Below are 52,534 nucleotides of genomic sequence, written 5' to 3'. Positions count from 1 at the left end.
GCGTCACGACCAGAGGCACGAGCGGAAGCTTCGAGTACTTCTGATACTCGCCTTGGATATCCAGACTTCTTGGAATCCATTGGTGCGGAATTCCTTTGTACCGGAAGTACGAACGTACCTTTACAGAGTATGGTGAAAGCTCAATGCCGTGGATGTGGTATACTCAGCCATCGTAGTCCCTCTCAAACCGGAAACATCAAAACAATTTCGCGGGTTGCTCTTCGTTCATAATGGAGTGAGCTCGGAACAGTGGAGCGCGGAGGCCTTCACGAAGCTGATTGGCGCTCGCGGCTCACTTTCAAGCCATCTTCACATCCTACTCTTGCTGCTTCCGACTCGAGGCTCCTCCGCATGGTCGCCTGGTCTTTTGCCGGATCAGACTATTAGCAGCGACAGCAGACTGAAGTGGTAGCAGCACGTCAGCGGCGGCTCTGCGGAAGTCCTTCCGGGATAGTGGACTCAGGCGCGCGCGGCGAGCGTATCGCGCGAGCTTTGTTGCATGGGCTCAGATAAGAGCACATGGCTCTGCACGGTCAATTACGCACGCAAGCAGAGCAAAGGCGAGCAGCGCGATTTCACGATTCCTTGGGCAGCGGTGAGAAGTGCGCGCTTACGACTTTCCACTGTCCAGCTTCTTTGCCGAACACCAACGTCGTGCGGCCATGAACCGACATCGGCTTGCCGTCTTTCGTCATGCCAGTGAACGTATCGTACGCGTTCGCGACTGCGGCACCGTCGTTGATCATGCGGCATGACAGTTGCCGGAAGCCGAAGTTGGCGCTGGCGAGCGGGGCGAACGCAGGTGCTAGGAAGTCGGCGAACTGCTTCTTGTTGTCGAAGCGGTACGGTACGTGATCGAAAACCTCGAGGTTCTCTGAAAGGAGATTCACTACTGCCTTGATGTCCATTTTGTTGAACGCATTGGCGAGTTCCTGAACTGCGGATTCGATTTCTTTCACGCTCATCGGAATGGTCTCCTCTATTTGGATGCTTCAGAATTGATGTTGCGCGACAGCGTCGACGTTCGCCTGAAGCGAAACCGTGTGCAAGCTAGATACCCATCATTTCTACTACCAGATCGCCAATCGATGATTCCAGCCAGTTCCACTGGCGCGCGACGAATCCTCGTCGATGAGCGCCGCGCCGATATCCACTGTCCCATCGCCCGGCCGACCGAACCCGCCGAGACACGGTCCCGGCGAAGGATTCTTCATGCGCAACCTGCCAGGCATATCGCCGGCCAAAACCCCGTAAGGATCAGGGAGCGCTCTGCGTTTACCGGCGAGTGGTATTCATTCCGCTTTCATCGAGTCACCGTTTTTTGTGCGGCGATCGGCTGGGCTAGGCGTTCTAGGTATTCAGGGTTGCGGAAGGACACGACTCGCTGGCGGTGAGAATCGGAGGAATGAAGAGTAATTCAAGCACAGAACGGCGACGATGGAGACGAAGACCGATGGAACGAACGCGTCCATAGCGGACAGCAGCACAACAACAATCAGATAGACAAGGGCGGCTATAGCGGCTCTAACCTGAAGTCGAAAGCAAACGAAAGTCAGCAGGGCAATAGCAATGCGTCCAAGCAGGAATTGCGCAACCGAATGCCAAGATTCATAGGTCCGCTCCATGTTTCTTCCGACTTCAAAGTTAGGGTGCTCTAGACAAAAACGCCTCCCGCCGTCACCTATGGTCCAATACCACTACCACTGTTTTTGCGGAAGATTCTCTTGCGCAGAACGGGCGCTCTATTTGTCCCTACCTGCTGCACAAGATCACGCGGTCCGCGTGTCATGTGCCATGCGATGCTCCTGTACGAGCTCCGTCACCGGCGATTGATATCTACGTTCCGTAGACTTCCCAGTTCGCAGCTGGTTTTTCTCCGCTTAAAGGAAAGAACGAGGTTATCGACCAAATCCGCTATCGTTTCAGCATTTCAACGATCGGCTCACTCTCGGCGACTCGAGGCTTGCCGAACTCACCTCAAAGCAGAATTGACCGCTAACATTCGGAGGCGCTTGATGAAACGACCGCTCCCGCGCAAAAGCGTGGGCGCCGCGCGGTAATTCATTCAGAACAAGAGGTTCGGTTAAGGACGTAGTTAGCCGCTCTCTTTGCGCTTGTGCGGCGGCGTGAATCAAAAGCTTGCGATGATCGGAAACTTCTGATCCGCGCGGCGGCCTAGGCGCAGCACGCCGCTCATTATATCCTTCGCGTCCCGCACTCGGTCTGGAAATTAGTGGCACGGCAGCCCGGATCAGATCGTTTCGCTCTCGCGTACGACTCTCACGGGAGCTGGATGCACTCACACAATCACCAGAAATCTCTAGCTATTCGCTCAACCGATTGCTTGGCGGCTGCCACACTGGCTGCTGATTGTGCATCGTTCAGATTCCACGCGTTATCCACGATCACGCTGCGAACCTCATGCACTCCTATCATGCGAAGCCAGAAATCTATGTAAGGCGCCTGGTGATCGAAGCTTGATGGTATTGGAGTACCGTCGCGATATGTAGATCCGCGCGTATAGACGACCAGTGCCTTGGGGATATTGAGGAATGGCCCATATTCTTTGCCGTCATACGTGAACAGGTAATTGCGCTGAGCGGTCAGATCGATCAACTGCTTGAGCTTGTATGGGATGGAGAAGTTCCACATCGGCAGGCCCAGGACAATTCGGTTCGCTCGTTGGAAGCGACCGATCAATTCTTGAATCCGGTTCCATGCATGCGATTCTGCGTCTGTCATTGGCTCGTGCTTGATGGCCTTGTACTTCGCTCCGATGGATGCGGCATCAAACTCGGGGAGGTTTTCGTCCCAGATATTCAGGACGTCCTCATCAATCGTGGGGAGGATTTTCCTGGAAACCGAAAGAAAGGCCTTGGTCAGGGCGATAGAGTTTGATTTGTCACCTCGCGGCGATGACTGAATGTGTAGAACGTTCATGGCGATCTCCTAATTGAGGGACTTTTGCGCAGCCTTCTCGTGTAAGCTGCTGCGACGGGTGTTCATCGATCAGGCGAAGGCAACAGGGGGTGCGAACTGGCCGCCGCCGAATGATCCGCTCGCACGATCGGTCTCTAAAAAGAATACCATGATGTCATTGGGAGCGACGCCGGCTTCGCCAAAGTTTTTCGACTAGTGCGGTCACAAGACTTCTTTTCCTGCCGGTGTCCGTTCCTGAAGATACCAGCCCTTCAATCATCAACATCTGGTCCGAGCGGGCTTGGGCAGCGCAGGATAGTACGGGTCCACCCTGAGGTCGCTTGGGTCTAGCGAAAGGAAGCGCTGGAAAACATCATCTTCAGGATATCCAGCGACAACGCTTGCGGCGTGGATGGTCCTGGAAAGGCGATCTTTCGCTTTGGCAGACCGGTTCGCGTTCATCGTGACGGTAAACAAGGGCATAAAACCTCCTAATTACTGGGCAGTTTTATTTCAGAGGCCTCTCGGCACGATCGATTTTAGTCTTTGCGCTAACGCGGCGCTCACAACGCCGCTGAAAAGAGTCGCCGCCAATGGGGTTGGGTGTCGGGCTCGCCTTTACCCGATTGCTTGGGCGGATCAGTGCCCTTCGAAATTGTGCTGCTGGCGCGGATGAGCCTCGGTGAAAGCACTCAGGACGTCGAACGCTCACTCTTTCTTGTTGCGGTGATCGTACGAGATGGAGTGAGCGGCCGATCGCGCAGCAGAATCGGATCCGCGAGAGACAGATACCGTCCGATGCGCTGCTCGGGTCGAACACGAAACGGCGTTCATCGGCCGCGCTGGTCGGGGAAGTTCGGGTCACCTCCAGCTGTCCCAACTCGACTAGGGGCCGTTCCGCAGGCTACTGCCCACATGGTCTCCACGGGTTGAGCGACATCGGTTGCTGATGCGAGAGAACCTGACATGGTTGACGATGCCCAGCGGGTTCCCGGGCCGTGACCGTTCAAGCGAAAGCCGGCAATTGAGGCAAAACAACATCGAGATCGGGTTCAAGGATCTCGCCGAGTGGGGGCGCGCTCGAGTTACCAGCGGCTGCGAACCTCTCCACCCAGTTCAAGCAGATCCAGTTCCGCTTCCAGTTGCTGAAACGCCGATTCTCCGATCGCACCTGAAGCCCTCAGCGCGTTGAGCTTCTCGCGTGCGGCAGCTCTGGCGGCGGTGCGAAGCGCGACCTCGGCTTGATGCTCTCTCTCGGAGCGTCCGAGCGAGCCGTCGACTTTTCGCAGCACCTCCGTATATTCACGGCGAAGGGCGTCCGCAACGCCGTTGTCGTCCGGGACATTGCCACGGTTGTCCACCCATTCGAGCGCAGCCTTGAAGATTTCGACCCGGCCAGTGCGGATCTCGTTGCCGACGGGTGAGTCGTCCTCCAACCCCAACATCATCACGAGCACGCGGAGGGTGAGCCCCTGCACGACGAGGGTGCCCAGCACGACGGCGAAAGCGGTCAGCACGATCAGATCGCGATATGGGAAATTGTCGGGCAACGCGAGCGCGGCGGCCAAGGTCACAATACCGCGCATCCCACACCACGATACGAGCAAACTGTTCTTGAACCGGGGCGGCGGCGGGAGCGGACTGTGTGTTCCGAAGACGCGCTGTGCCAGTCGCGTCGAGAGGTTATAGGTGAAGATCCATCCGGTTCGTGCGAGGATGACCGTCACGAGGATTACGGTCGCGAAGACGACGTAATGAACGTGCGGCGTGCGGTCGAGCCGGTCCATGATCGGTCCGAGCTGCAGTCCTACCAGGATAAAGGCCAACGCATTGAGGACAAAGACCGCCAAATCCCACACGGCGTAGGAAGGAACGCGGACCGCGGCGGGCAGCCGAATCGCCGAACTACGCGACAATATTACGGCGAAGGTCACGAGCACGAGCACGCCCGACAGTTTCAGCCGATCCGCCAGGATCCATCCTCCGAACGCGCCGATGAATTGCATGACGATCGAGCTGGGCACATCGGAGAAACGATTCATGATGTTGCCGTACGCGAACGCAAACAACGCTCCAATCGCTACGCTACCGATCAGCACAAAAACCAAGGTTGAGGTCACCTCGATTGCGTTGTCGGTACGCGCTACCGCCGCTCCAATGGCTAATCGATAAATGAGCAATGCGCTGGCGTCGTTGAGAAGACTCTCATCTTCGAGGACCGTGACGAGGCGACGGGGGAGCCTTACTTCCTTCAGAACTGCGGTGGCGGCAGCGGCGTCCGGCGGCGCAATCGCAGCGCCCAAGGCAATCGCGACGGGCCAGGGCATATTGGGCACGAGCCAGCGCGCGACGAATGCGACGGCAGCAGTGGTGACAGCCACCGCCATGAAAACCAGGCTGAAAATGGGAATCCAGTTCTGGCGGAGATCGCGCAACGAGTTGTCAAACGCTGCGTCCACCAACACCGGCGCGACAAACAAGGCGAGCGCCAGATCCGGCTGCAGTGAGATTCGCGGGCCATGCGGCAGCACCGCGATGAGCACTCCGCCCAGCGCAAACAGCGATGGTGAGGGGACCTTGATCCGTCGCGCGAGCGCACCCAGCAATACCGCGCCCAGCAGCAGAGATAACGTCCACAGCAGAATGTTCATTTTACATCTCTCCCTACGCGCCCCACCAGGAGATAAACGCTTCCGCCCAACAACCGCTGCAATGCGTTGTCATACGCAGCGACCAGGAGGCAGTCGTTGTCAACCTGGACATCGAACCGGTGGAAAGACCTGAGTCGGTCGCATGGAGCGACCCAATCCACCGGCACAATTGAGTCCTCCGCAGAAGGAGGCGAGACGTTGGCTGGACGTGGGCACGAAATGAACCACTCCCAAGGCTTAGGCTTGATGCCGTTCCCTTAACTCAATCAGACATTGAAGAGGCGAGCATCGAAGGTGCCGTGCAGCGCCTCAGGCCGAAACTGATGACGGTCGCGGTAGTGATGCTGAGTCTGGCTCCCATTCTGTGGGAAAGGGGATCCGCGCGGGATGTGAAGAAGAAGCCGATCGCGGCGCCAATCGTCCTCGGAATGATCAGGTCGACATTCATGCGCTGATCCTGGTGCCGGTCTTCTTCGCGATGATCAAGCACCGCGCGCTCCGCCAAGGCTCACTTGGTCCCGAAACCTAGAAATTGGTGTTCGTCTTCGGCTGTGCCGAGACTCCTGTGGGTTAAGGCCACCGCTGGGTAAGGAGCGTGCGGGGCGCCGGAGTACTGCCCCCTTTTATGAATCCAGGAAGTTGCATCGAAAATTGAAGAATTTGTGCGGACTTAGCTGTTCGTAATCAGCAGGTCGTCGGTTCGAATCCGACGGGTGGCTCCAACGAAATCAAGTACTTTTTCGCCCTCATCATCTCCAACACGCTCGACTGTATCCAATTTTCTGCCCACCCGCTGGAATATCGACGGCACGATCCGTCATCTCACTCTCGAAGATCTTCCTTTGATGCCACGGCTAGGTGTGACGACCGAGCTACTCTCCGACCCGTGCTGCGGGCAGCATTGCCGTTGCGGAGTAGCTCATAGCCGTGCACTGCGGCCCGCAAGAACCGGATTCCAGAATCAACGTCCTCGCTCGAAAGTTCGGTCGCGGTCCGCTCCACGAGCTGTCGCAGAAATTCATGTCCGCGAGCAATCATTGTCGCAAGGAAGCGCTCGCCCTTTACCGTCAGGAACACCATCTTCTCGCGCCCGGATTCGGCATTTTCCACCAGGCGGACCAGCACCAGCGGAGTGCGCACCATGCCGCGCAACGCCTTTGTGACTGCTGGGCTGGTAATTTCGAATAGTTCCTGCAACTTGCGGAAGATGTCCTTGCGTCTCATACCTCCGGAGATTTCGGCTTCCGAACGAATCAGCCACAAAATTGCAGCCTGCTTGCGAGTAAGCTCGCCACGCATCGCATCCTCTACCGCCACGTTCCCTCGATAATGAAGTGGATACAGAAGTTCGAGCAACTCCGCGGCCTGCCGCGCCGCCGCGGCGCCCGTATGTCCGCTGCTCCTGGGCCTTATTGCCTTGGATATCTTGGATGTCACAATGCGCTCGCTGACCGTGATTTCTTGACAAGCGCTCCCTCCCGGCGCTAAACGACTTCAACAGAAACGCTTAACCAAGGCAACAATTCGCATAGGAAACCTATGCCCTGCGGCGTGCTCTTCGGAAGACGGGACGCCTCGTGCTCGCGTCGGGTCGATTAAGGGTCTTGGGGAAGTCAAGCTAAAAGCCCCACCAACCCATGTAAAAGCCGAGACGGAGCACTGCTCTGGAGGCAGCCATGGCCATTCCCATCGATAAGAAAGAGACCCTTGAGCGGATGCGGGCCCTGCCACAAGTCCGACGCTGGCGTGAGGGTAACTACGAACCCGGCGGGTGGTTTACCGCCAAGCCAACCGAGGAAGGCGGCATCTGGGGTTCATGGGGTCATCATTTTCAACCCAACCGCCGCCGCGGTGTGAGCATGGTCGAACTCAACCGTGCTGACCGACATCCGATTCCTGCCGAGGGCCTGGGATTGATATCGGACCGCGAAGCGGGAACCGAACCTGACACGCCGCGCTATGACTATCCGCTCAACCAGAAGTACCAGGTGTGGTCATACAACGTCGAAAGCCTGTACGAAGAGGCGGTGTGCGGCAATGGAGCGCCACGCGCGATATCCCCTGGGACAAATTAGAGCCTTTGTCCAATGACCAGGAACGTGCGCTGTGCCAATTTGTCGGGTTTTTGCATACGGTGGAATTCATTCCGGGAGACACTCTGCCTTTCTACATGGCGCGGGTGGATCCCTCTTTCGCAGAGGTGCGGTTGTTCATGTCCTCGCAGTGCGCCGATGAAGCGCGCCACATGGAGGTGTTCGGCAAGCGGATGTATGCAAACGGCGGCGGACCAGGCATGGAGCCGGGCGCCGAGGCGCTCTTCCAGTTCGATCCGCGCAAGTCGGTGCTACCTGAAGAAGCCGCCAGAGTGATTGCGAGCGTCAATCCGACCCTGGATTTCCTCGCCTATTCCTATTTCGTGCAGATGATAGGCGAAGGCGTAGTGCTGGACTTCTTCCGCTTCGGCGAATTCCTCGGACGTAATCCCTGCGACAAGGAGATGTTTCGGCGCATCATGCAGGATGAAGCGCGGCACGTTTCCTTCGGCACGATGCGTATTAAGTACTACCTGGAGAATGCACCGCGACAGGAACGCGAGGCGGCCTTAGAGATGCTGCACTATCTGGCCTCTGTTACCGAAACCAGCGGGGCCGGATTTGGCCTGCTGGTGCATCCCAGCGCAGTGGAGCCGTTCGCCCTGTTGGCCGCGGGCAGCACCGGGAACCTGGACAAGGGATGGGATGTCGTGCGCGAGTTCTGGGCCGCTGTGGTCGAAGAATACCTAGACCGCTGCGACCGCGCAGGCCTTCCGCGCCGGGGCCGCTGCATGATTCCTGACGAAGCGCCTTTCTAGCCCCGAGACAAGCGATCACCATGGCGTCGTCGTCCGCCCGCTTACCACCGCGCTTCGCACTGCCCCCCACGCGCAGGGAAAAACCGATTCCCCTGCCGCTGCCAGAGGAAGTTAAAGCCAAGCTCTATAACCATCCGCAAGCCCAACGCATCCGCTCGGGTCAGCTCGGCGAGTGGTTCACCACGCCCCTGGTTGGCGGCGAATGGACCGAATGTGGCAAACGTGCGAAGCCTGATCGCATCGGAATGACCTTCATGGCGATCAATGCGGTCAGCGCCAATCCGGAACCGACCAATGAACCGGCGCGCCGCGTGAACCATTCCCGCTACATCAAGACGCATCCTGCGATCTCGCGGGAGCTCGAGGAAAAGATCGCGCCCAAGTATGGCACCGCGCGAGAGATGGACCTGCGCTACCAGGTTTGGATCGACGAGGCCGCCGAACTCGCCGAAGAGGCGCTGGACCGTCAGATGCGTCCAGCGCGCCAGTTGCGGTGGGAGGAGATGACCCCGCTGAGCACTGATCTCGAGCGCGCCTTCGACCAGTTTGCGACGTATCTAATCCAAGCGTTCCACCTGTGTTCGGAAGCGTCCGGCCCGTGGAACGGCCTGATCCATTACGGGTTCGCGGAAGTAAAGAGCTATCTCGCCTACGAGTTGTTCGATTACAACCTGATGGCGGGACTGCTGCGCAATCGTGTGATGGCCAACGGCGGAGGCGTGGGCGTTCAGGTTGATGGACTGGAAGCGGGATTGATTGACGTCTGCAATGAATCGTCCCACGGCTTTGTCGGTCAGGTGAATCGCGACTTCGCAGCCGTCGTGTTCGCGATCGATGTCCTGTTCAACAGTATCCTGCTGGGTATGGCGCAGTTAGCCCAGGGAGGAGCGTGCAGTCGTTTCGACCGGCACCTGATGACTCAACTCATCCAGGATTGCGCGCGTCACACAACTTTTGGATGCCGCCGCATCTCATTTTATCTGCGCAACTGTCCGGACCGCGAAGAAGCTGCGATAAAGCTCCATCTGGTGGCCGACCGCCTTGAACCGTTGCAAACGGAGCATCATCTGCTGAACCCGAAAGTCCTGGAACCGCTCGCGATTCTGGCGTGGGGAGGTGCAGAGGCAACGGAGCGCGGGATGGGTATCATTCGTGAATTCTGGCCGCGCTTCGCCACTGACTACCTGGCGCGCCTGGACTCAATTGGCCTCACGCGGCGTGACCGTTGCCTTATCCCCGCGCGCGCTCCCTTTTGACGATTGGAGATTCGATGACCACTGCAGCATCGTTTCCTTCCACTCAATGGTTCGAGCTTCTGGCGGGGCGGATGAATGAGCAGCGCGCGAAATATCAGAATTTTGGCTTCGTCTCGGCGCGCGCCGTCTTCAGGATACTCGATACTCCGGGTGGCAATCGTAACTTCGGCCTGGTGTTCGACGGCTTGGAGTGCGTGGAGATTCGCGAGCTGGCCGACAGCGAGATTGCGTCATTCGATCCGGATTGGACGCTGGACGGTAACCACGCCACCTGGAAGGAGATGGTGGAAAATATCAAGGCGCATGGCGAGGCAGATCCCGATCACACGCTGAACCGCCTGTGTCTGCTGCGGCATCCGTTCAAGGTCCACGGCGCGGATCAGATGCGGGTGGACATTTTTTACCGGCAATTGTTTTCCTTCCAGGCTTTCATTAACGAATCAGCGACAATCGAAACCAACTTCGCGTGATCCGAGAAGGACACCAAGGCACCGAGAGAAACGACATGGCAACTGCACATCAAGAATCACCCGGTTTGGGCCGCGAGTCGCTGGCAGGAATCAAGGTGATCGACGTCGACACTCATCTGAGCGAACCATACACGCTCTGGACTAAGCGGGCTCCGGCCAAGTGGAAGGAGCGCGTTCCACAGGTCAAAACCGTCGACAACAAGCGGCAATGGGTGATCGGCGGCACGACGGTCTTGGGTCCGGTCGCGGCGATAAGCGTTGTGAAGCCCGAGGGCGAGAAGTCCCGCGGTATCGAATTTTTCCAGTACGCACTGGAAGACGTCCATGCCGGGTCATACGACGTAAAGGCGCGGCTTCAGTTCATGGACGGTGAGGGCATCTGGGCGCAGATCCTGTATCCGAATCTTTTGGGCTTTGGCGCGCAGCGGGCAGCCACTGTCGACCCTGAATTACGATTGGTTTGTATCCAGATCTACAACGAGGCGATGGCCGAATTTCAGGAGGAATCAGGCGGCCGGCTTTATGGGATGGCCTATATGCCGTGGTGGGATGTCGGGCAGGCGGTCAAGGAAACCGAGCGCTGCCACAAGATGGGCATGAAGGGCATTAATACCAACTCCAGCCCGCAGGACCACGGGCTTCCGGATCTAGGCCAGAGTTACTGGAATCCGCTGTGGGAGATTTGTTCGGACCTGCGGATGCCGATCAATTTCCATATCGGCAGCAGCACCGAGGCGAATGACTTTTACGGCAAATCGTCCTGGTCCTCTCAGAGCGCCGACCGCAAGCTCGCGCTCGGCTCAACGATGCTCTTCATGCATAACGCGCAGGTCTTCGCGAACCTCATCTACTCGGGAATTCTGGAGCGCTATCCGAAGCTGAATTTTGTTTCCGTGGAAAGCGGTGTGGGCTGGATGCCGTTCTTGCTCGAAGCGCTGGATTACGAGTTAGAGGAGGCCGCGCCCAACTCCAAGTCCCTATTGAGCATGAAGCCGTCCGACTACTTCCGGCGGCAAATATACGCCTGTTTCTGGTTCGAGCGGAGAGGCTTCCGCGCTGCATTGGATGCTTTGGGCGTTGACAACATCATGTTCGAGACGGATTTCCCCCACCCAACCTGCCTGTATCCAAATGCCTTGGAACACGTGGCGCGGACACTGGAGGGCCTGACCTTCGAAGACAAGCGCAAATTGCTCGGCGCCACTGCCTCAAAGCTGTATTCGATTCCAGTCTAAACCAGCCCATCGTCGAACCGCTGTCGTTAATGATCCGAATGCGCCAGGTAGGTGTGTTTTTTCGGCTCGTGAACTCGATCGTGCGCGATTGCGTAGACAGGTATACCTGTTTCCTCCTGCTCGCGCGGAAGTACTCAGTGGCTTGCGCCTGAGCTCTCGCGTTCACTCTCCCTGCTCCTTCTTCTCCGCGACCGCCGCGTGATAGTCATCGAACTGCGCGCCGCGGCCCGTTTTGTATGCAGACATGCGTGTCGCCGAGTAATCGTCCATGCCGCAGAAGCGGGCGTAACTCGGCGGCTTCGGTATTTTGGGCTTCTTCAACTTCACCTGTGGAGTTGCCGCGGAGCCACGAATCGCAAAAGTCGACGGTATTCGCACCGCAGATGAGCCGCAGCGCGGGCACCTTCTTCCGCGATCGGCTTCGCGCCACGAGATCACTTCTTGGAACTGGTAACCGCAATCACATCGCCATTCGTATATCGGCATCGTCGCTACTCGATGATATGGGGAATTTCCGACCAGTCCTCGGGATCGTGGGTGATCCACAAGGTTGCGTCATACATCTCACGTATCGCTTTGAGGCGGCGAATCGAATGCGTCGATTGATTCGGGTCGGTGTCCAGCGGCATCGTGGCTTCCCGCTCAATAGCTTCGCGCAGATGCACGGTGTCGCCGGTTAGAAGGATGTTGCGATTAGAGAGCCTCACCATCAGCGAGCATTCGCCGGGTGTGTGACCCGGAGTGAGTAGGAACTGCAGGCTACCATCGCCAAAGAGATCGAAGTCGCATCCGAGTTCCAGCCAATCGTAGCCGCGCGTCGGCAGGTAGTCCTCGAGCACGAATACCCACCGCCGGTCGGGATCGGGCCAGTAGGCGTAGCGCAGTTCGTTGGTTCCGACGATAAACTTTGCTTTGGGAAAGTAGCTGAGTCCGCCAACGTGATCGAAATGGCTATGCGATACGACTACATACTTGATGTCTGATGGTTGATAGCCGACCTGCTTGATTTGCCGATCGAGGGTCTCGGTCTTGCTCCATTCCAACGGCAGATTGCGCGCGTGCTCGCCCAAGTATCCGATTGGATCATCGATCATGCGCGGGTTGCATCCCGTGTCGAATAGCACGAGACCTTTCGGGTGTTCCATGAGAAACGAGGGACACGGCAGCTTGACCATAGTAGCGTCGCCGCCTTGAACCAGCAGCGAGCGCGGTGCAGAAAGCTGCGCGCCGGGTAGCGCCCACATCTTCCGGATCCTGCCATTAGTCATTGTAAATCTTTCTCCTGATTGGTGGTTGCGCACGCCGCAGCCTCGACGATTAAAATTGAGGCTACCTGCTTACACGCTCGGGTTGCTCGTCGATCAGTGCTGCTTGTTCTGCGGGCTGGGTTATCCGCCCCTTTCCGGTTTCGGGAACCATGTAGAATCCGCCGATCGCTATCAGTCCGAATAAAAGCGAAGCCAACATCACAGTCTGCAAGCCAAAATGTCCGGCTAGCGAGCCGCCTACGATCGGCGAAAGAAATGCGCCGATATAGGCGGCGCACCACACTACTCCGAGTCCGCTTCCCGCTCTGATCGGCGTCATTCCGGGAAGTTCCATCACCATGGTCACCAGGGTCGGCAACAGCGCAGACGATCCGACGCCGATGAGGATCAGCGAAAGTCGAAGGGCCGGCAGACTGGTGAGAGTCACCGCTCCCAGGCATCCGAGCGCAAACACGATCTGCATCGGAAAGGTAAACGGCCGGCGCAATCCGATCGCGGCCGTCATCACGCCGGCACCGGCGGCGGCGAAAATCCCCGCGAATGGAATCAGCGCGGTCAGGGTTCCGGCCTGTTCCAGGGTGAAGCCGCGGACCGACTGAAAGAATTCCGGCAAAAACGCGCTGTAGAGCTGAAATACCCACATTCCTGAGGCCAGCGCGATCGAGATTACGCGGATATCGCGCATTTGGAGCACTGCTCGCATTGCGCCCGCTTCCGCCGCGTGCGCGCCGCCACCGGATCGATGCGAAGGATGCGTCCGCCCGAGCAGTGTCCACAGAAGTGCGACTATCGTCACTGCCAATCCGTACGCGAATAGGGCGGTGCGCCATCGCGCACCCACCGCGACGTATATCGGCGCCGTGAGCGCGAACGCCGCCGTGAGTCCGATGAACGGCGCGACCGCGTTGATCGTGTTGATATATGCCCACTGCGATTCATCGAACCACTGCATGACGAGCGTGGCAGGAGGAGCGATCATCATCCCGAAGCCGATTCCTTCGAGCACGCGGCAGGCCAGGAGCGTGCCAAAACCGGGAGCGTAACCACTGCCAACACCGCCGATCGCCAGCAACCAGATGCCAATGATGAAGGAGCGCAGGGCGCCGATCCGTTGCGCCACCATCGCACCGGCGAGCGCGAAAATCGCGATACATAACGAGATGATCGAGATGATGAGGCCGGCATCTCCTAAATGAATTTGCAGGTCCTTGATGATCGGGCTCAACAACGGGGCTGGAGCGAGCCAGGTCAGCGTCTGGCTGGCCAGCGCCAGCACCAGCAGAATTTCGATCACCCATCGGTAGGAAGAGCGTTTCTCGCTGCTGGCCATGATCGTGATCCTCCTGCAAACCTGTCGTATTGCGGTTCCCTCGTGATGTCCAGCGGCGCAGCGCTTGCTTTCGCGACGATCCTTTCGCACTTGTTTAATCTCAGGGAAGCCGACATCGGTTACGAGATCGTCGTGCCGAAGCGGAATGCCTCAGATTCTAGGAAGACTATGAATCGCCGTTACACCAACGTCTACTATCTGGAGGATCGCGGGTGGCGCATCGTCGCTCCTCAGGCTACCAACGTCTCAGTGAAGTAGGAAATCGCACCGCGTTCTCAGCGCAGACGGGACGCTCGCCGCTCCAACTCCGAAACAATACACAGAACGGCGAGGGGACCAGCTTCCTTGGCTAAAGATCGCCGTCGACAGATTATCATCCCAGTGACCGAACCTGCCCATGATTCCAACAAACCTTGGAAATCGATCCTCCAATCGGTCGTCACCGCGGACTGGATCTTCGTCGAGCGACCGGTGCGTGGTACAAGGGAAACGGCAAGGGGTCAGCGGTGTTAACTGCCGCTTTCGACGTGTTCCAGCACAAACCAGCGCTTTTTTAAGGCGTTCGACAACTTCGAAGCGATCGCTGCGCGACCGTAGCTGTAGCCAACCAAATCGAGTCGAAGTATCAGCTCAAAATGGCGCTGGGTCCGGGAGTTCATCGAAACCAAAAACCTGCTCGCACCATCGTGCCACGTTCAGCAGTCGGCCCTCCTCGAGCGTCGTGCCAGTGAGCTGGATCGAGATCGGCAATCGCGACGGACCAAGCGCACACGGCAGCGACACAACCGGATGGCCACTAAGGCTCCAAGGCAGGTTGAACGAGGGATCACCGGTCGACTCAATTCCGGCCGGCGCCGGCGCAGGTGTAGCTGGGGTCAGGATCACATCAAAGCGAACTAGCACGCGATCGATCTCTTGGCGAAAACACCTTTGCACCTCCAGCGCCCGTATGTATTCGCAAGCTTGCATATTGGAGTTGCGCTCGAGGAACTCGCTAAGCTTCGGCCCATATAGGTCTTTTTTCTCTGCAAAGCGCTCGCGATGGACCTCGGCGGCCTCAGCACCCAGCACGGCCAGAGCGCTCTCTCTAGTCCGGGCGAGCGACGGGGGCTCATCGACGGCTTCGATCCGTGCGCCGGCCTTGGCGAGCTTGCCAAGCGCATCGACGACTGCAGCGCGGGTGTCATCGTCTGCGCGATCATCGAACGCTTTGGGCATCACTGCGATTTGCGGAGGCCGCGCGACCTGCGAAGCTGAAAACAGATAGTCGCCCGTCGCGACTGCCCAGCTTGCAGCGTCCCGGGAATCCTGTCCCGCCAACGCCTGCAGCATCACGGCCGTGTCGGCGACCGACCGCGCGAAGATGCCGACGTGGTCGAGGCTCGGTGCGAGCGCTAGCATTCCATAGCGGCTGACTCGGCCGAAGGTCGGCTTCATCCCGACGATGCCGCAGTACGACGCAGGTCGGATGGTCGAACCAAGGGTTTGCGAGCCGATCGCGGCATGGCACATCCGTGCTGCGACCGCCGCACCTGAGCCGCTGCTAGAGCCCCCTGGGCTATGCTCCGTGTTCCATGGGTTACGAGTGGCGGGCGCGTCTGCGAACGCAAACTCGGCGGTCGCGAGCTTGCCCAGGACGATTGCACCGGCGCGTTTAAGGCGCGCGACCGCCTCGGCGTCGTAATGCGGAACCAAACCAGCGAGCACCTTGGAGCCCGCCGCGGTTTTAAGTCCCGCGGTGTAGAAGATGTCCTTGATCCCGACCGGCACGCCGTGGAGCGGTCCGCGAAAGCGGCCGTCGTGCGCCTCCCGATCAAGCTCAGCCGCGGCGCGTTGCGCTCCAGCTCGATCGACCGCGGCCCAAGCCCTGATCGTGCCATCTAGGCGATCGATGCGTGCAAGCGAAGCCTCCACCAGCACGACGGGCGAGAGCTTTCGCTCGCGAATTCCGCGTGCAGTCTCGGTAAGCGTAAGCGCATGAACCTGAAGCATCCTGTTTCACTCCTTCGCGGGCAAGGCGGACGTCGTGACCTGGTCCTTCAATCAAAATTCGCCATGATCAAAACATCGGAGGGTTCTGTGTGTTCTTAGTGCGATACGCTGGCAGATCGCGATAGACCCGAAATACTTTCGCTGCGACTTCGCGTGCGGCAGACACGTCATTGACAATCGCGAGCAGTACCCCACCGATAATGCGCGGAGGTGGACATCCCGCTTCTTTCGTAGCGTCCGTATTTCTCGGTACGACATGCTCTTGCAGGGTTTTTCTTCCGGCCATCCAGGGTAATCGTGCCGGTAGCCTCCCTACCGCAGAGCTGGAGCATCTTCGGTCCGAATGCCGCCATAACTTTTTTAGTGGCGCTCCGGGACCCGCCATTGCAAGATGAGCGGTCCGCGTGCTGGATGGGCGCGTTATCAGTGCGGGAGAGCTTGATAGCTGCCATCTGTCGAAATAGAAAGAGGTACTGTAAGAATTCCGGGATCGCAACAGCAAGCCGATCTTCTCGCGCAGAGAGCGCGCCGCTTCCGGCGTGTGATCCTGCCTTGAGTCAGTATGTCCGACATCTCGCTTTCTATCCCTTTGATCGATATTTATCAGAGAATTTTCGAGCATCCGGCTACGCGTTCTCTATCCGATCGCTTTGGCGACCGCCCGTCCTCGACTCAATTCCCCGATCGAAGCACTGGCCCTCTTCAGAGCTGAGGTGTGTTCGCCGAGGTTCTCTCGCATGCGAGACATCGGTCCCGCTATGGCAATTCCGTACGCCTCGTAGTCGAGGCGCAAGCCCGCTGCCACCGCCGTCACGTCTGCCACATTCTCCCCAGCGGTCATAAAAAAGCCGCGCCGGCGGCTCCGTTCGAGGTCGGTGAGCAGCTTTTGCCGACTGGTGATCGTCGCTTTGGTCACCTGTCTCAATGGCAAGTTCTTCAGCAGTTCAGACAAATCGGCCGGTTCCAGCGTCCCGAGTAATGCCTTGCCGATTGAACTCGAGTGCAGCGGCTTTAGATCGCCCGACCTCGCGCTGTAGCGGATCGTTTGCGGTCCTTCAAAAACCTCAAGGTAGATCACTCGGTCGCCCTGACGCTTCCCTAGAATCACGGTTTCGCGCGTCTCGTCTCTAAGATCGGCGAGGACTGGCTCCAAAAGATCGATCCATGGTTCTCGCGCCGCAATCGTCCGAGCGACTTCAAACAGCCGGTGCGTAGGGTACAAGCGCTTCGGCTCGACAAGGTACAGATATCCGCGAGCTTCCAACGCGCGGATCAAGTTGAAGCAGCTAGATGCTGGCGCGTCTAAGGAGCGCGCTATTTCAGACAACGAGAGCGGAGTTTGCGCCCTGGCGAAGGCTTCGAAGAGTTCCATGGTGCGTCCGGCACTTTTCACATCCATGAATGATAGTTCTACCTCTTGAAAGAGTTGCTTTCAATTACGTACACTCTCAAGGTACTGTCATCATGTTCGCAGTCGGTTTCGAGTCGAACGACCTATGAATTTTCTTGGATAGCTCTGGAGTCGCAGAGTTCAAAAGAACTGAAGATGTCGGCCGAGCACGAGCTTCAGAGATCCGCGCCAATTGCAGGTCTCGACCACCTTCAATATGTCGAAGCGGACGGTGTCGGACTGCTAACCATTAACCGTCCGGCGGTTCACAACGCGATCGGCCTGACGACGATGCCGGAGTTGGAGCGCGTGCTGGATCATCTGGAAACCTCGCCGACGCTCTCTGTGCTGGTTCTCACCGGTGCCGGAGATAAGACATTCGTTTCAGGGGGCGATCTCAAGGAGCTTGAACAACTGACCACGCATCAGGCTGCGGCCTCGATGTCGCGCCAGATGCAGACGCTGATGGCGCGTCTCAGTGAACTGCCGATCGCAGTGATCGGTGCGATAAATGGCGACAGCTTCGGCGGTGGCTGCGAAGTAGCGCTGGCCTGCGATATTCGTATTGCGAGCAGCCGCGCTCGTTTCGCATTCAAGCAGGTCACGATTGGGATAACGCCGGCATGGGGCGGGCGCTCGCGCCTCGTCGAATTGGTCGGGCGCTCGATCGCGCTTCGACTCATGCTCACCGGCGAAGTCATCGATGCGGCCGAGGCCATGCGTATCGGGCTGGTAGATAGCGTCGTCGAGCCCGCTTCCGTGCGCGATTCTGCGATTGCGTTGGCGCAGCAAATTGCCGCGAACCCCAATGAGGCAGTGCGCGCGATCAAGTATCAAGTGAATAGCGGACGCGGTCTCGTCGGTGAAGCGGCGATCGAATTCGAGGCGGACAGTTTTGCGCGTACCTGGGTATCGGACGAGCATTTGAAGGCGGTCGCTACATGGAAGCAGCGTCGCTGAGTGCGACGCGAGACTGCGGAATCGAGCACTTGAGCAATCGCAGCGGAGTTTTTAACGCGATGGCAAATTTTCCAGAAACCGATATCTCGCAAGCGTCCCGGATAACGAACAACGGCGTCGACACTCACGAGTCAGAGCGGCGATGGCGCGAACGCGTTGCGAAGTTGAAGGTGGCGCCGGCGGAGACCTCGTCGGGAATCGAACTCGATCCGCTCTACACCGAAAACAATATCCACGGCGAACTCGGGATGCCGGGAGAGTACCCGTTCACGCGCGGTGTCCAGCCGACCATGTATCGTGGAAGGCTGTGGACGATGCGCCAGTACAGCGGCTTCGGCACCGCATCCGAAACCAACCAGCGCTACCGATGGCTGCTGGAGCAGGGCCAGACCGGAATTTCTGTCGCGCTCGATTTGCCGACTCAGCTGGGGATGGACTCCGACGACCCAATGGCAATCGATGATGTGGGACGCGTCGGCGTTGCGATCGACACACTTGCCGACATGGAGGAGCTTTTCGCTGGCATTCCGCTGGGCCAGGTGAGCGCGTCATTCACGATCAATTCCACCGCGTCGATCCTGCTTGCGATGTACCTGGCAGTTGCTGAGAAACAGGGGATCACGCCGGAGAAGATTGCGGGAACGATTCAGAACGACATTCTCAAGGAATACGTGTCGCGCGGGACCTGGATTTTCCCGCCGGCGCCGGCCTTGCGATTGATCGTGGACACGATCGAGCATTGCGTCACACACGCCCCGCGCTTCAACGCAATCAGCATAGCGGGCGCGCATTTCCGCGATGCTGGGGCGACCGCGGTTCAGGAACTCGCGTTCACTCTGGCGGACGCGATCACTTACGTGCAGGCCTGTCTCGATCGCGGACTGAACGTCGATCAATTCGGCCGCTTGCTAAGCTTCTACTTCTACACGCACAACGATCTGTTCGAGGAAGTTACCAAGTACCGCGCGGGGCGCCGCCTATGGGCGCGAATAATGAAAGAGCGCTTCGGCGCGAACGACCCCAATTCGCAGATGTTCCGCTTCGGCGTCGTGTGCGGCGGCAGTACCCTCACCGCCCAGCAGCCGTTTAACAATGTGGTCCGCGTCGCGTACCAGCTACTCGCCTCGGTGCTCGGCGGCGTGCAGTCGGTATTCACTGCGGCTTGGGACGAGCCATTCGCGATCCCGACCGAGCAGAGCGCCGAACTGGCACTGCGCACCCAGCAAGTGCTCGCATACGAGACCAACGTGCCAAGCGTGGTTGATCCGCTGGCCGGCTCCTATTTCGTCGAGGCGCTTACAGACAGGGTGGAAGCCGAGGTCGGCGCGATAATCGATCGTATCGAAACCATGGGCGGGATGGTGGCCGCAATCGAGAAGGGGATGATCCAGCGCGAAATCGCGCAGGAAGCGTATCGACATCAGATGCGTATCGAGAGCGGCGAGCAAATCGTTGTCGGGGTAAATAAGTTCGCGCGCCCGGAGCCCGAGCGCGAACGGTTGCAGCTGTATCAGGCGGATCCGCAGATCGGGGAGCGTCAGCGGCAGAAGCTCGCCAAAGTACGAGGCCGCCGTGATGATGCGAAAGTGAAGAAAACGCTCGTAGGTGTCGCGGAAGCAGCACGTGGCAGCGAAAACATGATGCCTTCGCTCAGCGAAGCGGTTAAAGCCTACGCGAGTATCGGCGAGATTTGCGCGGTGCTCCGTGAGCACTTTGGGACTTACCAGGAGCCGGTCGCGCTTTGATCCGCGGGAGGGGTCTCGATGGATGAGCGTCGGATTCGTGTGTTGATCGCGAAACCCGGGCTGGACGGCCACGACCGCGGAGCAAAGGTAGTCGCCTACGCGCTACGCGATGCCGGTATGGAAGTGATCTACACCGGGCTCCGTCAGAACGTGGAGCATATCGCCGAAGTCGCACTGCAAGAGGATGTTGATGCGATCGGCCTCAGTATCCTCTCAGGAGCGCACTTGCCGCTGACCCGCCGCCTGAAGGAGGCCCTGGGCGAACGCGCTGCCGAGGTCGCGATCCTCGTGGGCGGGACGATAACGCCACAGGAAATTCCCGCGATGCTCGAGGCGGGCGCCAGCGCCGTCTTCCCGACTGGTACCGCACTGGCGGAGGTGGTCGCAGGAGTTCGCGCGGCTGTCGGAAAGAAGAATGAGAATAGATGAGTAGGGAATGATAGGAGCTGATTTTCAATCAGCAGTGAATTCACGAAAAAGGTCGTGAAATCAGGCGCTTAGTGAACCTGACTTTAGGAACTTGCTGACAAGCCTTTCGTAATCAGCAGGTCGTCGGTCCCGCGGCGTATACCGCAAACATCGACTTACCTCCCCGCTTCACGGCAGAGCAGGGCTCGCGAGCAGCTTCCGCATCATTTTCACGAGGTCCGGAGGTCTGTAGAACGGATGTCCGCGGTAGATCTCCGCGCATTTGTCGTCCAGCGTCTTGACGGTCTGATACGTCTTGGGCGCGGCTTCGCGCACCTTGCAGATTCGCTCGCGGACAAAGAGTAGATTTTCGGGATCGACGTGGCCAGCTTGAATGAAGCCGCGGGTCTTCTTGGCGCATCGGCATGAATTCGCCGGATTCACCAGCCCGCACTTGTCGTTCATGAAGTTGCGCAGGTCCCGTCGAGCGCGGGCCAGCCGTTGGCGAAAGTTCTCTGGCGTGATCTCCAATACTTCGGCGGCGACGGCGTCGCTGACTCCCAAGATGGCGCCTAGGATGTAAGCGAGGCGCTGCTCGCGATCGAGGCAGAGCAGCATCCCGGAAGTACAGGCAAGCATCGCTTCGGTGACGAGTAGATTCCCGTCAGGCGACACTCCTTTAAGATCAGGTGGGTCGAGGTCGGGTGTCGCATCGAGTTCCTCGCCGTAGCGACGAAAGTCTATTAGGGGGTCCTCGACCCTTCCCCTCCTCATGTTGAGCACATGATTGACGACTATCCGGTAGATCCAGGTCCGGAGGCTGCTCCGCCCTTCAAAGGACGAAAGCCGGGTCACTACCTTGACGAGAATCTCCTGCGTTGCATCCTCTGCATCCTCAGGATGGAACAGCATGCGCAACGCGATGTTGTAGATCCACGCCTGATGGCGTTCGACCAGATCCTCCAGCGCCTTGCGATCGCCGGCGCGAGCGCGCAGGACAAGATTTTCATCCTCGCGCTCGCTCGGCGCATTTTCGGCCAAGGGGTTATCGACTACCATTACTTGCCTCCTGGCGGATCGCGTCACCACCGCTTGCGGTTCACGAGGTCTGCGGCATTGCTGAGAAGTGGCAGCTCACAATCTTCCAATTACCGCCTTGTTTGACGAACACCAGCGTGGTTCGTCCGTGAAGCGTCAGGGCCTTCCCGTCTTTGGTCGCTCCCACGAACATGTCGTAGGCGTTCACGATTCCCACGTTATCGTTGTACACGCGACATGATGGCTGCCGGAAGCCGAAACTCGTCGAGGCGATCCCCCCGAAGGTTTCGTTTAAATATTTGGCAAAGAGCAGCTTGCCGTCGAATCGATATGGCACGTGGTCAATCACCTCGACGTCCTCGGAGAGCATCTCCAAGGCGCTTTTCATGTCGTTCTTGTCGAACGCATCTGCAAAGCGCTGTGCCAGGGCTTGGATTTCACTCACGCTCATATTTTTTGTCCTCCTCTGTCTCATTAGACACGCGCCGCGGACGAGTGTGACAGGAGCGCCGAACAGAACTTGTTGTTCGGTAGAAGGGGAAAAGTGTGCAACGCGAGCCGGTTGGACTAGAGGTTGGCTCGCGACTCGTTCCGTGAGCAGCGAATTAAGATGAAGATAGTCGCAATCACAGGAGCTTCGACGGTTTCGGCGAAGTTGCGGCGAACAGATAGCTCGAAACTCCGAATATCCGTCTTATCGCAGGGTGGGCGCCAGCTATGCGCCGACCCGACATGAATTGAGCCGAAGGCGAGCGCGTCAGGTGCGACCGATCGATGAGCGTGGATCTAGAAAACCCAAGCGCTTGAAACGAGCGCGAATGAACTCCAAGAAAGACCTGGAAGCGGATGACAGGTATCGCTTCTTCATCCACGCCAAGCCGATGGCGCGGCTGCAACGCGGCTCCGAGACCTGCACTGCTGTAGGAGTCCCGGGGGCGGTTACGGCGAGACGTGGGCCTATCGCAATTCCAAGCCCCGCGCCGACGAGTCCCCACAAGGTTGAGACTTCTTCTCCCTCGAAGTTGATGCGTGGCTTGAATCCGGCCTGCGCACAAAGTTGGTCGGTTACTCGGCGCAGCCCATAGCCGGGTTTCAGCGAGATGAACGCCTCCTCGGCGATATCCTTTAACTTAACCGAGCGTTTGCGTGCCAGAGGGTGCGTCTCCGGAACCAGTACAAATAGCTCCTCTTCGCCGATCGGTAGCCATTCGACCTGCGGTTCTTCGAATCTTGGCGATACCAGACAGAGGTCTACGTCGCCGCTCATCAGACGTGAAAGTAGTGTAGGGGCCGGTCCCTGGAGCAGACGAAAGTTCATTTTCGGATGTTTGACCTGGAACCCTCGCATCAAGTCGGGTACCAACCAAGTTCCGAGAGTAGCCAGAAAGGCCAGCGAAACCGTTCCGCTCTCTTCATTGAAAATGTCGGTCAGTTCTTTGTGGGCGTCCTCCAGTTCCTGCAGAGCACGTTCAACCCTCGTGAGCAGGGCGCGTCCGTAGCGATTGAGAAGGATGGATCTGCCCTTTCGATCGAACAGTGGCGTGCCGAACTCAGTCTCGAGGCGGGCGATAGTCCGGCTCAGAGCCGGCTGGGATACGCCAAGCTCTGCGGCAGCCCGTCCCAGATGCTGGGTTTTAGCGATAGTGCGAAAATACCTGAGTTGCTGCCATTCCACGCGGCGGCTCCGTTCATAACTGAGATGCATCGATCTTGAGCCAGAAAGCTCGGATTTGGCAACAATCTGTTTCTGATGACGAGTGTCCGATGCGCGGGATTCAGAACGGATTGCCGGCTCGCAGCCAATCGGCATACTCAGCGATGCCCCTAGCGACGTCGTATCGCGGCTGATATCCAGTGTCCGCGCGAAGGCGATCGAGGTTCATGTGGGCATCACGCCGATAGGCGCGGCTCCGGCCTGGATGCAGAGCGATCTTCGCATTTGGCATGGTGTGGATCACCGTTCGCCTTAGGTCTTCATTTGAAGTCGCAACTCCCGATCCCACGTTGTAAATCCGATGATTCAAGCTCTTTGCGCGATGCAGCAAGCGGATGGCCGCGGCACAGTCACTCACATAACAAAGGTCGATGGCGTCCTCTTCATACGGAAGGTCTCCGGGACCGGAGGTCAGATCTACTTTTCCGTTTCCGAGAGCGCCGTGAACCATTCGGCTCGGCAGGTTGAACATCGAATGATATAGCGGACCCCAAATCGCTGCGATTCGAAGAACGATCACCTCCAATCCGCTGCGTTCCGAATGGTGAAGCGAAAGCGTTTCGATCGATTTCTTGAATGCTTCGGTGGGACTGGAAGATTCGATGCGCAACGGCTGGTCCTCTCGAAATGGACCCTCCGTCAGACCCGCGTAAACTGCAATCGAGCTGGCTAAAGAGACCCGCGAGACACCGCTTAGCCGGGCAGCTTCGAGCAGGTTCATCAGCCCAACCAAATTGACTCGCAGCTCTTCCCCGGGGGGCAACGTGCCGAGCCCCGGAGCTGAAAGATGAACGATGCTTTCAATGCGATGTCGCCGGATAACCTCAAGGCATTCAAATGCGCTAGTCACGTCGAGGTTTACGACGGTGACGCGATCAGCGTTGCTCTTGATAAACTCGGCCTCCCGGGTCGCGCGAAATCGGGTTAGAACTACTTTCTCACCCGCGGAAAGAAATGCTCGGGCGGTGTGAAGTCCGATAAAGCCCATCCCGCCGGTGATTAGAACCATATCGCTTCCTGGGCTCGGTTCAGGGTGGGGGTGGCCTGGGCCGAAAGCTCACTCAAGGCTATCGTTCCGCGATGCATTCCTCGACGGTCATGCCGATCGCTTCTTCAAATTGCCGCTTAACGGCTTCCGGCTGCCCCGCCTGGTAGGTGTAGGCGCCAAACATACGAAATCGCTCCTGGTTGTGTTGGGCGAAGCGCTTTCGCGTCATTCCATGGACCCATAGGTCGCGTTCCGCAATTGGAAGATCAATTCGCACATTGGTTTCGCGATCGCGCACGATTGCTTTGGGATCCTCTCCGCGTTCAACGGCTTCGAGGTCTTTGAAGAATCTCCTTCGAATCATCGAGATTCCACGATCGCTCGCGCCAAGGTGCTCGATGGTGCGGTCTGAAATACTCCCCTGTCCAACCCAGGCAATGAAGTCCTGGTTCATTACGTGGCTAGAAATCCATCGCCCGGTTTGGGGATCCCTGATCGGGCCGTGCCAATAGGGGATTCGGCTCTGACGATAGGGTTCGCTTTCGTGCGGAACGCGCGTAAAGGCCCACGTAACGCTCAGCGTGTTCTCGTCGTCGATGGGCACCCGCCATTCGAAATGCTCCCCAGTGAAGAGGGCATTAGGCCAAAGGCATACGCGGCCGATTCTCCAGAGTGGCCCGGATTCATCGGAACCTTCGCGTACGCGCTTGTAGGTAAAGCCGTATTCGAACTCATCGAAATCCAGTTTCAGATGCGCGGGTGCGTAAGTGGTCTCATTCAAATGAAGCCGACGGATGCCCCAGTTGTCGTGCATCCATTCAAAGTGAACGGGATCGATCGAGTTCTCCTGCGCTTGAAGCCAATTGCAGGGAATTTCTGCAAATACGATCTGAACGAAGCCGTTGCTCCAGGTAAACGGCTCCCACGTCGGTACTAAAGGAAGGGGTTGGGGTCCAAGGTAGGCCCATACCAAACCGGCTTTGACCTCAACCGGATAAGCCTGCATCCGGATAGATTTCCTGAGCTTTGCGGCGGGGTCGAGCCGCTCCTCGTATGGCTGCTGAGCACAGCGTCCGGTGTGATCGTACAGCCATCCATGGTAGTGGCAGCGGAGTCCGCAATCCTCCACGAAACCGTAAGAGAGGTCTGCACCCCGATGCGCACATTTGCGTTGGAGGAGGCCGTAGGTTCCACCCCCATCTCGATACAATACGAGGTTTTCTCCCATCAGGCGGATAGCCTTGACCGGATTGTTTTCTAATTCCGTTACCGCCGCGATCGGATGCCAGTATCGGCGCATCAATTCGCCCATCGGCGTGCCGCGGCCCGCCTGCGTCAATGTTTGATTTCGCTGTTCGTCGAGCATTTCCGGTGCCCGCTGTAAATCAGCCCCTGCGCTGAAGGTCGAAATAACCCACGGCAGCCCGCGCGGATCTTAAGTCCTGGCCCTTCTCAATCGCGTTGCGAATCCGATCCTCGGCCGTAGCTATTTCGGTCGCGGCGCCGATCACTTCGTCGATTCGCGATGCCGGGATCGTCACCACTCCGTCGGCATCGCCTACCAGGTAGTCTCCCGCATTAACTGTAACGCCACCGATGGAAACAGGGACGTTGGTGCCGTCGAGCCGCACACGATCCTTCCCCGTCCGCATCCAATTGCCGCGCGCGAAGATCGGATAGGCGAGTTGAACGCTGCGATCGATGTCACGGCAGACTCCGTCGATCACCGTTCCACTTACGCCACGCCGATTCGCGGTGAAGGTCAGGAGATCACCCCAGACAGTTGCGTCGGTACGACCCTGGTTGTCGAGTACGGGCACGTCTCCCGGGCCAAGGTCATCGATGTAGTCGCCGACGGTTCCCGGTTTCCCGTCAGTCGCGACGTAGCGAAGCGTGAATGCGCGACCCGCGAGGCGAAACGAACGATCAAGCGGCATGATGCCGTGGCATTGCCCCGCGATCCCAAGCCGATCCAGGGCGTCGCTGACGCTCGTGACATCGAGCGCGCGTAACGTTTTGATTCTTTGCTTGTCGTCCATCACAATTTTGTCGCGAGTTGCTCGTAGGAGCGGTTCATTACTTCAGCGAGCGGCTGGCCCGCTCGCACCGCCTCGGCCATCGCAGCTTCACGGCGGGCGATGGTTTCCGCGACGCCGACAACCGCTTCGGCCTGGCCCGCAGCGACAAACACCACTCCGCTGCCATCCGCAACAACCAGGTCTCCGGGAGCTACGGTTACTCCATCGACCGTGATTGGTTCATTCCACGATTTCTCAACGATCCTGCCCCGCGCGGTGACCGGTACGTTCGCACGCGCATAGATGGGCAAGCCGAGCTCAATGCTTTCATCGATATCGCGGCAGGCACCGTCGACGACGACGCCCTCAATCTCACGAGTGGTTGCCCCGAGGGAGAGGATTCCGCCCCAGCCGGCGACATCGACCCGTCCTTCATGCGCGACAACGATCACATCGCCGGGCCCAGAAGCATCCACCGCCGCGGTGCAGAGATGGCGGCTCGGCGCTTGTCCATTGGCCGTCCTCAATTGAACAGTGACAGCACGCCCGGCGATTCGGCGCGGAACCGATACGGCGCGCAGGCCAATAACAGCCCCTCGCAACTTCAGCTGATCGAGCGCGTCGGAGACAACGCAGGTGTCCAGTTTGCGAAGCCGCTCAATCAACGAATGATCGGGCGTTCCGTTGTGGTTCAAGGTTGCCATTCAGTTACTCCACCGCCGCCAAAAACTCACACTGGATAAGCATCGGATCGCCCAGCTGGTAAGCGAGGGCATGGGATGGCGGCCGCGACTCAGGATCCGGAAAAAACATCTCGAGCCATCGGGGATCGATGACCGTTCGAGCGGCGCGGTAGCGCACCGCACCCAGATCGCCATCTTGACTGAGTGCTCGACTTTGCCGCCTCCAGCGGAAATTCTCTTCTTTGATCACCCCAGTCTTGCTCCCTGAACATCGCAGTTCGTTACCAGCGTGCGAACGCGAGGCCGACTCCAGTACCCGCAGGGGTGCGATAGACCGGAACGTACTCTGCCCAGCTCAGCGGTTTTCTCGCGAATGCTCCGGCCACCATGATCCAGTTGCGAATCTCGGAGGATCCCGCCCGGAGCAACTTCTCCGGGATACTGTGCAACTCCGCAGCATCCCCCGAGCGCAAGGCGTTCAGCACACGAGTATCCAACGGCTCATTCGTCACGAAGTGACTGAGCCCGCCAGACGCAACAACCGCGACGCGACGCTCCAGACCGCTTGCTTCGATCGCCGCAGCCAGCGCCTTGCCCATTGCGTAACAGCGCGCGGGAGTAGGCTGATTCGGCGGGTAATACGTGTTGAGCATGATGGGAACGATCGGGGCCTCGATGTTCGCCATCAAGCGTTTGACCACGAACCCATAGGCGTGACCGAACCCGTGAGTTTCGGGATCGCTCACGGTGGCAGAGGCACCCACATCGATCTCCGCGTGGACCAGCCCTTGTATCAGCTGCAGTGCAAACTCCGCGTCGCAGCGCAATTCGTGGTGCCGATCCATCATGTATCCTTCGGACATCACCTTCATGAAGTCGGAGCTGCTGATTCGCCGGTTGGCGAAACTGTGAGTACGCGCCCGCTGCCCATAAAATATTGAGATTGCTGGCATGTTCCCGGAATCAAACAGTTCGTGCTGATCATCGCCCACGATCACAACGACGTCCGGCCGCGACTCCTTCAGGTCGGCAGTGAGGCGTTTTAGAGCTCTTTCAACCTGGTGCGCCTGCTCGCACAGATGCTCGAGGCGGCACTCGCGCTCGTAGCTTTTGCCGGAACGCGCTAGCTCTTCGTATGTGCGGTGATCACCCGCGAGATCGTAGAGGTCGGGACTGGTATGGTCGCTGATCGCCCGCTGTTCCCACATGGGTGGATCCGTCACAACCATGGGGCTGTGGGAGGTGCCCAGGCCGATAACCAACAGTGCCATCGCCCGGTTACCTCTGAGCAGGTTTGCCGCTATCAATCCGGCTGAAGATGCGGCGGGCGTTGCCTTCGAAGATTGCGGTTTTGTCGGCGGCGCTTAAGGAGGCAATACTTTCGATAGTGGGCTTCACATCGTCATAACTACGTCCGGTTTCCGGATCGATGCCGCTGCCGCTTCCCGGCTTCTCGGTCCCGAACAGGCAGCGGTCAGGTCCCGCGATTTTGAACAGCAACTCGAGAGGATCCTTGGTATAGACGCAGGTATCGAAATGGAACTTTCGGAAAAACTCATCGAAGCTCTTCCACCTGGTTACCAAGCGGCGGCCATGGAGCGCATGGTGAGAACGCCACCGTCCAATCTGAAACGGAATTGAACCGCCCCCGTGACTCACCATCAGCTTGAGCGCTGGAAAATCCTCAAATACGGCCGAGCGGTAGATCGAAATGATCGCGAGGGTCTCCTCGGAAGAGAAATGCTCGTCGTAGACCTCACGTCCGTTGTAGCAACCGGCGGAATGGATGTGCGCTGGAACATCCATCTTCACCAACTTCTCCCAGAGTGGATACCAATACTCATCTCCGAGGTTCGGCGTCTTGCCGTCGCCTTCACCGGGGTCGGGGTTGAGAAGCACGCCGACAAAGCCAAGCTCGTTGATGCAGCGATCCATTTCCTCGAAACAGATCTGAACCCCTTCGCCGGCCACTTGCGGTAAACCCGCCACGCCGCGAAAGCGAGTGGGATGCATCTGAACCGTGCGCGCGATGGTGTCGTTGTTGGCCCGAACCCACATGTGAACGACTCGGGCCGGCTTGGCGGAGTGATTCAACTGAAAGGGGCGCGGCGACAGGAGCTGCATGTCGGTTCCGACGCTGTCCATGATCTTGAGGTTTGAACCGGCAGAAGCAGTCAGTGCCTCATCGCTCACTGGCGAGGCATTCCCATAGGTCCCGCCAGATGCGCGAAGGGTTGAAAGGTAACTGTACAGTGAGTCGGGTGCCACTAGATGGGCGTGCGCGTCGATTATCAAAACCAACCCTCCTTCGAGAATACGCGGACTACGCTAGCCGGGTCATCAATTCAATCAATGGCGTACCCGTCATGGACTGATGTGCATAAGTTATAGATCGGCCGACTCGCCGGAGAACCTCGATCGATAACCTTGACGTATCAATTTATTCCCTCTTTGACATTGCTCCGGAGCTACGCGCAGGGGTACGACTCAAAGTGAGATCTTGCCGCGCAGGATCCTAAAGTGCTGTCCAAGGAAGATAACGAACTGCTTTGTCGGGTCGGGCCAGGAACGGCGATGGGCGACCTAATGCGTCAATACTGGATTCCCGCGTTGCCCTCATTGGAGTTTTCCGAACCGGACGGCCCGGCGAAACGGATGCGCCTTTTGGGTGAGAACCTCGTGATGTTCCGGGACACGAACGGAAACGTGGGAGCGATGCTCGAAGCGTGCCCACACCGGGGCGCGAGTCTCTACTTCGCGCGCAACGAGGAGTGTGGACTTCGGTGCTCGTACCACGGTTGGAAATTCGACGTCCATGGCAACTGCGTTGATCTCCCGACCGAGCCCGACGAGCAGCGGAGAAAATCCTTCCAGGCAAAGATAAAAGCGCGAGCCTACCCCTGCCGCGATGTGAATCACATGATCTGGATCTACATGGGACCGCGCAGCGAACCCCCTCCATTCCCTGCGTTCGAGGTAAACACGCTCCCCTTCGATTACGTTTGCAGACCGAACATCATGATGGAGAAGGCCAATTGGCTACAAAATCTCGAAGGCGATCTGGATTCCGCGCATCTCGATTGGATCCATCGCCGACTCAAGGTTGACAGTCCCAAACCCACCGTCGGAATGCGCGGCTTCTGGAACCCCGACAAGCGAGCTCCTCGACTCGATGTGGTGCCGACGGAGTACGGCGCCTTTTACACCGCCAAGCGAAGTCTCCCCGAAGGCGATGAGTGGCACCGCCTAAACCAGTTCATCTTTCCCTTCCACTCGATGATCACGATTGGCGTCCCCAATCTCGTCAATTTGCGATCGTTCGTGCCGCTAGATGACACGCACATGATGCTCATTTCGCAAACGGCGCGCGTTGACCGAGCGGTCGACGAGCGCGAACTCACGGGCAATCCAAATGCTTTCGATGAAGTCGGAGGGTACGTCGAACGTACTCACGACCCGCGCAGCTATTTCCTGACCAAAGCGAACAAGCGCAATGACTACATGCGCAATCGCGCGGTCGAAAAAGAATCGATGTTCAACGGCGTTCCGTTCGTGATGAACCTCCAGGATCGCGCGATGACCGAGTTGATGTGCAACGCGGACGGCGAGCCGATTTATGATCGAACCCAGGAGCACCTGGGGTCGTCTGATGCGATGGTAATTGCGGTTCGGAGGCAACTCCTGCAGGCCGTCCGCAGAATGCAGGACGGTGGAAGCCCTCCGGCCAACGTTGACAACGTGAGACTGGATCGGGTTCGTTCTGCGTCCCTGCGACTGCCCGTCGATGCTGACTGGAGATCGATCAGCGAACCGGCGCGCAACGCCGATTCTGGGCGCCCGCCCGCAGCGGACATGCCGCTGATCAACTGAGAGAGGCAACCATGCTCGGCGCGCTGAACGAAAACCGGCGAGCGGCCGTCGATGCGGTCGTTCGGTCACTGCGAACGGGTGAACATTCAGCCGCAATCGTCGCGGCCAAATTTCTCGCCCCGGGCATAGTCATGAACGCCAACGGCACGGAGTTAGAGACTCGCGACGCCGTCGTCGACCGTATCACGGGGCAATGGGCATTCACTCCTGTGCTAGCGCAGGCTGAATGGTCGCTTCCCGAAGGCGGGAACGAGAGCGTCAGAGTGACTGCTGGTTTCCCGGGGTTAGGCGCAGCGCCAAGCGATTACTCCCTGACGTTGTTTTTTGATGATCACGATTTAGTCGGGCGGATCGAGGAAAAGTATTCCTTCCGAATGACGTCGGAGCCGGTCGATCACATGCCGGCCCACGTTTGTACCGCGATTAACCGCGCGCTCGCCAACCAGACTCCGATGGTGCTTGCGTACGTGGATGATCAGGGAACGCCCGCACTATCACTGCGCGGAAGCGTTCAGGTTTACAGCCCGACCCAGCTTTGCTTATGGGTCCGCAATGCCAATAGCGGACTGATTCGTGCAATTCGTGCCGATCGCCCGTTGTCTCTCCTGTACCGGAACAGCTCCACGCGGACGACGCTGACCATTCGAGGACGCGGTAAGGTGATCGAAGACGACGGCCTGCGCCGGCGAATCTTCGACATTTCCCCCGAGGTCGAGCAACGCCATGACACGGCGATGAGTGGTGCCGCGGTTGTAGTTGATGTTTCACGCATCCACGGCACTTCGCCGAAAGGACCTGTGTTGGTCGTCATCAACTAGCGAAATTACTTCCAAAGCCAGAGCTGTTTCGGCGGCGCCAAGGCTGCGGGGTGGGAAACACTAGAATACCGGAGAATGTGATAATTGCACTCCCAGTTACTCGCTAGGATCGTGGCTTGGAAAGGCTGCTTAGAGGGCCAGTGTGCGCCCCCATTTTCGTAACGTGGGCATTACTTCCTTTTCGAATAGGTTGATTGTCCTAAAATCGATGTTGGCCTGAAGATGCGTGACTGCGCTGTTCTTCAGAATCGGCTCCAGGTGCTTGAGCACCTGATCGGGGGTTCCCGCAACGGGCTGAAAGGATGGATGATCATCAAGCTGATGAGCCGTCCCTTCGAATACCGTCCTCTGCTCCTCATAGAATCGCCGGAAGTGTTTCGTGCTCGCGTTCAACTCGGCACTCGCGTGGTCGTCCCAACGCTCCGCAACGATCACGCTCGCCATTATGTGGAAGTTAAATTTGCTGGGATCCCGACCATGCTTGCGAAGCTCATGCGTGTAGATCTTCCAGCAAAACTCAGCCGGGCCGAAGCCTGGGATTTGCAGGTGGTAGCCTTCCCGAGCCACTCGAGCGATCATTTTGGGACCCAAAGTAGCCACCCAGAGCGGAAACGGTTGCTGCACCGGCCGGGTTGTCATCCGTATGTTCGGAAAACGAAAGTAGCGCCCCTGATGATCGAACCCGTCTTCCTCGAAAGAACGCCGCACGACCTCCAGGGTCTCGAACATACGGCCCCAGCGCTCCTTAGGATTGACACTGAAGGTCTCGAACTCGCCAACGATCGAGCCGCCGCCAACTACCAAGTCCACACGGCCGTTCGATAGCAGGTCTACGGTCGCCACATCCTCCGCCACACGGATCGGATTGTGATAAGGCGCGACCAGGACATTGGTTCCGATGCGGATTCGCGAAGTCTGCGCTGCAAAATAAGAGAGCAGCGGAAAGGAGGACGGATTCCACTGGTTGGGCGCGAAATGATGTTCGCCGACATTGATAAAATCGAAGCCGCGCTGTTCTGCCTCCACGGCCTGGCGCGCGGCTCCGCGATACAGTTCCACGAGCGGACGGCTATCACCGAGCATACGTATGACACCGCCGCCTACTCCTATTTTCACGAGTATTCCTCCCCTCTAGAGCTGACCGAATGCCTTTTCGTGTTGAATTGCTACAGGAGTATCGAGTCGTTCACCATCCGCCGGATGCGGCGCAAGAATGGTAATGTGCCTCTCTACGCCCATTCCGCTGTTTCGGTTCTGATGAACCACGCCTGCCGGAAGGACGACGAGGGTGTGTGCACTCGCCCGATACTTATTCAGGCCAACATCGACCGACATCTGGCCATCGAGTACGTAGTAGAACTGATCGAACGAATGGATGTGAAAGGAAGGACCGCCGGCGTTGGGTTGAACTTCTGCGACGTTGATAGCTACGTGTTTCGAATTTGTTGCGCGATTGGCAAGAAACTGAACAGCAAACTTGTCCCCGCTGAAAGCTTTACGATCGAGTGTTCGGATGAGAGCCGCAGCATTCGGAATAGTACGGGGAGTTGCAGGCGCCACGATCGACTCGAACGGAGGGGCGGGCGCTATTATTTCAAGATGAATCTCCGTCTCGTTTCCAGGATTCCGATTACAGTGTGGCGTACCTTCGGGTATGGAGACCAATGTATCCGGGCCAACAGAAAACTCTTCAGTGCCGAGCTGCACCCGCATGGTTCCCGATACTATGAAATAGAACTGATCAGCGGGAAGCGTATGCAGCTTCGGTCCGCTAGCACCGGGTTCCACGCGAGAGCAGATTACGTAACAGCTGTCGACACCGGTCTTGGGACTGGCGAGAATCTCGCTATGCCAACCTGATGGGAATTTCGAGAAATCGACTGGAATGACGTGTTGCATAATCGGTCTTATTCTCCTGGCCGATGACCTTTGTGCGAATGTTGATAGTGAAGACGCAGCAGATCAGCGCCGTAGTCATTACCATTCGGAGTTCTGACGATGCTGTGCACATGTGCCCGCGAGGGTTCTTTGTTGGTCAGTAGAATTCCTGGATGATGGTCGAATTCGATGAGCACGACCGGGCTGTGCACCTTGTAGTAGAAGGCGCTGTCGTCCCCGAAGCCTCCGATCCAGGCAAAGTGCGTTTCTCCCAGGTGACTCTCGACGTCATCGACTCGAGCCTTGCGTGGACCTTCCGGGAGCGTGCTGACATGAACGTCAACTAGCTCAAGGATAAACTTCCGTTGTTCTCTGGTGAGATCCGCACCGCTGATTCCTTCGTACGGAATCACCCGATTGTCCCGAAAAGAGCCTCCCCAATGACGGCCGTCATCGGTATGCTTGCGCTCGGGAGGAAGATCGTTGCTCAGGATTGAGGGATAGATGATCGCCTTATCTTGCTGCTTCTTGGAAAGCGCCCGAAGTACACGAAGTCCGGCTTCCTCCTGATCTTCAAAAAGATGAGTGCCAGCCAACGGTCCGGCATCAGCCCAGGGTGGCTCAGCGCCCATGAAGGTCGGGCTCAACACCATTTGCTCTCCCAGCAGGAAACAATTCAGGGCCAGATGGTGTCCATACAGGTGCCATCCCCACGGTTCAATCATCGAAGGCCGTCCAAAGAGACTGAACCGGTAGCTCCACTCACCGAGCATTTTCGTGTTTTGAACCAGCTCTCCCAGAAACTGATTCAGACGCATCACATCGCGCGCCATGCTGAATCCGTGGGCGCTAAGGCTCGCCCGCACTACCTGAAGGATCGCCTGCCGCTGCACGTCCGGAAGCATTTCCATCAACAAGCCGAATTCGTAAACCCACAAGGGCGTATTATTCCAGGAGCGCCACTGGCGGGCGTCGATCGGAAACATCATTGCGGACCGCTGTTCATCGGACATAGATGACAGCAGCTCGCTCGCAGCCTTGACCATAGGCTTAGTCGGAGCGGCGTTCGGCTGAAGCGAGTACAGATCGTTAATGACTTTGCCCTCGCTCGTGATGCCCTTGTATGGAGCCTCGTAAAGCGCCCGCCAGGAGGAGAACAGGTCTCCGATTCTCTTTTGGATCGCCGCAACCGCTTCCGGCGATCTCGATCGCTCGATGTCCTCTTTCGTCGGGACATACGGACGAAAATTGAACTTCATGTGCAGCTCCCTGCGGCGGCGCCGTTTAAACGCGGCGCCTTGAATATTCGAACTCAGGGCCAAGAATTCTGATCTTCCTCGCGGATCATCGTTTCCTCCGAGCGTCGCCGGCCGAACCAGCCAGACAAGCTCAACTGATCTCCTGTAGGCCTGCCGCTCTGAGTCGGTCCCAGTCGATTTCCACGCCCAGCCCCGGCCGGTCCGGCACCACCCCTCTCCCCTCACCGTCGATCACGAACGGCTCGGCAAGACCCATGTTCAAATGATCGAAATTGTATTGCCCCTCGGGATGAGGCGTCAGAATCTCGAACCATTCACAATTCTTGATCGCCGCGGCCACATGCAACGATGCGACATTGTTCAGCGCATTATATGCATCGTGGATTTCGCAATTCATCCCAAAGGCTTCCGCGAGATGAGCGATCTTGATCAATCCAGTAATACCGCCCTTGATCACGACATCGTCCCGCAGATAGTCCGTGGCGCCGCTTATGATCCAGACTGGCAGGGCATGTGGCCCGCCAACAGTCACCTCGGTCGCGAGTATAGGAATGTGAAGATGAGGCTTCAGTCTCGTGTAACCGTGGAGGTCGTGAGCGGGAAGCGGATCTTCGTACCACAGGTAGTCAAGTTCTTCGATGGTCTTACCAACCCGAATTGCCTGTTGGTAGCTGTAACTAAAGGCAGCATCCAGAAAGAGCGGTGCTTCAGGGCCGAGGGCGTGGCGAACCGCGGAACATGCAGCAATATCGAGCGTGACTCCTCGGACCTCCTCTCCAAAGACCCTTCCACATGACGGAGGATGAAGCTTGTAGGCGCCGATTCCCTGCTCTCTGTAGGCCAACGCCTCTTCCGCGTACTCCTCAGGAGTCGAATGATGCCAGGAAGACACATACGCAGGAACGGTTGTCCTGACATTCCCGAGCAAGCGATGAATCGGGAGTCCTGCAACCTTACCCGCAATGTCCCAGAGCGCCACATCGACGTACCCTTGGACCGTATTGTCCAACGCACGTGAGCGCGCCTCCAAGGCATGCCAAATTCGGCCGATATCCAAAGGGTTGCCTCCGAGTAAAATCGGGCGTACGACCGATGCGATCTGTTGTCCGACGACTTCCGGACTTGCACCCGGCCCACTGACGAATGTCTCGCCGCTAGTACCCTCATCGGTTTCTATCGAGAGAACGCCCAACTTGAGCCTTGGTGGAATACCCCGCCCATATGAATTGGGCAGTGCGGCCACTTTGACACCCACGGCAGAGATCTTCATGGTCTCTAACTTTGAACGGACGCCCTTCTGCGAAGTCACCGCCCCGCGATCTGCCTACGGCACATAGTGAAGAGGATCGCCGCCGCGCAGGGCTCACGCATCGGACAACTCATGGCGTTTGGCGATTTAAATTTCCGGCAATTGTCGAAACTACGGGTTAATAACCGAACTTTCGTGCGCAATCACGAACTTCTCACGATGCTCGAGGAAATCTCGCACGACTGCGTGTAGTGCTTGTGGCCGATCTGCCCCGATGTCGTGGCCGGCGTCATACACCAGCGTGTAGAAGCATTTGGGAATCCGGCGAGCGTAAGCGCGTCCTGCTTCAGGCGCCACGACCTGATCTCGCGTTCCGAATAGCACCAGGGTGGGTGCATTGCATTGCTCGAGATGAAGATCGAGCGAGGCGCCATTCGACGCATCGTTCGGCGCAATAAGGGTCAACGACTCTACCGAATCGCCAGAGTCAATCGTGTGCGCCATCGCGGCCGCTGCAAATTCAGACTCCGCGATCAGGGAGTATTTTGTAATAACCAACTGATCGGCCGTTCGACGTAGCGACTGGGTTATGCTTTGCAGGGCCCGCGAATCGCGCGTTTCGAGCGTGATCACACGAAAGTTTTCAGCGAGTCGGTCCTTGAGAGCTCTGGATGCAGGCTGCAGTAAGAAGACGGCGTTTCCTGAACCCGCGTCGGTGAAACGCGGCCCGTTTCCGTCACCGGCGATTGTGTACTGACTTCGTGAGTTGCTCATCTCAGGCTCCTCAGTTAGCCGCCGCACCAGCCTCTGACTCAGCTACCGGTGCTGTGCCGATGCTGCGAATGCGAGGAAGAACTTCGCTGGTAAACAGACGAAAGGACCTTTGAGCCTCTTCCGGAGTCAACCCCACACCGCCGAATGAAACGTCCAGCACGCCCACACCTGTGAGCTCGTGAAACTCGGCGATTTGCTTCACTACTGTGTTCGGGCTGCCACAGAACTGTAGTCCACCAAATCCGAAACCCGCTTGCCCTTTGTCTGCGCTGGAATTCTTTCCGTCGGCATCGGTCCCGAACTCCTTGGCTCCAAGGCCGGGATCCAACTTAGGCATTCCCATCGCTGAGGCGCGGCCCTGAGTCGTCGCGGCGATCACTGCGCCGAGACCGAAGAATCTGCTCTTCATCGCGTCCGCTTCTCTGTCTGTTTCCGCGACGCCGACAAAGGTCCGATAGATGAGTTGATCGGCGATGGGACCCCATCCGCGCTCGGCGCATGCCTGCCGATAATGTGCAGTAAGTTGTGCGACGAGGTGGGGCGGATAATACGAGACGCCCAATCCGAAATGATGCTCAGCGGCAAAGGTGGCGGATTCGATGCTGTTGCCAGAGTAGAAGAGCGGTGGGTGTGGTTGCTGAATAACTCTCGGCCACACGGCTACTGTGCGGAAGCGGAAATATCTGCCCTCCCATCCGAATGGCTCAGGCTCCGTGAGAGCCCGGACGATAAGCTCGCTCGCTTCCTGAGTCCGAGCTCGCGTCTCCTGCGGGTTCACTCCGTAGGCGAGAAATTCATTGGGCGTGCCGCGGAGAAAAAGCGCGATAAGGCGTCCGCCGCTCAGCTGATCCAGCATCGCCAGCTCTTCCGCAGTCCGCACCGGATTCGTCATCGACACGAGTGGTCCCAGCACGGCGATGCGCGCGCGCTTCACAACTCGGGTCAAGGCTGCCGCGAAAATGTTGGGATTCGCTGTCTGAAGCCCCGGCATGTAGTGATGCTCGGAACATGCAATCCAATCGAAACCGGCTTCGTCGGCAAGCTTGGCCTGCGCCAGCGCAAACTCCGCAGACTGAACGCCGATCTCAGGCTTGGACAAACCCGGCGGTGTGGGCCATCCGGGACGCTGAAACGGTTCCGGTGACAGATAACTGTTAGTGCAAAAGAATGAGGCCTTCATTGAGGTCGTCTCCCCAGGTGCAAACTCTCGGGTGCGCCGAGTTGGCCAGACCGAATATCATCGATTCAGCTGTTAACTCCGCGTACCGAGCGCGGGCGCTCATGAAAGATTGTGTCGTGAGCCGCCAAGATCTTTCCCCTGACTTCGGGGTCCCCAATCTGTTCTTGAGCCATCCGCTGCCCAGCTTCGAACATCCGCTCGTGGCCACCCGGCGAGTTCCAGGTGATAAATCGACAGACCTTCTCCCCGTTGTTCTTGAACGCGTGAGTCGCGTTGCGCGGAGCGAAAGCAAACGTTCCAGGTGTTGCGTGGATCGTCTGGTTCCCAATCGTCATTTCCATCTCACCTTCCAAGATGAAGAAGTGTTCCTCCTCATTTGGCTGATGGTGAGGCGGCGCTCCAAATCCAGGCTCGACCTCCTGGTAGAAGACCGACACCGAACCACCGCTCTCTTCGCCGTTGAGCAAAACCCGAATGGTGGAGCCGGGAAATCTCACGGTCGGAGACTCCTCGACCCGAGCTATCTTCGGGATCATCGGCATCTGCGACCATCGGCCGCGCAGTCGCGCGAAATCCTCGCTGCTATTGATGGCGAATATGGTTTTCTCGACTTTCTCTCCGGTACGCTCGTCAACCGTTTCCATTAGGGCCTCCTCGGGAGGAATTAGTTTCAGCCGCGCGCCGCGCGCTTTGGGACGACCAACTCGGGCTTGGGAACGATTAGGCGCATCGCCGCGCGTATCATGCGCGGTTCCTTGTCGGGCATCACGTGGGCGAGCAGAGCGATGTGACCGCCGGCAAGATGCCGCGCAACCAGCTTGGACGCGAGATCCCCGTTCCGGACCGCGCAGGCATCCAAAATCGCCTGGTGGTCGCTGTCTATCTTTTCCCAAGGGACATTTTCTCGGGTCATCAGGAACCGCAGGTAATATTGATTCTCATCGCAGACGCGTTTCAGCCTCGCATTCAGCGGCCCGCCGGCGTGTACGAATGCGCGCGCGTGGAACTCAAAGTCCGCTCGTAGCCAACCATTGATATCTTCGTGCTCCGCCGCCTGACGCATCTCCTCTAGCGAATTCCGAATTGTGGCGATCTCCTCGTCGGTCAACCTGGGAACGGAGAGTGCGGCGGCCAGCGAAAAGAGGAGGATTACCTCCGCCGAGTTGGCGTCGATCGCATCCGGATTGAAGCTAAGCAGCCGCGGACGCTTGTTGTGCTCAGCGACAATCAATCCTTCCTGTTGCAGCATGCGGAGCGCTTCACGCAGGGGCGTCAGTCCGACGCGAAGTTGCTGGGCGAGCCGAATCTGAGACAGGCGCGCACCGGGTTCAAAGCTGCCGCTCAGAATCATGGTCCGAAGTTCCTCGTGGATTTGGCTGACGCTGCTTAGTTCGCGGGAAACCCTCAGCAATCTCCTTTTTGATTTCTCACCGAGCAAGCTCAAAATTCACTCCTTGTGAAGTCTATGGAGTTGCAATTTAAAGTGTGTGTAGCAATACTGCCGCTCGAAGGTCAAGCCCCGTCTCGATCTCGAGATTCGAGGAACGTTTATGACTTCTGCGCTGGAAGGAATTCGCGTAATCGATCTCGGCCAATATTTGGCGGCGCCGCTCACAGCAATGATGCTCTGCGACAGCGGCGCCGATGTGATCCGAATCGATCCGCCGGGCGGCCCGCGCTGGAGACATCCGTCGAATGCGATTCTGCAGCGGGGCAAGCGAAGTGTCGTCCTCGATTTGCATGACGCGCAAGAGCGTGCGACCGCACGGGCGCTCATTCAATCCGCAGACGTTGTGATTGAGGGCTTCCGTCCGGCCGTGATGACGCGGCTCGGCTTGGATTTGCGCGAGATGACGGCCGCTAATCCGCGCCTCATCTCCTGCTCTCTTCCCGGGTTCGGTGAGGACGATCCGCGCGCGGGGCTGCCGGCCTGGGAAGGGGTTATCTGCGCCGCGGCCGGTCTCTACGATCCTCCGAATCTTGCCGGGTATTTCAGAAAGAGTGATGCGCCCGTATTTAGCGCTCTTCCCCTTGCCTCGACTTTTGCGGCTTTCATTGCCGGGCACAGCATCATTGCTGCGTTGATCGCCCGGGAGCGTTCCGGCGAGGGACAGCGAATCGAGGTTCCCCTGTTTGATGCATGTTTCGAACTGATCGGAGTTGCGGGCCAGTCAGTCCTTGACCAGTCTTCCGCCGCGCCTCCATTAAAAATCAACATGGCTGCGATCGGCCCCTATCGATGCGCGGACGGTCGCTGGATAGACCTGTCGCCACCGCTGCGCGGATTCCAATGGTTCGCCGAAAAACTCCTGCCCAAGGAAGCGAACGAGTCCGGGCTTACCGATATTTTCCAGGCTGATCCCCAACGCGTTAAGGAGCTGCGAAGTCTCCTCACCAACGTCTTTAATGCTCGCACCGCCGCGGAATGGGAACGAGTCGCTAACGAACAAGTAGGCAATGCCGCTGGCTTCTGTCAGACGACCGAGGAGTGGTTGCATGACCCGCACGCACACACGAGCGGCTGCGTGATTGCGCTTGACGATTCGGAGCTGGGTCCTACGCGGCAAGCCGGTTATCCAGTCCACCTGTCCACCACCCCGCCACGAGCGCGAGGACCTCGTCATGGGCTCGACTCCGACAGGAGTTCGGCACTGGGTCAGAGTCCGTCGGAATTGGAAGTGCCGAACCGCGACTCCGCGCGTTCCACCCCACGCACTCCCCTTGATGGGTTCCGCGTAATTGACACAACCCAGATTCTGGCCGGTCCTACGGCGTGCCGGATTCTGGCCGAGTACGGTGCCCAGGTCATCAAGATATCCGATCCGCACCCCGAGAATCCGATGGCCGCGATGGCGCATCTATACGTGAACAACGGCAAGCGCAGCATCCTGCTCGACTTAAAGTCCTCCGAGGGGCGTGTGATCGTGGCACGCCTCATCAAGAACGCGGATGTATTCCATCAGAACTTTATTCCGTCCACCGCCGAACGGCTGAGCCTGGGCGAAAACGACATCCGCAAGTTGCGACCTGATATCGTCTATTCGTCGATTACCTGCCACGCGAACGGGGGCTTTCGCGAGAATTATCGCGGACACGAGGAACTTGGCCAGGCGCTGACCGGAATGCAACTTCGCGCGGGTGACGGAATTCCGGAGCGCGCGGGCTGGGCAATCTGCGACTTCAGTACCGGCCACCTCTCCGCATTTGGGATCTTGCTCGCGCTGTTCCATCGAATGCGTACCGGTGAAGGTCAGGCCGTACGTGCCGCACTCTCGCGTAGCGGCACCTTCCTGCAGATTCCTTTCATGATCGACTTTAAGGGTCAGGTCTGGAACGAGCCGCGCGGTCAAAATGCGCTCGGATGGGGACCGCTCTACCGCCATTACAAGGCAAGCGATCGATGGTTTTTCCTCGCCACGCCCGGCGAAACAGGTTTGCAGCGCCTCGCCGGAATCGCGGGGCTTGAAGAGATCGCAGGAGTTTCAGCACCGGAACTCTCCGCGAAACTGGAGTCGCGATTTGCTTCTGCCGCGGCCGAGGAGTGGGTCAAGAAAATTACCGCCGCAGGACTCGGTGCTCATGTGCTGATCAATTTCGAGGAGAACATGCAAAGCCCTCTCGTCAAAAATCGGGGCCTGAGCCTAGTTCGGACACACGCCGGGGTAGGGGAGGTTCGAAATGTCGGAACTTCTGCAAAGTTCTCCCGCACTCCGTTGCTCTCGTTGTTCGGCGCTCCGCCCCTGGGATGGCATAGCCGGGAAATCCTGAAGGAAATTGGCTACGGACTGCGATTCGAGGAACTAGTCACCGCCGGTGTCGTGGCGACAGCGGGGGAACACTGATCGCTGAAGATCAGGTTGCCATTTTGGGATCAGGCCGCGTGAAAGGTCCTCTCGACATAACTCGCACGCATGAATCCATTCCTTGGTCGGCATTGCTCCTGAAGCGCCCTTGTAGGTACGGGTGAGAACGGAGTTTTGCCGCAAGGGCTCGAACTACTGGCCGGAGTAGACACCCATGCACGTAGGAACCTTGAACTTTCTCGTCCGTCGCCTTTCTGGCGACTACCGGCCGCTGGTGCAGCTCTACCGTGACGCCATCGACCTCGTTGTGCGCACGGAGAAGCTCGGCTTCGACTTCGCGCTCAGCGGCGAGCACCACTTTATGCCGACCCAGTGGAATCCATCGCCGCTTATGGTCCTGGCTGCGGTCGCCCAGCACACCTCGCGGATCCGGCTCGGAACCCTCGTTTTGCTCACTCCCTTCTATGAGCCCGTGCGCCTGTCGGAGGATCTCGCGACGCTCGACATACTCTGCAACGGACGACTCGACGTCGCATTCGGGTCAGGTTCGATCGGTTTCGAGTTCGAGACCTTCCGCGTGGATCCCCGCGAACGGACCGGCAGGATGTGGGAGACCATGGAGATCGTCCGTCGTTCATTCGCCGAGGAAGAATTCGACCACCAAGGTAAGTACTTCAAAATCCCGCACATTCGGCAGACGACCAAGCCCCTGCAGGATCCGTTTCCGATCTGGTATGGGGGATTCGGTCCCAAGAACTTGGAGCGTGCCGGACGCGAGGGCTATCACCTTCAGGCAGGTCCCGGTGCGCCCGTCGAGCACTACTTCGCCGGCTTAAAGGCCAGCGGTCGGTCGGCGAAGGAAACGAACGCTGGTTATTGGGGGCCACCGCTCCACGTGGTCGCCACCGAGGCGGAGCTCGCCGCCGAGCGTGACTTTGCCAAGATGCTGGCCGAGGAGCGGGCGAAGGAATATAGCCCCGAGGGGCGAGACGTGGCTTTCAGCGGAGCAGCAGCGTCGAGGCGAGGCGCTGCGTTCCCCGACCCGATCGTCGGCACTCCCGATCAGGTCCTTGGGGCGCTTGCTCCGATGTTCGAAAAGTCACCGTTCACGCATCTTGTGTTGGCGATCCTTCCGCATCAGCTTGATCTGTTTGCTCATGAGATACTCCCGACGCTGCGCAGTTGGGGTCGCGAACCAGTGAAAGATAGGAAGAAACAATGAAACGAACTGCGAGCTGTTCCTGCGGGCAACTATCCGTGGTCTGCGAAGGCTCTCCCCTTTTTGTCTCGGCCTGCCATTGCAAGGCGTGTCAACGCAGAACCGGTAGCGTGTTCGCCGCCAATGCGGCGTTTCCGACCTCAAACGTCGAGATCAGCGGTCGGAGTAGCTCCTACGCGCGTGCGGCCGACAGTGGTCGCAAAGTTAAGTTTCAATTCTGCCCCGAGTGCGGAACCACGGTTTACTGGGGCGTCGAAGCGCGCCCTGAGGCAACCGTCGTAGCGGTAGGAGCTTTCGCAGATCCCGGGTTCGACGCTCCGATCCGGACGGTGTGGACGGAGAGCAAGCATGATTGGGTTCGAATGCCCGAGGGCGTGCCCGAGCACGCCAAAGGCGTCATGCCGCCCGCCCGCCAGCCGCCAGGAGAGAAGCGATAGACAGCGAGCCATCGCGAGTGAGGCTTGCGCATGGCTCCCAATCTCAGCCAATAGAGCCTTCGCCCGCTCCCGCTTCTGCGTCAGGGCGTGCTGCTCTTTGACTTGGTTTCTCGCGTAACATTTTTGGCGCGACCCTTCCACCCATATCTGGAGGTCCTTGCGCAGATTTCTTCAGATGCGCGAGCGCAGCGGGCGGCAGGACGTGCCTGAGCACAGCGGCCCGCGAGGGCTGGCGCGGCGTGCTCGCGAAGCGAACGCCACCACGGCGGCATGCTTCGGCGCGGTGTGTCCATTAAGACCCCGTGGACCCGTCCGAAAGCGCGTGTAATTTCCTTTGACTCAAGTCCCCGGCTTCGAAGAGCTGCCCCGCGCTCAGCAGGTGAGAGCCGGAATCCTTAACAGCGTACTGGCACGGCGTGGAGGCTCACAGATTCTCGCCGAGAAGTCGGCAATTTCCCAAACTAGGGCAAAATGTTTTTCCAGCAAGTGTGGTCTTCTCCACGCTTCCGAACGGCGCGTAGTTTGCCCTGCGAAACGACGGTGACCTTGAAGATTGGAAGACTGGCTAGCAGGCATGGCAAGACTCTTAAGCTGATTGGTCGAATTCGGGCAGAGCATCTTCCCGAGTTGAAACGTCAGATCGCGGCCAGCGCGCCGAGCGCGCTGGAGTTGAAAGAAGTGGCGCTGGTGGACGCCGAGGCAGTCCGCTTTCTAAGCGCTTGTGAGTCAGAGGGCATTCATTTCGAACATTGCTCGGCATACATACGCGACTGGATCGTCAAAGAGCGCGGGATCAAAAATGAATTACTCGGCGGCAGCGCTGCCGGAGTAACTATCGGCAGCCCGATTTTCGACGTCTGATTTAGCGACCCGAGTTGAGCCAGTTTTGCGGGCTCTGAGATCGCTTGACTGAAATAATACGGACGTCCATATTGATCTTCGACCGACCTATGAGTTGCCCTTCAAGGAGTTCACGATGAGCACCCCCGTTGTTTTGATTACCGGCGCCGTCACGGGTATTGGACGAGCCACGGCCCTGGCCTTCGCGAAAGAAGGTACGCGAATCGCCCTCTCCGGCCGTCGCGACGAAGCCGGCCAAAAATTACCCGCTCAGCTGCGCGAGACAGGAGTTGAGGCGGAGTTTTGGCATGCCGACGTTCGTCACGAAGGCGATGTCCGCGACCTTGTCGATAAGACCGTCGCGCGCTTCGGTCGCCTCGATGTGGCCGTCAATAACGCCGGCACCGAGGGAAAGCCGGGGCCGGTGATTGAACAGTCCGCCGAGAGCAATGCGACGACCTTCGATACCAACGTTCTCGGGACACTCCTAAGTATGAAGCATGAATTGCGCGTGATGCTGCCCCAACGTCACGGCAGCATCGTGAATGTCTCGTCCACCTACGGACACTTGGGTGCCGCGGGAGCGTCACTCTATGCGGCCAGTAAGCACGCGGTCGAAGGGCTTACTCGGTCGGCGGCTCTGGAGGCGGCGGAATTCGGTGTGCGCGTCAATGTCGTTGCTCCTGGACCCATAGATACCGCAATGCTGACCCGCTTTACCGGGACTGCCGAACGGAAAGCCGGCTTGGTGGCGGGAGTGCCGCTACAACGCATGGGCAGGCCCGAAGAGATTGCCCAGATGATCGTGTTTCTCGCGTCCGACAAGGCATCCTTCAGCACCGATGCGACCTTCGCCGCTGATGGCGGCAAAACGGCGCGATAGGGGTGTTCGGCCTTCGCTTAAGAAATACGCAGGAGGTACGTGATGGCTCGCGGGAGTATCAGTCATATTGCGCTGACAGTTAGCGACCTGGAGCGCTCGGCAGCTTTCTACAACGAAGTCTTTGAATTCATCGGCTTCAAACGCGTGGAAGTTCCGGAAGCCACCCAGCAGGCAATGAAGACACGACTCAAGGCATGGGTCGGACCCGGTTATTCCATAAACATCCGTCCGTCAAAGGGCGAGTTTGCCCACAGGTCGCACGATCGAAACGCCCCGGGACATAACCATATTGCCTTTACAGCAGAGAACCGATCGGACGTTGAGAAGATGCACGAGCTCCTCAAGGAAATGGGAGCGGCCGTGCTCAACGCGCCCGCGGAATATCCGTACTCGCCCGGGTACTTCGCGGTCTATTTCACTGATCCTGACGGGCTCAAGTTTGAGTTCGCATACGTGCCGCCACCAAACAGATAAAGCTGAGGAGCATCTCATGAACACGCCCGTTGTTTTGATCACTGGCGCCTTGACCGGTATCGGACGAGCCACCGCTATTGCCTTCGCGCAAGAAGGCGCGCGCATCGTTGTCTCCGGCCGGCGCGACGAGGCCGGGCAGAGATTAGTGGCCGAGCTTCGCGGGATTGGCGCCGAGGCGGAGTATGGACGCGCCGACGCGAGGAATGAGGGGGATGTGCGCGACCTGGTCGATAAGACCGTCGTGCGCTTCGGTCGCCTGGACATTGCCGTCAACAACGCCGCTACAGAGGGGCTGCGCGGTCTCGTAACCGAGCAGACCGCTGAGAGCTACGCGGCCACGTTCGACACCAATGTGCTGGGCGTGTTGTTGAGCATGAAGCACGAATTGCGCGTGATGCTGGCGCAAGGCAGCGGGAGCATAGTCAATATTTCATCTGCGTACGGAAGCGTCGGCGCCCCGGGCGCATCCGTCTACGTTGGTAGCAAGCACGCGGTGGAAGGAATAACCAAGTCCGCCGCACTCGAAGTCGCGCAGACCGGTGGTGTTCGCGTAAACGTGGTGGCTCCGGGCACCACGGATACCGGTATGCTCACGCGCTTTACCGATACCGACAAAAATAAGGCGGCACTCGTCTCGACCGTGCCGGTGAAACGTCTCGCAACACCAGAGGAGATCGCGCGTGTGATCGTCTTTGTAGCCTCCGCAGACGCCTCATACATGACCGGTGCTTCTATCCCGGTGGATGGAGGAATGCTCGCTGACTAAGAGTCTGGCGCAACCCGAACGAGCACCTGCAAGGATCGCTTTCAGACCCGCGGGAGGGCCCCTCAGACACCAGCACATCGCGCGCGCGAGCTATGATCACTTCCTGGTGCAACTGCTTCCCGGCCGCGATAGCGCCTTCGAAGATTGGGCCGCCTGTTCGATGGAGCATGGGCAGTGCAGGGGCTGAATGTGAAATGCCTGAAAATCGTCATCAACAGTAAGCGAGGTCTTATATGTCACGCGTCGTAGAGTTTGCAGAGGCCGGAGGGCCTGAGGTTTTGACGTTTAAGAATGTCGATGTTCCCAAAGCGGGACCCGGACAAGTGCGTATTCGGGTAAAAGCCATCGGACTCAATCGTGCCGAGTCGATGTGGCGCCACAATCAGTACATCGAGCCGGTCAAATTCCCCGCTCGGCTTGGCTATGAAGCGGTGGGCAACGTCGATTCGGTCGGTCGGGATATCACTACCATTGCCGTTGGCGATGAGGTCAACGTGATTCCGTCGTTCTCGATGAATCAATACGGGATGTACGGCGAGGTTGTGCTCGCGCCCATTCACGCGGTAGTCAGGCAGCCGAAAGGTTTGTCACCACTCGAAGCCGCGTCAATCTGGATGATGTTTATTACCGCTTATGGGGCACTGATCGGGGATGCGAAGATCACCTCAGAAGACGCCGTGGTGATTCCGGGCGCATCGAGCAGCGTAGGGCTTGCAGCAATTCAGATCAGCAATTCGGTCGGTGCGAAGTCGATTGCGCTCACCCGCACCAGTGCGAAGCGCAAGCATCTCACCGATGCCGGGGCCAAGTATGTCATCGCGACCGAGGAAGAGGATTTGGTGAAAGCGATCGACGAAATCACCGGGGGACAGGGGGCACGTGTGGTCTTCGACCCGGTCGGCGGACCGACGGTGCCGAAGCTTATCAAAACCATGTCGTTCCAAGGACTGCTCTATCTTTACGGGGCGCTCAGCGATCAAGTCACGACTGTGCCCCCGCTCGACCTCATCGCAAAGATCTTGACGATAAAAGGGTACAACATCTGGACCACCAGCGGTGATGCTCAACGCCAGAAAGCGGCGGTGGATTTTGTACTCGCTGGTCTGGAAAAAGGCACGTTGAAACCAGTCATCGATAAAGTGTTTCCATTCGACCAGATTGTCGAGGCACACCGCTATCTCGAAGCGAGCGGGCAGTTTGGAAAGATCGTCGTCACGATTTGATCTGGCGAACGTAGATATGGTCGATGGGAAATTCACTATGCTTCCAAATGGCGAGTACGAGCCGAGCTCGATACACAGTGCGACAACAAGTCGAACTGTATGAAGCGACCAACGGCGTAGAGGGTGGCACCCTGAACGGCAAGCCGGTCATTGCGCTGACCTGCAAGGGTGCGAAGTCCGGCAAGCTTCGTAAAATGCCTGTGATGAGGATCGAGCACAACGGTACTTACGCTGTGGTCGCATCCAACGCCGGCGCTCCTCGCCACCCCTTCTGGTACCGCAACCTCGTCGCCAATCCGCTGGTCGAGTTGCTGGATGCTGCGGTCAAGCAAAAGATGAGGGCCCGCGAAGTCTTCGGCAGAGAAAAGGACGAATGGTGGGAGCGGGCGGACGCTGCCTATTCGATGTTCCCTACCTACCGAGCTTGTGCGGGCGTGAGATCCTGGTGCTCGTCCTGGAACCTCTCTAGAGCTTGGACCAGCTCGCGGCTGGCCGTTCTATCGACCGGAGTCTTCGATCGTTGACGCTCTCAATACGAGCGTACATATTGGCTTAGATGCCCAAGCCGTCACACCGCGAAAAAATCCTGACCGAAGGTCTCCGCGTCGTGCACGAGCGCGGGTTTGCGGGTGCGAGCGTGCGCGACATCATCGAGGCAGCGGGAGTGCCGCAGGGATCCTTCACCAACCACTTCGCCTCAAAAGAAACCTTCTGCCTTGAAATACTCGATCTGTATTTCAAGGACGTCCGCGCTATGATTCAGAGAACGCTTCGCAACGACTCGCTTCCGCCGTTCAAGCGCCTTCACGGCTTCGTTGATGCGCAGATCAAGTATCTGAATCGGGTCGGTTGGCGAAACGGATGTCTCATCGGCAACTTCAGCGCCGAGGCGAGCGAGCACAGCGAAGTGATCAGGAAGCGGCTGGTTGAGATATATGAGGAGATGCGCCGCGCGGTCGCGTATTGCTTGAAAGCCGCGGTGAAGATTGGCGAGGTGCCGCGGAATACGGAATGCGAAGATGTTGCTGGCTTCCTGATTGCGTCACTACAGGGTGCGATACTTCAATCGAAAACGGAGCGTAGTGCGGTCCCCCTGCAACGGTTCAAACATTTGATCTTTTCGACGGTCCTGCGTTAGGCACATCGCCGCTGCTCGCCTTGGGAAGAGTGGCGATAAGGTAATGGATGACTCACGAGCGCTCTAGGCGTAGTAGCAAAAGTTGCGGTTATTGCAATGCAAGAAGCACAGGAATTAAGCGCAGCAAGGCGGATCGAAAGCGAAACCGATCAAGACGTGCTTGTGAAGCTCGTGGATAGCATTCCGGCGCTGGTAGCTATTATGAGCGCGCGCGGTGAGGTCGAGTTCGTCAACAAACGAGTGGAGGAATACTTCGGCACCACGCCCGAAGACGTGAAGAATACGAGGCAGACCTCTTTCCGGGAGCGTTGGGCCAAGGGGGATGCGATTCATCCCGACGATCGGCAACACACCGTCGCAACCTGGAAACACTCGCTCGAAACCGGATCGTACGATTGTGACCAGCGTCTGCGTCGTTTCGACGGCGTTTATCGATGGTTCCATACGGCAGGCCTCCCTCTTCGAGATGCGCACGGCGATATCATCCGCTGGTACGTCCTGCTTACAGATATCGAAGACCGAAAGCGGTCCGAGTCGCTGCTGGGTGCGGAGAAACGGACGCTGGAAATGATCGCCGGAGGTGCTTCATCAATCGAGATTCTGAACGCCCTATGCGACACTATCGACGCCCAATCTCCGGGTATCATGTCGACCGTGACGTTAGTGGACCCGGACGGAAAACGCCTGTGGCCACTTGCCCGTCCTAACTTCACCAAGGATTGGATTGCAGCCATCACCCCGGCGCCTATCGGCCCATGCGTCGGCGCGTGCGGCACGGCTGCATTTCGGCGCCAGCGTGTGATCACTTCGGACATTGCGCTTGACCCTTTGTGGATCGACTATAGAGAACGGGCCCTAAGCAATGGCTTGCGGGCGGCTTGGGCGGAGCCCCTGCTTTCAAAAGATCATGAAGTGCTCGGTACGTTTGCGATTTACTACCGCGAACCGCGCACCCCTAGTGAGAGCGATCTTCAGTTGATTACGGGAGCGGGCCATATCGCGGTGATTGCGATTGAGGGAGAACGGGCACGTGCCGCGCTGGCACAGGCCACGGAGGAACTTAAGAAGTCTGAAGCTGAATTGCGGATGATCCTGGACGCCATACCTCAACACGTCGGCGTTCTTACGCCCGACGGGAGCAACCTCTACGCCAATCGGGCCGTTATGGAATATACGGGTCTAACCAGAGAAGAGGTGATGGCGGATGACTTTCGCCAACGCGTTTTTCATCCTGAGGACGTTGAGAGATTACGCGAAGAACGCCAGCAAGCGCTTACCCGTGGCTTCCCATTTCAAAATGAACAGCGCTTGCGCCGCAAGGACGGCCAGTATCGTTGGGTCCTGTTCCAATACAACCCTCTTCGAGATGCGCGGGGAGAGGTCATTCGGTGGTACGCGACCGGTACGGACATCGAGGATCGAAAGCAGGCCGAGGAGAGAGCGCGAAAAGAAAATCTCGTACTACGAGAGGAAATCGTTCGCTCCTCGATGTCCGAGGAAATCGTAGGATCATCGGATACTCTATGCCGCGTGCTGGCACAGGTAGCAAAGGTCGCTCCGACCGATTCCACCATCCTCATTTCAGGCGAGACGGGAACAGGAAAGGAGCTGTTCGCCCGCGCCATTCATAAACGCTCCAATCGGGCCGCCAGGGCATTCATACCCGTCAACTGCGCCGCAATTCCGCAGGCACTAATCGCTTCGGAGCTCTTCGGCCATGAGAAGGGGGCTTTCACGGGCGCGATGCAGCGACGCGCGGGTCGCTTTGAAGCAGCAGACGGAGGGACCATTTTCCTGGATGAGGTCGGCGAGCTTCCGATGGAGACACAGATCGCCCTGTTGCGGGTTCTCCAGGAACGGCAATTCGAACGAATCGGGAGTACGGCGCCGGTTAAGGCGGACGTGCGAGTCATAGCTGCGACCAACCGGGACCTGGAACGTGCCGTGAAGGCGGGCACCTTCCGGCAGGACCTCTTCTATCGGTTGAATGTATTTCCGATCCTGGTGCCTCCGCTCCGCGAACGCGAAGGCGACATTCCTTTGCTCCTTGAGTACCTGATCGATCGCTACAGCAAGAAGGCGGCTAAAAAGTTTACACGCATCGCCAAGAGCACTCTCGAGTTATTTCAGGCGTACGACTGGCCCGGAAACATTCGGGAGCTCCAAAATGTCATTGAACGTGCGGTAGTTCTCTGCGATGGCGATATCTTCGCGATTGACGAGACATGGCTGAAAGCTCAGCGGCCTTCCGTGTCCAAATCGAACCCAGCAATTCCGCTTTCGGCGTCGCTGGCGGATCGCGAACGGGAACTAATCGAGGCAGCCTTGACAGAAAGTGGGGGTCGAGTCTCGGGTAAGTCCGGAGCCGCCGCAAAGCTTGGAATCCCTCGACAGACATTGCAGTCAAAAATTTCGTCGCTAGGCATCGATAAGAATCGCGTCAGGACAGCCTGACTCCTCGAAGCGTTCCTGGCGCTTCGGCCCAGCCGACGATGAAAGGAGCGCCCAGAGCAGTTGGCTCCTTAGCCATTTTTTGGCCGATAGTTCGGCAAATGCCGAAAACACGGCGGGCCCCTTCTCTCTAGCGGCATACACGCAAAGGTTTTTTACTGGCCCATTCGTTGCTGATCAGGCGCAGTGTGACATTCAAAATCGAGACGGTGCCGGAAAAGAACGGTACCGGCATCAAGCTGATCGGGTGGCTCCGCTCTGAATATCTCGTCGAACTCAGGGCCAAGATTGGGAGCAGCGGCCGCCCTGTCGCATTGGAGATGGCCCAAGTAACGCTGGTGGATCTGGAGGCGGTCAGGTTCCTTAGCGCCTGCGAGACGCAGGGCATCGAGCTTCGCCACTGTCCATCCTATATACGGCAGTGGATTGCCCGCGAGCGCGGAAGAAAAGCGTAACCCGAAGAAGGACATCTGAAAGCAGAGGTGAATGAATCTTGCCTACCGTAAGGAGAATTGGTGCGCGATCACGTCCGCCTCGAATTGCACGCATACAAAAAAAGCCCAGGAGGTATTGTGAATGACCCGTGCAAGTATCAGTCATATAGCGCTGACTGTCAGTGATCTGCCTCGCTCCTTCGAGTTTTACGACGGGATCTTCAAATTCATGGGATACATGCCCATTGAGGTTCCTGAGACGACTCAGCAGTCGATGATGACGGAGCTTAAGTCATGGGTAGGCCCGGGCTACTCGATTTCGATTCGGCCATCGAAAGGTGAGTTTGCGCACCGGGTGCACGATCGCAACGCTCCGGGATTCAACCATATGGCGTTTTACGCTGAAGACAGGTCGGATATCGAAGCGATGCACCAGCTCTTAAACAAGATCGGAGCGAAAATCCTCGATCCACCTGCGGAATATCCGTACTCGCCAGGATACTTCGCCGTCTATTTTGCCGACCCCGATGGTTTGAAGTTCGAATTTGCTTATGTGCCCTGATGGTCATCGCGAGTGGCTTCGAATTTGCTGCAGTCCGGGAGCAAAATATTCTCTCGCGATCGCGAATTCGAAGGTTTCTGAACGGCCGACCGATTGCTCTGGTGACTCGTTACCGGAGGGCCAAAAAGAATCCGGCATGAAGGCCTAAATGAAATTTGAGGACAAAACGGAAATTCAGCTTCAAGGGGTTTTCTCATGCGGCAGTTGCAACTGATGGCCTTTGGCGAACCCTCGGATGTCATCCAACTCAGTACTCTCCCCGAACCAACCCTCGGTCCCGAGGATGTGCTGGTTGCGATGGAAGCGGCATCACTCAATCCCTCGGATTTTTTACTCGTCCGCGGCATCTACGCGCTCCGG

General features: G+C 58.1%; 52 protein-coding genes and 1 tRNA gene. 25 read left to right on the top strand and 28 right to left on the bottom strand.

Annotation, left to right across the window (positions count from 1 at the left end; translation table 11 throughout):
- Window positions 1-575: 575 nt before the first annotated feature.
- From VGI36_04780 to VGI36_04760, 5 genes are all read right to left on the bottom strand, one after another.
- Entirely contained in the window at window positions 576-965 is a 390-nt protein-coding gene (locus VGI36_04780) for a nuclear transport factor 2 family protein (protein HEY2484437.1), read from the bottom strand.
- A gap of 105 nt (window positions 966-1,070) precedes the next feature.
- Window positions 1,071-1,214 carry a hypothetical protein gene (locus VGI36_04775; GenBank protein ID HEY2484436.1) on the bottom strand — a complete coding sequence of 48 codons (144 nt, stop codon included), beginning with the start codon at window positions 1,212-1,214 and terminating at the stop codon, window positions 1,071-1,073.
- A gap of 1,093 nt (window positions 1,215-2,307) precedes the next feature.
- Window positions 2,308-2,940, bottom strand: coding sequence for an NAD(P)H-dependent oxidoreductase (locus VGI36_04770; GenBank protein HEY2484435.1), 633 nt, complete (start codon window positions 2,938-2,940; stop codon window positions 2,308-2,310).
- Window positions 2,941-4,004: 1,064 nt separating this feature from the next.
- Window positions 4,005-5,570, bottom strand: coding sequence for a sodium:proton antiporter (locus tag VGI36_04765; GenBank protein ID HEY2484434.1), 1,566 nt, complete (start codon window positions 5,568-5,570; stop codon window positions 4,005-4,007).
- 262 nt (window positions 5,571-5,832) lie between these two features.
- Complete coding sequence (locus tag VGI36_04760; protein HEY2484433.1) at window positions 5,833-6,075, bottom strand: hypothetical protein; 243 nt, start codon at window positions 6,073-6,075, stop codon at window positions 5,833-5,835.
- Window positions 6,076-6,145: 70 nt separating this feature from the next.
- On the opposite strand from VGI36_04760, the gene VGI36_04755 reads away from it, so the two are divergent.
- Window positions 6,146-6,292, top strand: a tRNA-Thr gene (locus VGI36_04755).
- Window positions 6,293-6,392: 100 nt separating this feature from the next.
- Here the strand turns inward: VGI36_04755 and VGI36_04750 are convergent.
- Complete coding sequence (locus VGI36_04750) at window positions 6,393-7,007, bottom strand: hypothetical protein (GenBank protein HEY2484432.1); 615 nt, start codon at window positions 7,005-7,007, stop codon at window positions 6,393-6,395.
- A 239-nt stretch (window positions 7,008-7,246) separates the two neighbouring features.
- On the opposite strand from VGI36_04750, the gene VGI36_04745 reads away from it, so the two are divergent.
- Genes VGI36_04745 through VGI36_04725 form a run of 5 tightly spaced genes read left to right on the top strand, consistent with a single transcriptional unit; the run spans window position 7,247 to window position 11,382 of the window.
- Window positions 7,247-7,645 carry a hypothetical protein gene (locus tag VGI36_04745; protein ID HEY2484431.1) on the top strand — a complete coding sequence of 133 codons (399 nt, stop codon included), beginning with the start codon at window positions 7,247-7,249 and terminating at the stop codon, window positions 7,643-7,645.
- 5 nt (window positions 7,646-7,650) lie between these two features.
- Window positions 7,651-8,421 (top strand): hypothetical protein, encoded by a 771-nt coding sequence (locus tag VGI36_04740; GenBank protein ID HEY2484430.1) that lies wholly within the window; start codon window positions 7,651-7,653, stop codon window positions 8,419-8,421.
- A gap of 20 nt (window positions 8,422-8,441) precedes the next feature.
- Window positions 8,442-9,677, top strand: coding sequence for a hypothetical protein (locus VGI36_04735; GenBank protein HEY2484429.1), 1,236 nt, complete (start codon window positions 8,442-8,444; stop codon window positions 9,675-9,677).
- Between the two features lie 14 nt (window positions 9,678-9,691).
- A complete protein-coding gene (locus VGI36_04730; GenBank protein HEY2484428.1) occupies window positions 9,692-10,147 on the top strand; it encodes a hypothetical protein in 456 nt (151 codons plus the stop codon).
- 35 nt (window positions 10,148-10,182) lie between these two features.
- The gene (locus VGI36_04725; protein ID HEY2484427.1) at window positions 10,183-11,382 is read left to right on the top strand and encodes an amidohydrolase family protein; all 1,200 of its coding nucleotides are present in this window, start codon (window positions 10,183-10,185) and stop codon (window positions 11,380-11,382) included.
- Between the two features lie 162 nt (window positions 11,383-11,544).
- Here the strand turns inward: VGI36_04725 and VGI36_04720 are convergent, their stop codons facing one another.
- The 3 genes from VGI36_04720 to VGI36_04710 form a co-directional block, all read right to left on the bottom strand.
- A complete protein-coding gene (locus VGI36_04720) occupies window positions 11,545-11,868 on the bottom strand; it encodes an FmdB family zinc ribbon protein (protein HEY2484426.1) in 324 nt (107 codons plus the stop codon).
- A gap of 5 nt (window positions 11,869-11,873) precedes the next feature.
- The gene (locus tag VGI36_04715) at window positions 11,874-12,650 is read right to left on the bottom strand and encodes an N-acyl homoserine lactonase family protein (GenBank protein HEY2484425.1); all 777 of its coding nucleotides are present in this window, start codon (window positions 12,648-12,650) and stop codon (window positions 11,874-11,876) included.
- A gap of 61 nt (window positions 12,651-12,711) precedes the next feature.
- Entirely contained in the window at window positions 12,712-13,980 is a 1,269-nt protein-coding gene (locus VGI36_04710) for an MFS transporter (GenBank protein HEY2484424.1), read from the bottom strand.
- Between the two features lie 45 nt (window positions 13,981-14,025).
- On the opposite strand from VGI36_04710, the gene VGI36_04705 reads away from it, so the two are divergent.
- On the top strand, window positions 14,026-14,238 hold the full coding sequence (locus VGI36_04705) for a hypothetical protein (protein ID HEY2484423.1): 213 nt from the start codon (window positions 14,026-14,028) through the stop codon (window positions 14,236-14,238).
- Between the two features lie 372 nt (window positions 14,239-14,610).
- Here VGI36_04705 and VGI36_04700 read toward each other — a convergent pair whose 3' ends face one another.
- Together VGI36_04700 and VGI36_04695 are read right to left on the bottom strand one after the other, a co-directional pair.
- Window positions 14,611-15,972 carry an amidase gene (locus VGI36_04700; GenBank protein ID HEY2484422.1) on the bottom strand — a complete coding sequence of 454 codons (1,362 nt, stop codon included), beginning with the start codon at window positions 15,970-15,972 and terminating at the stop codon, window positions 14,611-14,613.
- A 637-nt stretch (window positions 15,973-16,609) separates the two neighbouring features.
- The gene (locus tag VGI36_04695) at window positions 16,610-17,194 is read right to left on the bottom strand and encodes an IclR family transcriptional regulator C-terminal domain-containing protein (GenBank protein ID HEY2484421.1); all 585 of its coding nucleotides are present in this window, start codon (window positions 17,192-17,194) and stop codon (window positions 16,610-16,612) included.
- 324 nt (window positions 17,195-17,518) lie between these two features.
- Between VGI36_04695 and VGI36_04690 the strand changes: the two genes are divergently transcribed.
- The 3 genes from VGI36_04690 to VGI36_04680 are packed head-to-tail and all read left to right on the top strand — an operon-like array spanning window position 17,519 to window position 20,496.
- Window positions 17,519-18,322 carry an enoyl-CoA hydratase/isomerase family protein gene (locus VGI36_04690; protein HEY2484420.1) on the top strand — a complete coding sequence of 268 codons (804 nt, stop codon included), beginning with the start codon at window positions 17,519-17,521 and terminating at the stop codon, window positions 18,320-18,322.
- Window positions 18,304-20,067 carry a methylmalonyl-CoA mutase family protein gene (locus tag VGI36_04685; protein HEY2484419.1) on the top strand — a complete coding sequence of 588 codons (1,764 nt, stop codon included), beginning with the start codon at window positions 18,304-18,306 and terminating at the stop codon, window positions 20,065-20,067. The genes VGI36_04690 and VGI36_04685 overlap by 19 nt, the downstream gene beginning before the upstream one ends.
- Before the next feature lie 18 nt (window positions 20,068-20,085).
- On the top strand, window positions 20,086-20,496 hold the full coding sequence (locus VGI36_04680; protein HEY2484418.1) for a cobalamin B12-binding domain-containing protein: 411 nt from the start codon (window positions 20,086-20,088) through the stop codon (window positions 20,494-20,496).
- A gap of 168 nt (window positions 20,497-20,664) precedes the next feature.
- Here VGI36_04680 and VGI36_04675 read toward each other — a convergent pair whose 3' ends face one another.
- From VGI36_04675 to VGI36_04635, 9 genes are all read right to left on the bottom strand, one after another.
- A complete protein-coding gene (locus VGI36_04675) occupies window positions 20,665-21,534 on the bottom strand; it encodes an RNA polymerase sigma factor (protein ID HEY2484417.1) in 870 nt (289 codons plus the stop codon).
- Window positions 21,535-21,574: 40 nt separating this feature from the next.
- The gene (locus tag VGI36_04670) at window positions 21,575-21,964 is read right to left on the bottom strand and encodes a nuclear transport factor 2 family protein (GenBank protein HEY2484416.1); all 390 of its coding nucleotides are present in this window, start codon (window positions 21,962-21,964) and stop codon (window positions 21,575-21,577) included.
- 306 nt (window positions 21,965-22,270) lie between these two features.
- Window positions 22,271-23,188 (bottom strand): LysR family transcriptional regulator, encoded by a 918-nt coding sequence (locus VGI36_04665; GenBank protein HEY2484415.1) that lies wholly within the window; start codon window positions 23,186-23,188, stop codon window positions 22,271-22,273.
- 100 nt (window positions 23,189-23,288) lie between these two features.
- Window positions 23,289-24,236: an NAD(P)-dependent oxidoreductase gene (locus tag VGI36_04660; GenBank protein ID HEY2484414.1), complete on the bottom strand. Its 948-nt coding sequence runs from the start codon at window positions 24,234-24,236 to the stop codon at window positions 23,289-23,291.
- A gap of 58 nt (window positions 24,237-24,294) precedes the next feature.
- On the bottom strand, window positions 24,295-25,581 hold the full coding sequence (locus VGI36_04655; protein HEY2484413.1) for an aromatic ring-hydroxylating dioxygenase subunit alpha: 1,287 nt from the start codon (window positions 25,579-25,581) through the stop codon (window positions 24,295-24,297).
- A 19-nt stretch (window positions 25,582-25,600) separates the two neighbouring features.
- The gene (locus VGI36_04650) at window positions 25,601-26,254 is read right to left on the bottom strand and encodes an RraA family protein (protein HEY2484412.1); all 654 of its coding nucleotides are present in this window, start codon (window positions 26,252-26,254) and stop codon (window positions 25,601-25,603) included.
- Entirely contained in the window at window positions 26,254-26,937 is a 684-nt protein-coding gene (locus VGI36_04645; GenBank protein ID HEY2484411.1) for a hypothetical protein, read from the bottom strand. Before VGI36_04645 ends, VGI36_04650 begins: the two co-directional genes overlap by 1 nt.
- A 260-nt stretch (window positions 26,938-27,197) precedes the next feature.
- Window positions 27,198-28,187 (bottom strand): hypothetical protein, encoded by a 990-nt coding sequence (locus VGI36_04640; GenBank protein HEY2484410.1) that lies wholly within the window; start codon window positions 28,185-28,187, stop codon window positions 27,198-27,200.
- A 7-nt stretch (window positions 28,188-28,194) separates the two neighbouring features.
- Complete coding sequence (locus VGI36_04635; GenBank protein ID HEY2484409.1) at window positions 28,195-29,211, bottom strand: amidohydrolase family protein; 1,017 nt, start codon at window positions 29,209-29,211, stop codon at window positions 28,195-28,197.
- A gap of 225 nt (window positions 29,212-29,436) precedes the next feature.
- Between VGI36_04635 and VGI36_04630 the strand changes: the two genes are divergently transcribed.
- Together VGI36_04630 and VGI36_04625 are read left to right on the top strand one after the other, a co-directional pair.
- On the top strand, window positions 29,437-30,786 hold the full coding sequence (locus VGI36_04630) for a Rieske 2Fe-2S domain-containing protein (protein ID HEY2484408.1): 1,350 nt from the start codon (window positions 29,437-29,439) through the stop codon (window positions 30,784-30,786).
- Between the two features lie 11 nt (window positions 30,787-30,797).
- Complete coding sequence (locus VGI36_04625; GenBank protein ID HEY2484407.1) at window positions 30,798-31,604, top strand: pyridoxamine 5'-phosphate oxidase family protein; 807 nt, start codon at window positions 30,798-30,800, stop codon at window positions 31,602-31,604.
- 129 nt (window positions 31,605-31,733) lie between these two features.
- On the opposite strand, the gene VGI36_04620 is transcribed toward VGI36_04625, so the two are convergent.
- From VGI36_04620 to VGI36_04585, 8 genes are all read right to left on the bottom strand, one after another.
- Window positions 31,734-32,720: an LLM class flavin-dependent oxidoreductase gene (locus VGI36_04620; GenBank protein HEY2484406.1), complete on the bottom strand. Its 987-nt coding sequence runs from the start codon at window positions 32,718-32,720 to the stop codon at window positions 31,734-31,736.
- 15 nt (window positions 32,721-32,735) lie between these two features.
- Window positions 32,736-33,503, bottom strand: coding sequence for a cupin domain-containing protein (locus VGI36_04615; protein HEY2484405.1), 768 nt, complete (start codon window positions 33,501-33,503; stop codon window positions 32,736-32,738).
- A gap of 8 nt (window positions 33,504-33,511) precedes the next feature.
- Window positions 33,512-34,741, bottom strand: a complete 1,230-nt coding sequence (locus VGI36_04610) for a DUF3500 domain-containing protein (GenBank protein ID HEY2484404.1) — start codon at window positions 34,739-34,741, stop codon at window positions 33,512-33,514.
- Window positions 34,742-34,871: 130 nt separating this feature from the next.
- On the bottom strand, window positions 34,872-36,011 hold the full coding sequence (locus VGI36_04605) for an enolase C-terminal domain-like protein (GenBank protein HEY2484403.1): 1,140 nt from the start codon (window positions 36,009-36,011) through the stop codon (window positions 34,872-34,874).
- Window positions 36,012-36,161: 150 nt separating this feature from the next.
- A complete protein-coding gene (locus tag VGI36_04600) occupies window positions 36,162-36,764 on the bottom strand; it encodes an alpha/beta hydrolase (GenBank protein ID HEY2484402.1) in 603 nt (200 codons plus the stop codon).
- 10 nt (window positions 36,765-36,774) lie between these two features.
- A complete protein-coding gene (locus VGI36_04595; protein ID HEY2484401.1) occupies window positions 36,775-37,944 on the bottom strand; it encodes an LLM class flavin-dependent oxidoreductase in 1,170 nt (389 codons plus the stop codon).
- A 65-nt stretch (window positions 37,945-38,009) separates the two neighbouring features.
- The gene (locus VGI36_04590) at window positions 38,010-38,588 is read right to left on the bottom strand and encodes a cupin domain-containing protein (GenBank protein ID HEY2484400.1); all 579 of its coding nucleotides are present in this window, start codon (window positions 38,586-38,588) and stop codon (window positions 38,010-38,012) included.
- A 26-nt stretch (window positions 38,589-38,614) separates the two neighbouring features.
- Window positions 38,615-39,355, bottom strand: a complete 741-nt coding sequence (locus VGI36_04585; protein HEY2484399.1) for a GntR family transcriptional regulator — start codon at window positions 39,353-39,355, stop codon at window positions 38,615-38,617.
- Window positions 39,356-39,494: 139 nt separating this feature from the next.
- Here VGI36_04585 and VGI36_04580 point away from each other — a divergent pair, with 139 nt between their 5' ends.
- From VGI36_04580 to VGI36_04520, 13 genes are all read left to right on the top strand, one after another.
- Complete coding sequence (locus VGI36_04580) at window positions 39,495-41,786, top strand: CoA transferase (GenBank protein HEY2484398.1); 2,292 nt, start codon at window positions 39,495-39,497, stop codon at window positions 41,784-41,786.
- A gap of 175 nt (window positions 41,787-41,961) precedes the next feature.
- Complete coding sequence (locus VGI36_04575) at window positions 41,962-42,969, top strand: LLM class flavin-dependent oxidoreductase (GenBank protein ID HEY2484397.1); 1,008 nt, start codon at window positions 41,962-41,964, stop codon at window positions 42,967-42,969.
- Entirely contained in the window at window positions 42,966-43,403 is a 438-nt protein-coding gene (locus VGI36_04570) for a GFA family protein (GenBank protein ID HEY2484396.1), read from the top strand. Before VGI36_04575 ends, VGI36_04570 begins: the two co-directional genes overlap by 4 nt.
- 546 nt (window positions 43,404-43,949) lie before the next feature.
- Window positions 43,950-44,264, top strand: a complete 315-nt coding sequence (locus VGI36_04565; protein HEY2484395.1) for a hypothetical protein — start codon at window positions 43,950-43,952, stop codon at window positions 44,262-44,264.
- 115 nt (window positions 44,265-44,379) lie between these two features.
- Window positions 44,380-45,126 carry a glucose 1-dehydrogenase gene (locus tag VGI36_04560; GenBank protein HEY2484394.1) on the top strand — a complete coding sequence of 249 codons (747 nt, stop codon included), beginning with the start codon at window positions 44,380-44,382 and terminating at the stop codon, window positions 45,124-45,126.
- Between the two features lie 42 nt (window positions 45,127-45,168).
- Complete coding sequence (locus VGI36_04555) at window positions 45,169-45,600, top strand: VOC family protein (protein HEY2484393.1); 432 nt, start codon at window positions 45,169-45,171, stop codon at window positions 45,598-45,600.
- 16 nt (window positions 45,601-45,616) lie between these two features.
- Window positions 45,617-46,366 (top strand): SDR family oxidoreductase, encoded by a 750-nt coding sequence (locus tag VGI36_04550; protein ID HEY2484392.1) that lies wholly within the window; start codon window positions 45,617-45,619, stop codon window positions 46,364-46,366.
- A 233-nt stretch (window positions 46,367-46,599) separates the two neighbouring features.
- A complete protein-coding gene (locus VGI36_04545; GenBank protein ID HEY2484391.1) occupies window positions 46,600-47,589 on the top strand; it encodes a zinc-dependent alcohol dehydrogenase family protein in 990 nt (329 codons plus the stop codon).
- A gap of 77 nt (window positions 47,590-47,666) precedes the next feature.
- Entirely contained in the window at window positions 47,667-48,113 is a 447-nt protein-coding gene (locus VGI36_04540) for a nitroreductase family deazaflavin-dependent oxidoreductase (protein HEY2484390.1), read from the top strand.
- A 32-nt stretch (window positions 48,114-48,145) separates the two neighbouring features.
- Window positions 48,146-48,727, top strand: a complete 582-nt coding sequence (locus VGI36_04535) for a TetR family transcriptional regulator C-terminal domain-containing protein (GenBank protein ID HEY2484389.1) — start codon at window positions 48,146-48,148, stop codon at window positions 48,725-48,727.
- A 162-nt stretch (window positions 48,728-48,889) separates the two neighbouring features.
- Window positions 48,890-51,181: a sigma 54-interacting transcriptional regulator gene (locus VGI36_04530; protein HEY2484388.1), complete on the top strand. Its 2,292-nt coding sequence runs from the start codon at window positions 48,890-48,892 to the stop codon at window positions 51,179-51,181.
- A 185-nt stretch (window positions 51,182-51,366) separates the two neighbouring features.
- Window positions 51,367-51,633: a hypothetical protein gene (locus VGI36_04525; protein ID HEY2484387.1), complete on the top strand. Its 267-nt coding sequence runs from the start codon at window positions 51,367-51,369 to the stop codon at window positions 51,631-51,633.
- Window positions 51,634-51,754: 121 nt separating this feature from the next.
- A complete protein-coding gene (locus tag VGI36_04520) occupies window positions 51,755-52,174 on the top strand; it encodes a VOC family protein (GenBank protein HEY2484386.1) in 420 nt (139 codons plus the stop codon).
- Window positions 52,175-52,534 lie beyond the last annotated feature (360 nt).

Source organism: Candidatus Binataceae bacterium (genome assembly GCA_036495685.1).
Taxonomy (GTDB): Bacteria; Desulfobacterota; Binatia; order Binatales; family Binataceae; genus JAFAHS01.
This window is presented reverse-complemented; position numbering and strand designations above follow the sequence as displayed.

Bases quoted from the DNA above. Each gene is read 5' to 3' on its own strand.
- VGI36_04560 (HEY2484394.1), top strand. From the start codon at position 44,380: ATGAGCACCCCCGTTGTTTTGATTACCGGCGCCGTCACGGGTATTGGA.
- VGI36_04570 (HEY2484396.1), top strand. From the start codon at position 42,966: ATGAAACGAACTGCGAGCTGTTCCTGCGGGCAACTATCCGTGGTCTGC.
- VGI36_04555 (HEY2484393.1), top strand. From the start codon at position 45,169: ATGGCTCGCGGGAGTATCAGTCATATTGCGCTGACAGTTAGCGACCTG.
- VGI36_04625 (HEY2484407.1), top strand. From the start codon at position 30,798: ATGCTCGGCGCGCTGAACGAAAACCGGCGAGCGGCCGTCGATGCGGTC.
- VGI36_04640 (HEY2484410.1), bottom strand. From the start codon at position 28,187: ATGGCACTGTTGGTTATCGGCCTGGGCACCTCCCACAGCCCCATGGTT.
- VGI36_04645 (HEY2484411.1), bottom strand. From the start codon at position 26,937: ATGGCAACCTTGAACCACAACGGAACGCCCGATCATTCGTTGATTGAG.
- VGI36_04605 (HEY2484403.1), bottom strand. From the start codon at position 36,011: ATGAAGATCTCTGCCGTGGGTGTCAAAGTGGCCGCACTGCCCAATTCA.
- VGI36_04770 (HEY2484435.1), bottom strand. From the start codon at position 2,940: ATGAACGTTCTACACATTCAGTCATCGCCGCGAGGTGACAAATCAAAC.
- VGI36_04685 (HEY2484419.1), top strand. From the start codon at position 18,304: ATGGAAGCAGCGTCGCTGAGTGCGACGCGAGACTGCGGAATCGAGCAC.
- VGI36_04700 (HEY2484422.1), bottom strand. From the start codon at position 15,972: ATGCTTCAGGTTCATGCGCTTACGCTTACCGAGACTGCACGCGGAATT.
- VGI36_04710 (HEY2484424.1), bottom strand. From the start codon at position 13,980: ATGGCCAGCAGCGAGAAACGCTCTTCCTACCGATGGGTGATCGAAATT.
- VGI36_04765 (HEY2484434.1), bottom strand. From the start codon at position 5,570: ATGAACATTCTGCTGTGGACGTTATCTCTGCTGCTGGGCGCGGTATTG.
- VGI36_04780 (HEY2484437.1), bottom strand. From the start codon at position 965: ATGAGCGTGAAAGAAATCGAATCCGCAGTTCAGGAACTCGCCAATGCG.
- VGI36_04705 (HEY2484423.1), top strand. From the start codon at position 14,026: ATGTCCAGCGGCGCAGCGCTTGCTTTCGCGACGATCCTTTCGCACTTG.
- VGI36_04545 (HEY2484391.1), top strand. From the start codon at position 46,600: ATGTCACGCGTCGTAGAGTTTGCAGAGGCCGGAGGGCCTGAGGTTTTG.
- VGI36_04735 (HEY2484429.1), top strand. From the start codon at position 8,442: ATGGCGTCGTCGTCCGCCCGCTTACCACCGCGCTTCGCACTGCCCCCC.
- VGI36_04610 (HEY2484404.1), bottom strand. From the start codon at position 34,741: ATGAAGTTCAATTTTCGTCCGTATGTCCCGACGAAAGAGGACATCGAG.
- VGI36_04775 (HEY2484436.1), bottom strand. From the start codon at position 1,214: ATGAAGAATCCTTCGCCGGGACCGTGTCTCGGCGGGTTCGGTCGGCCG.
- VGI36_04535 (HEY2484389.1), top strand. From the start codon at position 48,146: ATGCCCAAGCCGTCACACCGCGAAAAAATCCTGACCGAAGGTCTCCGC.
- VGI36_04590 (HEY2484400.1), bottom strand. From the start codon at position 38,588: ATGGAAACGGTTGACGAGCGTACCGGAGAGAAAGTCGAGAAAACCATA.
- VGI36_04550 (HEY2484392.1), top strand. From the start codon at position 45,617: ATGAACACGCCCGTTGTTTTGATCACTGGCGCCTTGACCGGTATCGGA.
- VGI36_04680 (HEY2484418.1), top strand. From the start codon at position 20,086: ATGGATGAGCGTCGGATTCGTGTGTTGATCGCGAAACCCGGGCTGGAC.
- VGI36_04575 (HEY2484397.1), top strand. From the start codon at position 41,962: ATGCACGTAGGAACCTTGAACTTTCTCGTCCGTCGCCTTTCTGGCGAC.
- VGI36_04690 (HEY2484420.1), top strand. From the start codon at position 17,519: ATGTCGGCCGAGCACGAGCTTCAGAGATCCGCGCCAATTGCAGGTCTC.
- VGI36_04660 (HEY2484414.1), bottom strand. From the start codon at position 24,236: ATGGTTCTAATCACCGGCGGGATGGGCTTTATCGGACTTCACACCGCC.
- VGI36_04720 (HEY2484426.1), bottom strand. From the start codon at position 11,868: ATGCCGATATACGAATGGCGATGTGATTGCGGTTACCAGTTCCAAGAA.
- VGI36_04745 (HEY2484431.1), top strand. From the start codon at position 7,247: ATGGCCATTCCCATCGATAAGAAAGAGACCCTTGAGCGGATGCGGGCC.
- VGI36_04615 (HEY2484405.1), bottom strand. From the start codon at position 33,503: ATGCAACACGTCATTCCAGTCGATTTCTCGAAATTCCCATCAGGTTGG.
- VGI36_04520 (HEY2484386.1), top strand. From the start codon at position 51,755: ATGACCCGTGCAAGTATCAGTCATATAGCGCTGACTGTCAGTGATCTG.
- VGI36_04580 (HEY2484398.1), top strand. From the start codon at position 39,495: ATGACTTCTGCGCTGGAAGGAATTCGCGTAATCGATCTCGGCCAATAT.
- VGI36_04670 (HEY2484416.1), bottom strand. From the start codon at position 21,964: ATGAGCGTGAGTGAAATCCAAGCCCTGGCACAGCGCTTTGCAGATGCG.
- VGI36_04715 (HEY2484425.1), bottom strand. From the start codon at position 12,650: ATGACTAATGGCAGGATCCGGAAGATGTGGGCGCTACCCGGCGCGCAG.
- VGI36_04595 (HEY2484401.1), bottom strand. From the start codon at position 37,944: ATGAAGGCCTCATTCTTTTGCACTAACAGTTATCTGTCACCGGAACCG.
- VGI36_04725 (HEY2484427.1), top strand. From the start codon at position 10,183: ATGGCAACTGCACATCAAGAATCACCCGGTTTGGGCCGCGAGTCGCTG.
- VGI36_04655 (HEY2484413.1), bottom strand. From the start codon at position 25,581: ATGCTCGACGAACAGCGAAATCAAACATTGACGCAGGCGGGCCGCGGC.
- VGI36_04650 (HEY2484412.1), bottom strand. From the start codon at position 26,254: ATGGACGACAAGCAAAGAATCAAAACGTTACGCGCGCTCGATGTCACG.
- VGI36_04675 (HEY2484417.1), bottom strand. From the start codon at position 21,534: ATGGTAGTCGATAACCCCTTGGCCGAAAATGCGCCGAGCGAGCGCGAG.
- VGI36_04730 (HEY2484428.1), top strand. From the start codon at position 9,692: ATGACCACTGCAGCATCGTTTCCTTCCACTCAATGGTTCGAGCTTCTG.
- VGI36_04600 (HEY2484402.1), bottom strand. From the start codon at position 36,764: ATGAGCAACTCACGAAGTCAGTACACAATCGCCGGTGACGGAAACGGG.